49 protein-coding genes and 2 pseudogenes (2 of these 51 cut by a window edge) are annotated in these 56,718 nt (G+C 70.6%); 28 read left to right on the forward strand and 23 right to left on the reverse strand.

Features of this window, described 5'->3' with window-relative positions:
* The 3 genes from ABD366_RS31370 to ABD366_RS31380 all read right to left on the reverse strand — a co-directional run.
* Positions 1-468, reverse strand: the 5' portion of a protein-coding gene (locus ABD366_RS31370) for an amino acid ABC transporter permease (RefSeq protein WP_324768066.1). 552 nt of this gene lie to the left of the window's left edge; 468 of the gene's 1,020 nt are visible here — the first part of the coding sequence; the start codon lies at positions 466-468; its stop codon lies off the left edge, out of view.
* A gap of 74 nt (positions 469-542) precedes the next feature.
* Positions 543-1,787 carry an MFS transporter gene (locus tag ABD366_RS31375; RefSeq protein ID WP_324768068.1) on the reverse strand — a complete coding sequence of 415 codons (1,245 nt, stop codon included), beginning with the start codon at positions 1,785-1,787 and terminating at the stop codon, positions 543-545.
* Between the two features lies 1 nt (position 1,788).
* Entirely contained in the window at positions 1,789-3,063 is a 1,275-nt protein-coding gene (locus ABD366_RS31380) for an ATP-grasp domain-containing protein (protein ID WP_324768069.1), read from the reverse strand.
* A gap of 598 nt (positions 3,064-3,661) precedes the next feature.
* On the opposite strand from ABD366_RS31380, the gene ABD366_RS31385 reads away from it, so the two are divergent.
* Positions 3,662-4,210, forward strand: a complete 549-nt coding sequence (locus tag ABD366_RS31385; protein WP_324768071.1) for a helix-turn-helix transcriptional regulator — start codon at positions 3,662-3,664, stop codon at positions 4,208-4,210.
* A 95-nt stretch (positions 4,211-4,305) separates the two neighbouring features.
* Here the strand turns inward: ABD366_RS31385 and folE are convergent, their stop codons facing one another.
* The 8 genes from folE to ABD366_RS31425 form a co-directional block, all read right to left on the reverse strand.
* Complete coding sequence (gene folE, locus ABD366_RS31390; RefSeq protein WP_324768072.1) at positions 4,306-4,884, reverse strand: GTP cyclohydrolase I; 579 nt, start codon at positions 4,882-4,884, stop codon at positions 4,306-4,308.
* A gap of 7 nt (positions 4,885-4,891) precedes the next feature.
* Positions 4,892-5,590 carry a 7-carboxy-7-deazaguanine synthase QueE gene (locus tag ABD366_RS31395; RefSeq protein ID WP_324768073.1) on the reverse strand — a complete coding sequence of 233 codons (699 nt, stop codon included), beginning with the start codon at positions 5,588-5,590 and terminating at the stop codon, positions 4,892-4,894.
* Between the two features lie 100 nt (positions 5,591-5,690).
* Positions 5,691-6,053 (reverse strand): 6-pyruvoyl trahydropterin synthase family protein, encoded by a 363-nt coding sequence (locus ABD366_RS31400; protein ID WP_324768074.1) that lies wholly within the window; start codon positions 6,051-6,053, stop codon positions 5,691-5,693.
* An 18-nt stretch (positions 6,054-6,071) separates the two neighbouring features.
* Positions 6,072-7,070, reverse strand: coding sequence for an isopenicillin N synthase family dioxygenase (locus tag ABD366_RS31405; protein ID WP_324768076.1), 999 nt, complete (start codon positions 7,068-7,070; stop codon positions 6,072-6,074).
* A gap of 72 nt (positions 7,071-7,142) precedes the next feature.
* A complete protein-coding gene (gene ectB, locus ABD366_RS31410) occupies positions 7,143-8,420 on the reverse strand; it encodes a diaminobutyrate--2-oxoglutarate transaminase (RefSeq protein ID WP_324768077.1) in 1,278 nt (425 codons plus the stop codon).
* Position 8,421: 1 nt separating this feature from the next.
* Positions 8,422-9,195 carry a 7-cyano-7-deazaguanine synthase gene (locus ABD366_RS31415; RefSeq protein ID WP_324768078.1) on the reverse strand — a complete coding sequence of 258 codons (774 nt, stop codon included), beginning with the start codon at positions 9,193-9,195 and terminating at the stop codon, positions 8,422-8,424.
* Positions 9,196-9,544: 349 nt separating this feature from the next.
* A complete protein-coding gene (locus tag ABD366_RS31420) occupies positions 9,545-10,312 on the reverse strand; it encodes a class I SAM-dependent methyltransferase (protein WP_324768079.1) in 768 nt (255 codons plus the stop codon).
* Between the two features lie 183 nt (positions 10,313-10,495).
* Complete coding sequence (locus ABD366_RS31425) at positions 10,496-11,563, reverse strand: zinc-binding dehydrogenase (protein WP_324768080.1); 1,068 nt, start codon at positions 11,561-11,563, stop codon at positions 10,496-10,498.
* Between the two features lie 114 nt (positions 11,564-11,677).
* On the opposite strand from ABD366_RS31425, the gene ABD366_RS31430 reads away from it, so the two are divergent.
* The 6 genes from ABD366_RS31430 to ABD366_RS31455 all read left to right on the forward strand — a co-directional run bounded on the left by ABD366_RS31430 (position 11,678) and on the right by ABD366_RS31455 (position 16,202).
* Positions 11,678-12,292, forward strand: coding sequence for a TetR/AcrR family transcriptional regulator (locus ABD366_RS31430; RefSeq protein ID WP_324768081.1), 615 nt, complete (start codon positions 11,678-11,680; stop codon positions 12,290-12,292).
* Between the two features lie 179 nt (positions 12,293-12,471).
* Positions 12,472-13,032 (forward strand): hypothetical protein, encoded by a 561-nt coding sequence (locus tag ABD366_RS31435; protein WP_324768082.1) that lies wholly within the window; start codon positions 12,472-12,474, stop codon positions 13,030-13,032.
* Positions 13,033-13,034: 2 nt separating this feature from the next.
* Entirely contained in the window at positions 13,035-13,925 is an 891-nt protein-coding gene (locus ABD366_RS31440) for an alpha/beta fold hydrolase (RefSeq protein ID WP_324768083.1), read from the forward strand.
* A 233-nt stretch (positions 13,926-14,158) separates the two neighbouring features.
* Positions 14,159-14,824: a chorismate mutase gene (locus ABD366_RS31445; RefSeq protein WP_324768084.1), complete on the forward strand. Its 666-nt coding sequence runs from the start codon at positions 14,159-14,161 to the stop codon at positions 14,822-14,824.
* A 42-nt stretch (positions 14,825-14,866) separates the two neighbouring features.
* Positions 14,867-15,592, forward strand: coding sequence for a molybdopterin-dependent oxidoreductase (locus ABD366_RS31450; protein WP_324768086.1), 726 nt, complete (start codon positions 14,867-14,869; stop codon positions 15,590-15,592).
* Complete coding sequence (locus ABD366_RS31455) at positions 15,576-16,202, forward strand: cytochrome b/b6 domain-containing protein (protein ID WP_324768088.1); 627 nt, start codon at positions 15,576-15,578, stop codon at positions 16,200-16,202. Before ABD366_RS31450 ends, ABD366_RS31455 begins: the two co-directional genes overlap by 17 nt.
* Before the next feature lie 57 nt (positions 16,203-16,259).
* On the opposite strand, the gene ABD366_RS31460 is transcribed toward ABD366_RS31455, so the two are convergent.
* On the reverse strand, positions 16,260-16,844 hold the full coding sequence (locus ABD366_RS31460; RefSeq protein ID WP_324768089.1) for a TetR/AcrR family transcriptional regulator: 585 nt from the start codon (positions 16,842-16,844) through the stop codon (positions 16,260-16,262).
* 152 nt (positions 16,845-16,996) lie between these two features.
* On the opposite strand from ABD366_RS31460, the gene ABD366_RS31465 reads away from it, so the two are divergent.
* Positions 16,997-17,680 (forward strand): GAF and ANTAR domain-containing protein, encoded by a 684-nt coding sequence (locus tag ABD366_RS31465; RefSeq protein ID WP_324768090.1) that lies wholly within the window; start codon positions 16,997-16,999, stop codon positions 17,678-17,680.
* A gap of 2 nt (positions 17,681-17,682) precedes the next feature.
* On the opposite strand, the gene ABD366_RS31470 is transcribed toward ABD366_RS31465, so the two are convergent.
* Positions 17,683-18,621 (reverse strand): alpha/beta hydrolase family protein, encoded by a 939-nt coding sequence (locus ABD366_RS31470; RefSeq protein ID WP_324768091.1) that lies wholly within the window; start codon positions 18,619-18,621, stop codon positions 17,683-17,685.
* Between the two features lie 221 nt (positions 18,622-18,842).
* Between ABD366_RS31470 and ABD366_RS31475 the strand changes: the two genes are divergently transcribed.
* Complete coding sequence (locus tag ABD366_RS31475; RefSeq protein ID WP_324768092.1) at positions 18,843-19,994, forward strand: ricin-type beta-trefoil lectin domain protein; 1,152 nt, start codon at positions 18,843-18,845, stop codon at positions 19,992-19,994.
* Between the two features lie 64 nt (positions 19,995-20,058).
* Here ABD366_RS31475 and ABD366_RS31480 read toward each other — a convergent pair whose 3' ends face one another.
* Complete coding sequence (locus ABD366_RS31480; RefSeq protein WP_324768093.1) at positions 20,059-21,657, reverse strand: APC family permease; 1,599 nt, start codon at positions 21,655-21,657, stop codon at positions 20,059-20,061.
* 282 nt (positions 21,658-21,939) lie between these two features.
* Between ABD366_RS31480 and ABD366_RS31485 the strand changes: the two genes are divergently transcribed.
* On the forward strand, positions 21,940-22,719 hold the full coding sequence (locus tag ABD366_RS31485; RefSeq protein WP_324768095.1) for an oxidoreductase: 780 nt from the start codon (positions 21,940-21,942) through the stop codon (positions 22,717-22,719).
* An 80-nt stretch (positions 22,720-22,799) separates the two neighbouring features.
* A complete protein-coding gene (locus tag ABD366_RS31490) occupies positions 22,800-23,546 on the forward strand; it encodes an SDR family oxidoreductase (RefSeq protein ID WP_324768096.1) in 747 nt (248 codons plus the stop codon).
* 42 nt (positions 23,547-23,588) lie between these two features.
* Here ABD366_RS31490 and ABD366_RS31495 read toward each other — a convergent pair whose 3' ends face one another.
* Both ABD366_RS31495 and ABD366_RS31500 read right to left on the reverse strand, forming a co-directional pair.
* Complete coding sequence (locus ABD366_RS31495) at positions 23,589-23,981, reverse strand: hypothetical protein (RefSeq protein ID WP_324768097.1); 393 nt, start codon at positions 23,979-23,981, stop codon at positions 23,589-23,591.
* Positions 23,982-24,162: 181 nt separating this feature from the next.
* Positions 24,163-24,792, reverse strand: a complete 630-nt coding sequence (locus tag ABD366_RS31500) for a TetR/AcrR family transcriptional regulator (protein WP_324768099.1) — start codon at positions 24,790-24,792, stop codon at positions 24,163-24,165.
* Between the two features lie 176 nt (positions 24,793-24,968).
* Here ABD366_RS31500 and ABD366_RS31505 point away from each other — a divergent pair, with 176 nt between their 5' ends.
* The 3 genes from ABD366_RS31505 (at position 24,969) to ABD366_RS31515 (ending at position 27,694) form a co-directional block, all read left to right on the forward strand.
* A complete protein-coding gene (locus ABD366_RS31505) occupies positions 24,969-25,706 on the forward strand; it encodes an SDR family NAD(P)-dependent oxidoreductase (protein WP_324768100.1) in 738 nt (245 codons plus the stop codon).
* Between the two features lie 93 nt (positions 25,707-25,799).
* Entirely contained in the window at positions 25,800-27,176 is a 1,377-nt protein-coding gene (locus ABD366_RS31510; protein ID WP_324768101.1) for an NAD(P)/FAD-dependent oxidoreductase, read from the forward strand.
* Between the two features lie 53 nt (positions 27,177-27,229).
* Positions 27,230-27,694, forward strand: a complete 465-nt coding sequence (locus ABD366_RS31515) for a MarR family winged helix-turn-helix transcriptional regulator (RefSeq protein WP_324768103.1) — start codon at positions 27,230-27,232, stop codon at positions 27,692-27,694.
* Positions 27,695-27,762: 68 nt separating this feature from the next.
* Here the strand turns inward: ABD366_RS31515 and ABD366_RS31520 are convergent, their stop codons facing one another.
* Positions 27,763-28,197 (reverse strand): cupin domain-containing protein, encoded by a 435-nt coding sequence (locus tag ABD366_RS31520; protein WP_324768104.1) that lies wholly within the window; start codon positions 28,195-28,197, stop codon positions 27,763-27,765.
* Between the two features lie 341 nt (positions 28,198-28,538).
* Between ABD366_RS31520 and ABD366_RS43575 the strand changes: the two are divergent.
* The 4 genes and pseudogenes from ABD366_RS43575 to ABD366_RS31535 all read left to right on the forward strand — a co-directional run.
* Positions 28,539-28,742 (forward strand): annotated as a pseudogene (locus ABD366_RS43575) (WhiB family transcriptional regulator); the annotation flags it as partial.
* 189 nt (positions 28,743-28,931) lie between these two features.
* Entirely contained in the window at positions 28,932-29,882 is a 951-nt protein-coding gene (locus tag ABD366_RS31525; protein WP_324768105.1) for an alpha/beta hydrolase, read from the forward strand.
* Positions 29,883-30,076: 194 nt separating this feature from the next.
* Positions 30,077-30,502, forward strand: coding sequence for a cupin domain-containing protein (locus ABD366_RS31530; protein ID WP_324768106.1), 426 nt, complete (start codon positions 30,077-30,079; stop codon positions 30,500-30,502).
* Between the two features lie 43 nt (positions 30,503-30,545).
* Complete coding sequence (locus ABD366_RS31535; RefSeq protein WP_324768108.1) at positions 30,546-31,109, forward strand: DUF5134 domain-containing protein; 564 nt, start codon at positions 30,546-30,548, stop codon at positions 31,107-31,109.
* A gap of 46 nt (positions 31,110-31,155) precedes the next feature.
* On the opposite strand, the gene ABD366_RS31540 is transcribed toward ABD366_RS31535, so the two are convergent.
* The 3 genes from ABD366_RS31540 to ABD366_RS31550 form a co-directional block, all read right to left on the reverse strand.
* Positions 31,156-32,547, reverse strand: coding sequence for an aldehyde dehydrogenase family protein (locus ABD366_RS31540; protein WP_324768109.1), 1,392 nt, complete (start codon positions 32,545-32,547; stop codon positions 31,156-31,158).
* Positions 32,547-33,647 carry an acyl-CoA synthetase family protein gene (locus tag ABD366_RS31545; protein WP_324768110.1) on the reverse strand — a complete coding sequence of 367 codons (1,101 nt, stop codon included), beginning with the start codon at positions 33,645-33,647 and terminating at the stop codon, positions 32,547-32,549. Before ABD366_RS31545 ends, ABD366_RS31540 begins: the two co-directional genes overlap by 1 nt.
* Before the next feature lie 103 nt (positions 33,648-33,750).
* Complete coding sequence (locus ABD366_RS31550) at positions 33,751-34,233, reverse strand: cupin domain-containing protein (RefSeq protein ID WP_324768111.1); 483 nt, start codon at positions 34,231-34,233, stop codon at positions 33,751-33,753.
* Positions 34,234-34,409: 176 nt separating this feature from the next.
* Here ABD366_RS31550 and ABD366_RS31555 point away from each other — a divergent pair, with 176 nt between their 5' ends.
* From ABD366_RS31555 to ABD366_RS31580, 6 genes and pseudogenes are all read left to right on the forward strand, one after another.
* Positions 34,410-35,150 (forward strand): alpha/beta fold hydrolase, encoded by a 741-nt coding sequence (locus tag ABD366_RS31555; RefSeq protein ID WP_324768112.1) that lies wholly within the window; start codon positions 34,410-34,412, stop codon positions 35,148-35,150.
* Positions 35,151-35,273: 123 nt separating this feature from the next.
* Entirely contained in the window at positions 35,274-38,042 is a 2,769-nt protein-coding gene (locus ABD366_RS31560) for a helix-turn-helix transcriptional regulator (RefSeq protein ID WP_324768113.1), read from the forward strand.
* 231 nt (positions 38,043-38,273) lie between these two features.
* Positions 38,274-41,009 (forward strand): AAA family ATPase, encoded by a 2,736-nt coding sequence (locus tag ABD366_RS31565; RefSeq protein ID WP_324768114.1) that lies wholly within the window; start codon positions 38,274-38,276, stop codon positions 41,007-41,009.
* 315 nt (positions 41,010-41,324) lie between these two features.
* Positions 41,325-41,948 (forward strand): annotated as a pseudogene (locus tag ABD366_RS31570) (sigma-70 family RNA polymerase sigma factor); the annotation flags it as partial.
* Positions 41,949-42,076: 128 nt separating this feature from the next.
* Positions 42,077-42,853 carry a DUF427 domain-containing protein gene (locus ABD366_RS31575; RefSeq protein ID WP_324768115.1) on the forward strand — a complete coding sequence of 259 codons (777 nt, stop codon included), beginning with the start codon at positions 42,077-42,079 and terminating at the stop codon, positions 42,851-42,853.
* 36 nt (positions 42,854-42,889) lie between these two features.
* Complete coding sequence (locus ABD366_RS31580) at positions 42,890-45,652, forward strand: helix-turn-helix transcriptional regulator (RefSeq protein WP_324768117.1); 2,763 nt, start codon at positions 42,890-42,892, stop codon at positions 45,650-45,652.
* Positions 45,653-45,695: 43 nt separating this feature from the next.
* Here ABD366_RS31580 and ABD366_RS31585 read toward each other — a convergent pair whose 3' ends face one another.
* Both ABD366_RS31585 and ABD366_RS31590 read right to left on the reverse strand, forming a co-directional pair.
* The gene (locus tag ABD366_RS31585) at positions 45,696-48,470 is read right to left on the reverse strand and encodes an ATP-binding protein (RefSeq protein ID WP_344442915.1); all 2,775 of its coding nucleotides are present in this window, start codon (positions 48,468-48,470) and stop codon (positions 45,696-45,698) included.
* A gap of 59 nt (positions 48,471-48,529) precedes the next feature.
* Positions 48,530-50,260 carry an L-aspartate oxidase gene (locus ABD366_RS31590; protein ID WP_324772116.1) on the reverse strand — a complete coding sequence of 577 codons (1,731 nt, stop codon included), beginning with the start codon at positions 50,258-50,260 and terminating at the stop codon, positions 48,530-48,532.
* 199 nt (positions 50,261-50,459) lie between these two features.
* On the opposite strand from ABD366_RS31590, the gene ABD366_RS31595 reads away from it, so the two are divergent.
* From ABD366_RS31595 to ABD366_RS31605, 3 genes are all read left to right on the forward strand, one after another.
* Positions 50,460-53,270, forward strand: coding sequence for a helix-turn-helix transcriptional regulator (locus ABD366_RS31595; RefSeq protein ID WP_324772117.1), 2,811 nt, complete (start codon positions 50,460-50,462; stop codon positions 53,268-53,270).
* Positions 53,271-53,404: 134 nt separating this feature from the next.
* Positions 53,405-54,127 carry a sigma factor gene (locus ABD366_RS31600; RefSeq protein ID WP_324772118.1) on the forward strand — a complete coding sequence of 241 codons (723 nt, stop codon included), beginning with the start codon at positions 53,405-53,407 and terminating at the stop codon, positions 54,125-54,127.
* 109 nt (positions 54,128-54,236) lie between these two features.
* Entirely contained in the window at positions 54,237-54,965 is a 729-nt protein-coding gene (locus ABD366_RS31605; protein WP_324772119.1) for an SDR family oxidoreductase, read from the forward strand.
* A 51-nt stretch (positions 54,966-55,016) separates the two neighbouring features.
* Here the strand turns inward: ABD366_RS31605 and ABD366_RS31610 are convergent, their stop codons facing one another.
* Complete coding sequence (locus ABD366_RS31610) at positions 55,017-55,640, reverse strand: histidine phosphatase family protein (protein ID WP_324772120.1); 624 nt, start codon at positions 55,638-55,640, stop codon at positions 55,017-55,019.
* Positions 55,641-55,817: 177 nt separating this feature from the next.
* Here ABD366_RS31610 and murJ point away from each other — a divergent pair, with 177 nt between their 5' ends.
* A protein-coding gene (gene murJ / locus ABD366_RS31615; RefSeq protein WP_324772121.1) for a murein biosynthesis integral membrane protein MurJ crosses the window boundary here: on the forward strand, positions 55,818-56,718 show its 5' portion. It continues 782 nt past the right edge of the window; 901 of the gene's 1,683 nt are visible here — the first part of the coding sequence; its start codon is at positions 55,818-55,820; its stop codon lies off the right edge, out of view.

Below are 56,718 nucleotides of genomic sequence, written 5' to 3' on the forward strand. Positions count from 1 at the left end.
GATGCCGACCCCCAACTCCCGGTAGAGAGCACCCAGGTTGAACCAGAAGACGAGCTGGACGATCATCGGGATCGAGCGGAAGACCCAGATGTAGGTCCAGGCGACCGTCCGCAGGACGGGGCTGTGCGAGAGCCGCATGAACGCGAGCACCGTACCGAGCGAGAAACCCAGCAACGTGGCGTATAAGGTGAGTTGCAGGGTCACGCCGACCGCGTTGACGATCGCTTCGGACAACAGGTACGAGGTGAAGACCCGCCATTCCCAGACCGGGTTCGTGAGCAGGCCGTGGGCGAACTGTGCGGCGAGCACCAGGACGGCGAGGGAGGCGACCCAGCGGGAGTAGTGACGAGCGGGTACCACTTGCAGCGTCTCGGGGGCGGGGGCGGGATCGGGCGCGCGAGCGGTGTCGTCGGCGTCGCTTTTCCGGGTCTCCGCTCCCGCCGACAGGGGGTCGGTCGGGCGTGCCATGGCGTACTCCTTGTCAGTTGCTGGGAGGGGTCCGTGGGTCAAGGCGCGCACAGGCCCGGGCAGTTGCCTCGGGCTCACGCCTTGGCGGATGCGGACCATGCCGCCAGGCACGCGGCCACGACGGCGGCAAGGGGGGAGCAGAGCAGGAGGGCCGGTGTGCCGAGCGCGTCGGCCAGCGCGGCGCCGCCGAAGGAGCCCGCGGCGAATCCGACCGTGGTCATGCTGTTGGCCCAGCCCTGGACCTCGTGGTCGACGCCCGGCGGTGTCGCCGCTCCGAGGACGGTGAAGAAGCGGGCGAAGACCGAACCGATGGCGAGGCCGGCCGGCACGCTGGCCGCGGCCACCGCCACCGGGCCCAGAAACATGGCCCCACCGATCGCACACATGCCGGCGGCCAGCAGGACGAGCAGGACCGGCAGCCGGGTCGCGCCGGACCCGGGCAGTCTGCCGAGGACCAGCGCGCCGACGATGCTGCCCACGGAGAGCCCCGCCAGAAGCCAGCCGCTGTACGCGGCCGCGTTCTGCTGCTGCGCGTAGACGGGCAGCGAGACCTCCGTGGCCGCCAGGGCGGCGCAGAAGAGGAACTGCGCGCCGAAGAGACCGACCAGCGGTGTACGCAGGAGACGGCGGCTACGGCGGCTACGGCGGCTCCGTCCGGGAGGTGGCGAGGACGGAGGTCGCTGGTCCGGCAGGCCCGACAGCAACGCCACCGCGAGTGTCATCAGCACGCCGATGAGAGCCAGGGGGAGTACGGGAGTGACGTAGGTGCTGAGCCAACTGGCCAGGATGGGACCGGTGATCAGCGACAGGTCCATCAGGGCGGATTCCAGCGCGTTGGCGGAGGAGTGCCCGCGGCCGCGGTCCACGGCGGTCCAGTGGGAGCGCAGCAGAATGCTGGCCGGCGGGAAGAACGCGCCCATGAGCGCGGCCGCGGTCAGGACGACCGGGAACGGTGCGGAAGAAGCCGCGGCGACGGCGATCCCGGTGAGTCCGGCCAGATATCCGGCCAGACAGATCCGCAGCACCACGCGGGCCCCGCGCCGGGCGATCTGGCGTCCGCGGGCCGGGCTGCTGGCCGCGTTGGCGAGCAGCATGGCCGCGACGACGGCGCCGGCCCGGGCGTAGGAATAGGCGGGCGAGACGAGCAGCAGGGTACTGACCGGGAACATGCTGATCGGCCACTTGGACACCAGGCTCGCCACGGCCAGCCGCGTGGCACCCGGGGCGGCCAGTACCTCCCGGTAGGTGGCCACGAGGCCGGCGCGGGGGCGTGACGGCGTGGTGGTGGCCGACGCGTCCGGGGATCTCGGTTCGGGCATGTCAGGAGGCCGGCGCGGCGGCGTCGGCGCCGTCCACGGGTGAGGGGGTGGGCCGTGTCTCCACCCGTACCAGGGATCTGATGCGGGCCAGCGTGGCGAGAACCGCGTCGGAGTCGGGGCCGTGGACCGCCGCGCTGAAGGGGATGCTGACGTTGTCGTGGGTGGCGGGGACGTGCTCGCCCGGCGCGTAGCCCAGCTCCACGCTGTCGACCCCGGGCAGGCGGCCGGCTTCCTCGGCCCCGTGCACCGCGACGAGGGTGCCGGGACCCTGCTCGTTGTGCACGACGGCCGAGCCGAAACGGACGGGAAAGGTGACGGGCTTGTCGAGCAGTGCCGGGCGCTGTCCGAGGTAGCAGGCGATCGTGTCGTGGAAGGGCCGCAGCCCGCCGTGCGCGATCCACAGGTCGACGGCGGGGCCGCCGGAGAGCCGTGAACCCACCTCGATGAGGTACGTGCCGTCGGCGGTGCACTTGACCTCGGTGTGGCTGGGACCCCGCCGGATTCCGAAAGCGGTCAGGACGCTGCGTGTGTAGGACTCCACACGTGCGAAGTCGGGGTGTTCCGTGCCGATCTGGACGATGTCCCAGAGAGGGAAGTCGTAGTCGGCGTCGTCGGGCCGTAGGTACTCCCAGATGTCCACGAGCCGGTGCTCGCCGTCCGCGCTGAAGAAGTTGACGGCGAACTCGCGGCCCCGTATATAGCGTTCGACGAGCCATTCGCGAACGGGCTCGCGGTACACGTCGTGGGTGGGCGGCGGCCCTTGGGCTTCGAGGTCGGCGGCGGTGGAGAAGACGCGTACGCCTTGGGAGCCGGCCCCCAGTGTGGGTTTGACGATGACGGGGAAGCCCACTTCGTGCGCCGCGGCCGCGATGTCCGCACTGGAGTGGACGAGACGGAACTCCGGGATCCGGACGCCTGCCTGCGCGGCGTGCGCCCGCATGGCCGCCTTGTTGCGCCGGGCCCAGGCGAGGGTGTGGTCGTTGCCCGGAAGGCCGAGCCGGTCGGCCAGTACGTCGGTGAGGTGGACGCCGGCCTCCAGGCAGGGCACCACGGCCTTGGCGGTGATGCCGGTGGCGGTGATGAGGCGCTGCGCCTCGTCCGGGTCGGCCGTGTAGAAGCTGAGGTCGTCGCCTTCCGCGTGCCGGTGCAGGGAGGCGAGATAGTCGTGGGTGTAGAGGGAGACGACGGAGAAGCCGAGCTCACGTGCAGCGTCTTTGAAAGGCCGTCCCTGTCGCACCGGGTCTACCAGGATGATCGCGGGTGCGCTGGTGGTCATGGGCCGCCTCTCCTCGGTGCTGAACCGGCCGTTTCTCTCGCGAACGGCCTTGCGCTGCCCGGAATTCTGTCGGCTGGGCGGAGCCCGGGGCACGTACCTATAGACGGTCTGGAAGGGCGGTCCGGCTGCCCGCCTGTGCAGGTTCGCCGTCCGGGAGGGCGAATTCGGGTCCCTGTCCGCGCCGCGGCCCGGGTCATCGCGTCGACGTCGGCTGAATCACGTTCGGCAGGTTTGACGCGGGGGAAAGATGACAACGCTGTCGGACACTGTCGGACAGACTTTCAGCCACTGTCCAACGTTTTACGTCAACATGGAAGGTAACGATCAGTCGCGTGACGGCTACGCCACTGTGAGCACCTAATCTCGGTCAGTACGGGGGATCCACCGCTTCATTTGAAAGCAAAGGACGTACATGTCTCGGCGCTACCCCACCCTGTGCAGCGAGGAACCCGTTCGCGCGTTACAGGAGCAGCCGACAGAACACACCGCACACGTATCGGCCGCACACGTACCGGCGTCTGTCGTCTCCGTCATCCTGCACGGGGGCGATCCCCTCACCCGGGCCGGAGTCGTTGCCCACATAGGGCATCGACCCGGCATGACGCTGATATCCGATCCGAACCGTACGCTCGAGAGTCCTGCCCGGGCCGTGGCGCTCGTGCTGGACGACCAGCTGGACTCGGACTCGGTCGCCAAGCTGCGCAAGCTGGCTGCCGACTACGGGAAACGCGTGGTGCTGGTCGTGAGTGAACTGGACGAGGACCGGCTGAATCTGGTGATCGAGGCCAGAGTCTCCTCCGTCGTCTGGCGTCATCAGGCCACCCCCGCGAGGCTGGTGAAAGCGATCGAGGCGACGGCCCGGGACGAGGGAGACATGCCCGGCGACCTGCTGCGCCGTCTCCTCGCCCACCTCGAACGCCAGGCGCAGGGCACGGTGTTGAGCACCGTGGCGTCCGGCCGTCCCACGGCGCGGGAACTGGATGTCCTGGAACTGGTCTCGCACGGACTGGGCACCAAGGAGATCGCCGAGAAGCTCAGCTACTCCGAGCGCACCATCAAGGGCATCCTGCACGACGCCATGACACGTCTGCACCTGCGCAACCGCGCGCACGCCGTGGCCTACGCGATACGGGAGGGCTACATGTGACGGCGGGTGGTCCGCGGCGAAGCTCTGCATTCGCCGCGGACCACCTCAGCCGTGTGTCCGGGAGTTCGGCAACGTATCCGTAGCCGGGCGACGCCTCAGGACCGCAGCAGCGCCAGCAACTCGGTGCGCAGCGTGCTGTCGTCGCCGAACGCCCCGAGGAACGCGGTCGACGTCATCTCGGCGCTCGCCTTGATGCCGCGCATCGTCATGCAGAGGTGCTCTCCCTTGGCCAGCACCGCCACGTCCTGAGCGCCGGTGATGTCCGCCACCTCCTGGGCTATGTCGGCGACCAGCCGCTCCTGCACCTGAAGCCGGTGCGCGTGGCGGTGTGCCACCCGGGCGAACTTCGACAGGCCGAGGAGCCGGCCCGTCGGACGGTAGGCGATGTCGATCGAGCAGTTGAACGGAAGCAGGTGATGCTCGCACAGGGACCACACCCGGATGTCCGAGACCACCACCATCTGGCTGGTGGTCGTGGTCTCGAAGAGCGTGTCTATGGTGCCGGGGTCGTAGTCGACGAACTCGCGCCACCAGCGCGCGAATCGTTCGGGCGTCTGCCGCAGCCCGTCCCGCTCGGGATCCTCACCGATCTCCTTGAGCAGACGGTGCGCGAGATCCACCAGTGGATCGGCGCCGCTCTCATCGGCTCCGGTGCGTGCTTCGACGGTGTTCATGGTCACTTCAGACGCCTCTCTTGTGGCCCCAGACCAGCGTGTGCAGCCGGGTGGTCACGTTCCATCCCCGGTCGATGACCGAGGAGACGAGTTCCTGCATGTGCTTGTCGATGTCGTCCGGGTTCTGCCCCTCGGGCATGATCCAGACGGAGTCGATGCCGAAGTCGGAGGCGAGCGCACTCACCTCGTCCAGGTCCGCGGTCGTACGGCAGACGAACTTGAAGGTGGTGCCCGGCGTGGCGGCGAACCGGCTCAGCGCCTGCGGCACGATACGTCGCTCGGCGGGATCGCCGGAGTGTGACAGCTTCGGCGATACGTTGAAGCGCACACCCGGCCGTACCAGCCGGCTGTCCGGGACGCGGGTCCCGTTGGTCTCGAACTCGACCTCCGTGCCCGCCTCCAGCAACGTATCGATCAGAGGCAGCAGACGTGCCTGCTGGCTGAGCGGCTCCCCGCCGGAGATGACGACGAGGTCGACGCCGAGTCCCGTCAGCTCCTCGGCGACCGAGGAGACCGAGCGCCGGTGCAGTTCCACCTTGGGGTCGTAACTGATACCGCTGTCACTGATGCCCTGCCAGTCCCAGGTGTAGGGGGTGTCGCACCAGCGGCAGGACAGGTTGCAGCCGCCGAGTCGCAGAAAGCCGCATCTGCGGCCCAGCGACCGTCCCTCTCCTTGGACGGCCTCAAGTGGGGCCGAAGATCTCATTGACCACGAGTTCCGGTTCCACAGGGCACCACCTCCTCTTCGTGTCGGGCATGCGCCGGTTGCGGGTGGATGCGGAAAGTGCGGGAGACGGGGCCAGGGGTCAGGGCCGGAACTCCGCCCACGTCTTGGGGGTCTCGGAGACGCGGACCGACGTCAGTTCGGGGAAGTCCTTCTCCCACTGCGCGAACATCCACGTCGCCAGGTTCTCCGCGGTCGGGTTCTGGTCGAGGATGTCGTTGAGGTGGCGGTGGTCCAGGGTCTGGTCGAGCCACTTCTTGAACACGGAAAGGTCGCCGTAGTCGCGGACGAATCCCACGGGCGTCAACTCGTGCTGCTCGGCGCTCAGTTCGAGCTCGACCGAGTAGTTGTGGCCGTGCAGGCGCGCACACTGGTGGCCCTCGTGCAGACCGCTGAGCTGGTGGCTGGCGGAGAAGTCGAAACGCTTGGTGATACGCAGAGTCATGACGGGAACGGAACCTTCCTACGGGAGAGGGATGGGGAGGGGGTGGACCCCGAGCTTCTCCAGCACCGAGCGGCGCGAGAGAACGGGTGCGAATCCGGCGTCACCGCCGGCGGGCGGGGCCAGCGGCTCGATGAGCGTGTCGGGGTCGGACTCGAAGAAGAACACGAGCGACAGCAGTTCTTCGTGGGGTGCGCTCGGGCTGGGCGCCAGCACGCGGTGGCGCAGCGCACGCCAGCGGCCGTTGGTCCACAGCTCCATGAGATCGCCGAGGTTCACCACGAGCGCCTCGGGGTCGTAGGGCGGTGCGAACCAGCCGTCGGCCTCGTTCCATGCCTGAAGACCGCCCACACCCTGCTGGCGACTGAGGATGGTGAAGGCGCCGAGGTCGGTGTGCGGGCCGTTGCGCAGCTGACCGCTGGCCACTGTGCCCACGGAGGCCAGCGACGGGTACCAGCTCACGTTCTGGGTCCATGTCGCCCGCTGCGCACGGCTGTTGAAGAAATCCCGCGGCAGGCCCAGCACCTCGGCGAACAGAGCGTTCAGGCCGAGAGCCACTCGCTGCATGTGGTCCGTGTACGCCTCGGTGGCCCGGCGCAGCCCGGGCAGCACCGGGTCGGGCCACCGGTTGGGCGGGTAGCAGTAGCGGTCGGTCGTCTCGTCGCCCGAACGGTACGCGGGGCCGGCATAGAAGGATTCGTGCAGGTCGGGCGCGGCCGCCGGTTCCGCACCTTCCTCGAGCGTGACCCCGACGCCGCCGCCGGGATGCATCTCCAGCCAGCCGCTCTCGTACGGCGCACCGATGGCGTAGGGCGCCTTCGTCTCGTGCGGCAGAGCGAAGAACTCCCGTCCCTGCGCGCGGAGTTCGTCCATCGCCTCGCGCGGTACGCCGTGTCCCTTCAGCAGGAACATGCCGGTCTCGCGCAGCGCCTGGTCCAGCGCTGTGGCGGTGGCGCGCCGCTCCTCTGCGGAGGCGGTGGGCCAGGTGCTGAGGTCGACGGTCGGGATGGCGCCGCTCATGGGTGGCTCCTTTCGTGCGGTGCGGTGCAGCGGAGTGCGTTGTGGTGCGGGCACGGTGTGTGTGGGGACTCGTCAGGTGTGAAGGGCCGCGGTGATCGACGCGTCGAGGATGTCCACGCCCTGGTCCAGCTCGGCGTCGGTGACGGTGAGCGGCGGGAGGAGTTTGACCACGGAGCCGTCCGCGCCGGACGTCTCGACCAGGAGCCCGCGTCGGAACGCCTCGGCCGACACACGGGAGGCGATGTCGCCCGCGGTGGCCCCCTCGGCTGCCCGGAAGCCGAGCCCTGCGGCGAGGCCGCGTCCCCTGACGGTCAGCGCGGCGTCCTGGTGAGAGTCGGCGAGCTCGCCGAGCGCGAGGGCGAGCCGTTCGCCGGCTCGCCGCACGGCCTTCTCCAGGTCGTTGCCGGACCAGTAGGCATGGAGCGCGGCGGCGCCCGTCACGAACGCCGGGCCCACACCGCGGAAGGTGCCGTTGTGTTCGCCGGGCTGCCAGACGTCCAGGTCAGGACGGATCAGCGTCAGTGCCAGCGGCAGACCGTATCCACCGATCGACTTCGACAAGCAGACCATGTCCGGCACGATCCCGGCGTCCTCGAAGCTGAAGAAGGGGCCGGTTCGACCACAGCCCATCTGTACGTCGTCCACGATGAGCAGCACCGAATGCCGACGGCAGACCGCCGCGAGAGCCCGGAGCCACTCGTCCGTCGCGGCCCGCACCCCGCCTTCGCCCTGCACCGTCTCGACGATGACGGCGGCGGGCTTGTCGAGTCCGCTCCCGCTGTCACCGATCATGCGGTCGAGGAGTTCGGGGAAGCCCCCCGGGTTCCCGGCATCCACGTATCCGTCGTAGGGCATCGAGACCGTATGGCCGAGTGGTACGCCGGCTGCGGCCCGCTTCGCGGCGTTGCCGCTGACGGCGAGGGCGCCGAGCGTCATGCCGTGGAAGGAGTTGGTGAAGCCGATCACGGTGGTGCGACCGGTCACGCGCCGGGCGAGTTTCAGCGCCGCCTCGACCGCGTTCGCGCCCCCGGGGCCGGGGAAGACCACTCGGTAGTCGAGTGCTCTGGGTGTGAGCACGGTTTCCTGGAGAGCCGTCAGGAAATGGCGGCGGGCGACGGTGAACATGTCGAGGGAGTGTGCGACCCCGTCCCTGTCGAGGTAGTCCATCAACGCCCGTTTCAGGACGGGAGGGTTGTGGCCGTAGTTCAGTGCTCCGGCACCGGCGAAGAAGTCCAGGTAGCGGCGCCCGTCCTCGTCGTGGAGCCAGCTTCCCTGGGCGCGGTCGAAGACGACGGGCCAGGCGCGGCTGTAGCTGCGGACCTCGGATTCCATCCGTTCGAACACGTTCATCTCATGCCGCTCCCTTGACCGCTGCCGGGGCGGCGTAGACGGTGGGGTCGTGGACGCCGGCGGCGATGAAGGCCTCGCGGCGCTCGACGCAGGACGCGCACCTCCCGCAGTGGAGTTCCTCGCCGCGGAAGCAGGTCCAGGTGGACTCGAACGGCACGGAGAGCCGGTCGCCGAGGGCGATGACCTCACGCTTCATCAGCTGGGCCAGGGGCGCGATCAGGTCGAGATCCGGGTGGGCGTGGCCGCGGGTCGCGATGCGCTCCATGGCGAGGAAGGCAGCCAGGAACTCGAGCGAGGTGTCCGAGGGGCCGACGTCCTCCGCCATGATCCCGAAGGCGACGGCCTCGGCCCGCTCCACGACGGCCAGCGCGAACGCCGTCGAGAGCAGCAGGGCGTTCCGGTTGGGGACGATGTTCGGACGGCCCGGGACCGCGATGTCCTTCCCGGCAGACGTGCCGGTACCCTCGCCTCCGCCTCCGCCTCCGCCTCCGCCTCCGCCTACGCCTTCGGTTTTGGTCTCGCCTTCGACCGGGACGTCGACAGTGGAGTCAGTGAGGGAGGAGCCGCGCAGCACCCCGGCGGCTCCGCCGAGATCGGCTTCCTCGTACGGGGCGCCGAGCCGTTCGGCGGCCAGCCGGGCGCAGGCCAGTTCGCGTCGGTGGCGCTGCCCGTAGTCGATGCCGAGGAGGTGCAGGTCATGGCCCTGGGCCCGCAGGTGGTACGCCATGGTGACGGAGTCGATCCCGCCGGACACCACCGCAATGATCTTCGACACTCGTCGTCCTCGCTTCGTAAGTTCACCAAGAAGGTGGCCAACCGCTCGGTTTCCGTCGGCGCTGAGATCAATGCTGCGGCGAGAGGGGTGGCGGGGGACATGTCCGGCGGTACGGGCGCCCAAGGCCCCCGCGTTGTCCTCTCGTGCAGCGTGGCCCGCCGGACGGACAACGCCGGGCGGCCGAGCGGACACTGCTCCCGCGTCTGCGCAAGCCCGCGCCTGAGCGGTCTCGCGCGTCAACACGTGTGCACATGACGCCTGTTGAGGGGCTGCGGCCGGGCCGAGCACGACGAAGGCCCGGACACCCATCTGTCATGGTGGCCGGGCCGTGTCTGTCGTCGTGGGCCGCTCAGCCCTCCGCGGTGAGCCGGGCCCGGAGGACGAACCAGTGCCGGGCCAGGTGGATGCCCTCCTGCGTGGTCGCCTGGCCGACGTAGCGGTCGAAGGCCTCGCGATCGGACTCGGAGTCGTAGTCCTCGAAGATCGGCACCATTTGAAGGAACCGGTCCAGGTCCCCGGGCGTGTGGAAGAACTCGTCGTAGGAGAACTCGCGCTCGTAGTCGACGGTGAAGCCCGCGTCCTCGAGCCTGCGGCGTTCCTCCAGCGCCACCGGCGTCCCCGTCCAGCGCCCGTACAGCTGGCCCCGGCCGAACGCCTCCTTCAACGTCCGCACGTCCCGCTCACCGATGCCCAGGTAGACCACCGAGCCGCCCGTGCGCAGCACCCGGCGGAACTCGTCGGGGAACAACGGGCCGCGCCGCGAGGTCACCAGGTCGAACGCTCCGTCGGGGAATCCGGTGGCCGAGGCGTCACCGACGGCGAACCGGACATGGTCGAGCCCCGACTCGGCTCGGTGGTGTTCGGCCGACGCCAGCATTTCCGGCGACAGATCCAGTGCTTCCACCCGGCCGAACGAAGGGGCGACGCTCAGCAGATTGCGGCCGTCGGCGCACCCGACATCCAGCAACCTGCCTGTGGGCGTACCCAGTTCGTGCACCAGCGCGTCGAACTCCTCCTCCGGATCGCCCTGCGGGTAGGAGGTGGTGCGCTGTGCTCCGCTGGAGTACCCACCGAACTTCTCGGCGACCTTGGAGTAGAACCCCGGTTGCTGCGTCATGATCTGCCCTTCGCTCGATCGCCTGGGTCTGCGACGGTCCATGCTTCCGAGGGGCCGCCCGTTGCTGAAGGGCCCGCCGTCCGGCCCTGCGCACGCCGGAGGACGGCCGGGCGGACCCCGGCCGTTGCGCGAGGGGGCACACCCTGTGCTCGATCGGACGGTGCGGGCGGACTCCCGTACGGACTACGGCGTCAGTACGATCCTGCCGAAGACTTCACCCGCGTCCATCTTCTGATGTGCCAGCACGGCTCGGTCCAGTGGCAGCACCTCGTGCACCACCGCCTCGATCTCGCCCCGGACGGCCGCGGCGAACAACTCGCTCCGCACGGCGCGCAGGTCTGCCTGCGGGACGGTGGCCGCGCTGAACGCGGCGAAGGACATCGACTTCTGAAACGCCTTCATGATGCGCGTACCGAAGTCCGCGGGCGGCTGACCTGCGACAGCGCCCACGGCCACCATGCGGCCGTTCGGGCTGAGCCGGTCGAGGAACGACGGCATGTCCTGGCCGGCCACCACGTCGATGATGACGTCATACGCCGCGGGGACGCCGCCATGGGCTGCGGAAGTCCCCGTTCCTGCGTCTGCGTCCGCATCACCGGACCGGTTCAGCACGTGGGTCGCGCCGAGGCGGCGCAGCCGCTCGCCGCGCTCGGCCGACGAGGTCGTGACCGCCACCGCGGCGGCGCCCGCGCGGGCCGCGAGTTGCACCGCCATGATCCCGATACTGCCCGCCGCGCCACGCACCAGGACGGTCTCCCCGGGAGCGAAGTGCGCGTGGCGCAGCCCGAAGTGGGCCACCGCGCCGGCGCTGCCGAGCGTCACGGCATCGACGGCGGAGAGGCCGTCTGGAAGGGGGAGGACCTGCTCGACCGGCGCGACGGCCTGTTCGACGTAGCCACCGCCGGTTTGTCCGCCAGTTCTTCCGCCAGTTCCTCCGCCAGTTCCTCCGCCAGTTCCTCCGCCGGTTCCTCGGCCGGCGCCCGTGAAGGCCCACACCCGTCGGCCGATCCACGACGGATCGACACCGTCGCCGACTGCACCGACGGTGCCCGCCACCTCACTACCCAATATGTGTCCCTCCTTGAAGCCGTAGGCGGCGAGGGCCCCACTGCGGATCAGGGTGTCGACACCTGCGACGCCCACCGCCTCGGTCGTGATCCGTACCTGCCCGAAAGCAGGTGTGGGCACCGGGAGGTCGACGACGGCAAGCCCGTCGGGAGCTCCGTACGTCTCGATCGCTATCGCCTTCAAGGTCGTCTCCACGTTCCGGGACCGCTCGGGCACGGTCCTGCCTCTGCGCCCGCCACCGGGGTCGCGGTCCCGGACGTTAACGGACGTCCCCGTCCGTTTGGCTAAAGTGAGAGCGTGACCGACCAGTTGCCTCATCTGGCGCGTTCCGACGCGCGGGAGAACCGCGCGCGCATCCTCGACGCGGCCCGCACGCTGTTCTCCGCCGACGGCCTCGACGTGCCGATGCGGGAGGTCGCGCGGCGGGCCGGGGTCGGGCCCGCCACCCTGTACCGGCACTTCCCGACCAAGCAGTCACTGATCGCCGACGCCTTCGCCGACCAGCTGCGCGCCTGCCGCACCATCGTCGACGAAGGGTGCGCGGACCCCGACCCGTGGCGTGGCCTCTGCCTGGTGATCGAGAAGATCTGTGAGCTGCACGCACGCGACAGAGGCTTCACCGAGGCGTTTCTGGCGACCTTCCACGAGGTGGCCGCTGTCGCGCCGGACCGTGTGTACACGGTGAGAGCGGTCGCCGGACTGGCTCGGCGGGCCAAGGCGGCCGGGCGCCTGCGCTCCGACTTCGTCCTGGACGACCTCATTCTTCTCCTCATGGCCAACAAGGGGATCCACGCCGCCTCGACCGACACCCAGGTCGCTGCCTCCCGCCGCTTCGCGGGGCTGGCGATACAGGCGCTGGAGGCCTGCCCGCACCACGCACCGCTACCGCCCTCCGCCCGACTGACGTCCTGATCGTCGGAGGCGCCCTCTCGAGGGAGTAGAACGTTCTGTCTTGACAACGTCGGGCGCGCTTGCCAATCTGATGAAACAGAACGTTCGTTCTTGCGGGGCGGGGTCGCCGGCCCCGGTTCGCCGTCCGCGTACCGATACGCGTCGCACGTGTGCACACGTATGCACCTAAGGGGATCTCCATGAGCACTCTCACCGCTTCGCCCGGCCTCACCCGTACGGCTTCGGTTCTGCGGCGCCTGTACTTCGTCCGGTTCGCCTTTGCCATCGTCTGGGCGCTCGTGATGTTCACGATGGCCGCGAAGCTCAGTCCGGTCGCGGCCGTGCTCCTCGTGCTGTACCCGCTGTTCGACGTGGGCGCGGCCGTCGTCGACGCGAGGGCGTCGCGCTCCACGGGGTCGCCCGCCGTGCTCTACGTGAACATGGCGGTCAGTCTCGTCGCGGCCGTCGGTGTGGGCATCGCCTGCGCCTCCGGCATTCCCGCGGTGCTGCGTGTGTGGGGAGCCTGGGCGATCCTGTCCGGCCTCGTCCAGCTCATCGTGGCTGTCCCGCGCCGCAAGATGGGTGGCCAGTGGCCGATGATCCTCAGCGGCGGCATCTCGGTCCTGGCCGGAGCGTCGTTCGTCGCGTCGGCCGGCGCGGACGAGCCCACGCTCAGCAGCGCGATCGGCTACGCGGTCCCGGGCGGCATCTTCTTCCTCATCTCGGCCCTGCGCCTGGGCCGCGCCGCCAAGGAGAGCTGAACATGCGGTACGACGTCGTCACGGAGCTGCTGCACCTGGGGGAGGGGCGTGTTCTCGAGTTCACCGAACGCGGACCTCGGAGTGGTCCGGTCGTCCTCTTCCACCACGGAATGCCGGGTTCGGCACTTCCCATGGACTCCGTCCTCGACTCGGCCACCGAGCGTGGATACCGCGTCATCACCTACTCGCGCCCCGGCTACGGCGGGTCGACACGGGCGCCCGGGCGCACGGTGGCCGGTGCCGCGGAGGAGTGCGGGCACCTGATGGATCATCTGGGTGTCGAGCGGTATCTGGTGGCAGGCTGGTCCGCGGGCGGACCGCACGCACTGAGCATCGCGGCAACCGATCCCCGGCGTGTGTCGGGTGTGCTGCTGATCGCGTCGTTCGCACCGCGCGATGCCGAAGGTCTCGCCTTCGTCTCGGGCATGGGCGTGCAGAACCACGTGCTGTTCGGATCGGCGTCCGGGGATGAGGAACAACAGCGCGCAATCGTCTCGCAGATGGCCGCGCTCGTCCGGGACAGCGAACCTGCCGAACTCGCCGCCGGCATGGCGAGTCTGCTCCCCGCGGCGGACGCCGCGGAGCTCGCCGGTGCCTACGGCCCGGACAACGCCGCTCACATGAACCACGCGCTCGCGGACGGCGCGGACGGCTGGCTCGACGACCTGCGCGCCCTCACCTCACCGTGGGGGTTCGACCCCGGCGACATCGCCGCTCCGGTCGAGTTGTGGCACGGCGCCCTGGACCGGATGGTGCCGGTCGCGCACGGCCTGTGGCTGACCAGGCGACTGCCGACCGCCCGCACACGTGTCGAGAACGGCCACGGACATATCTCGATCGGTGTCGGCAGCCTGGGCGACAAACTCGACCGGCTCAGGGCGAGGACGCCCTGACGAACGATACGTATGCGTCCCTTGCCACTGGGCCCCTGCCGTCCACCAGCAGGAGAATGACCGGGAGACGACACATGTCATACGAGACCTCCTGCGCCGGGCCGTCGTGCAGGCCGGGTACGACTCCCGTGGCGTTCCCGTCGACCGTCCGCTGCCCGACGCTTACGCGGCCCGCAGCACCTCCTGACACGTATCCCTGCATACCCTGCCCATACCGAAATGGAGGCTGACAGTTGAACCTGCGCCACGGAGTGAACCGCTGCGCCGCGATCACCGGAATGGTGGTGGCCGCGGCCGTACTGACCACCCCTCAGGTCATGGCCGCCGGTGACCCCATGAACGCCGAGCCCGCGAGCCGTACGGCCGGGACGGCCGGGACGACCGAGTCGCTCGGCAGGCTGGGCCCGCTGACGGACCTGGTCATCGAGCGCATCCGCGTGAGCGATGACGTGGCGGCGTCCAAGTACGGCACCGACTCGCCCATCGAGGACCCGAAGCGCGAGGCACAGGTACTGGAGCAGGTCCGACAGCAGGCGGACAGGGCCGGAGTGGACCCGGATGCGGCGGCAGTGTTCTTCCGTGATCAAATTACCGCGAGCAAGCTCGTGCAGAAGGGACTTTTCGCGCGCTGGACCGCTCACCCCGAGGAGGCCCCCACCACGCGCCCCGACCTCGACCGGATCCGCGAGCGGCTCGACCAGCTGACCACGGCTCTGCTCCAAGAGCTCAAGGACACCGAGCACTTGCGCGGCGAGCCCGTCGCCTGCACGGTGCAACTCGTATGGGCCGGCGCGACGGGAGCGGCGCGGGAGCGACTGGACAGGCTCCACCGCCAGGCGCTGGACACCGCGACGGAATCCGTCTGCCGGTCCGGCGAGCCGACCGCACAGCACGTCTGACCACGAGGTCAATGACCCGACGAACCCACGGGAGACGACCACATGAACTCTGAACCATTGGAGGAGCGGGGCGTTCCTGTCGGGCGGCGGGTCTTTCTCGGCACGCTCGGTCTCGGCGCGCTCGGCGTCGTTGCCGCCCCCGCTCTGCAGCGTGCCACGGAATCGTTCCTCGGCGGCGCTGCCGACCGGGACCCCACCGGTCTGACGGGGCTGCTTCCGAACGGCGGCGGGTTCCGCTACTACTCGGTGACCTCCTCCGTGCCGCACAAGAACGCCGAGAGCTACCGGCTCACCATCGACGGTCTCGTCGCCCACCCGACGACCTACACCCTGGCCGATCTCAAGGCGCTGCCCCAGACCCGCATGGTGCGCGACGTCCAGTGCGTCACGGGGTGGCGCGTGCCCGGTACCCCCTTCGAAGGAGTACGCCTGTCCCGGCTGCTGGACGCCGCGGGGGTGCAGTCCTCGGCCGGCGCCGTGCACTTCACTTGTTTCGACGGCTCCTACACGGAGAGCCTCACGCTGGAACAGGCCCGCCGCGCCGACGTCCTCGTGGCCCTGCGTATGCAGGACGAGGACATCGGCCACTCCCACGGCGGCCCCGTACGCCTCTACGTGGCGCCGATGTACTTCTACAAATCCGCGAAGTGGCTCTCCCGTGTCACCGTCACGGAGAAGGTGGAACCGGGCTACTGGGAAGAGCGCGGCTACGACATCGACGCCTGGGTGGGCCGATCGAACGGACGGGACGATGAACCGACTGCCTGACGCGGCGCGTGCCGCCGGGCGCCTGCCGCGCTTCAGCAGGGCCGAGCGCTGGGCTCACCGCGCGACGGCGGCGCTGATGGGCGTGTGCGTACTCACCGCCGCCTTTCTGTACCTTCCCGCGCTCGCCGAACTCGTAGGCCGTCGTGCCCTCGTCGTCACCGTGCACAAGTGGGCGGGGGTCGCGCTCCCGGTCCCGGTCCTGGCCGCCCTCGGCTCCCGGACGCTGCGCGCGGACCTGCAGTTGCTGAACCGCTTCGGCCCGCACGACCGGCAGTGGCTGCTGGCCGCCCTGCGCAGGGACAAGCGGCCGGTCTCCCGTCCGGCGCACAAGTTCAACGCCGGGCAGAAGCTCTACGCCGCCTGGGCCGCCGGTGCCACGCTCGTCATGCTGGGCACGGGGCTGATGATGTGGTTCATCCACCTCACCCCGCCGGCCTGGCGCACCGGGGCCACGTTCGTCCACGACTGGCTGGCTCTCACCCTCGGCATCGTTCTCGCCGGCCACATCGGCATGGCCATGGGGGACCCGGAGGCCCGCCGGGGCATGCGTACCGGTTCGGTCGCAGGGGAGTGGGCGGAGCGGGAGCACCCGCTCTGGCGGCCGGACTGATGCCAACGGCGGCGGAACTGACAGCCCGTCGGCCGGAACGGACACCAGCGGGGCCGCTCAGGCGGAGCGCACTCGCAGGATTCCCTCCACACCCTCCAGGAAGGTCTCGGAGACGAGCTTGGCATCGGACAGGCAGCCGGAGGCCATCGCACCGTCCCGGAGCATGACCAGATGCCGGCCCGCGGGCTCGGCGGGGATATTGCCGGTCCGGGCCAGCAGCCCCGTGACCGTCTCCAGGAACCACTCACGATGAGCCAGAACGGCTCGATGCACCGGATGGTCCCGGTCTGGGTACTCCGCCGCCGCGTTGAGGAAGGCGCAGCCCCGGAACCCTGGGGACCGGATGCCCGCGGCGATGGTCCGGCAGACGGCGCGGATCTTGTCGGCGGCCGACTCCTCACCGGCCTGGGCGGCCTCGGCATGTGCCCGCATCTCCCGGTCGGCGAGATCGAGGTACGCGAGTACGAGATCTTCCTTGCCCTTGAAGTGCCGGTAGAGGGTGGCACGGGTGACCTGCGCCTCCGCGATGATCCGGTCGACGCCGACGGAGTGGATCCCCTCCGCGTAGAAGATCCTGGTTGCCGTGCTGAGCAGCCGCGATCGCGCTTCCGACGTGCCGCTTCCCTTTGTGCTCTGGCTCATGCGGTCAGGTTAGCGAACGGAGAGGAGAACGATCTGTTCAGGGAGATATCCCTCCGGCCCGGGCGGGTGTGTCCTACAGAGACAGGCACTCGTGGGAGGCTGGGGACGGTGCCGATTCGGCGGCACCACCGGAAGAGGGAGGGATGTCCCCCATGGACTGGCGCGAGTATGCGGTGCAGTTGGCTGCGAAGGCGCGCGAGCTGTTGGCGGAGGACACCGTGGACGGCACGCTGCACAGGATCGCCACCTCTTCCGTCGAGCTGATCGAGGACTGCGACGCGGCGGGTATTCTCACCATCCGCAAGGGGCAAGTGGCCACGCTCGCCGCCACCGAACAGCTCGTCGTGGACAGCGACCGGATGCAGGGGGAGTGCGGCGAAGGCCCCTGCTTCGACGCCGCCCGCACCGGACATCCGGTGTTCCGCATCATGGACATGGCCGAAGAGCGGGTCCGCTGGCCCGACTACGCGCCCCGCGCCCATGATCTCGGTGTCGGCAGCATGATGGGCTTCCTGCTCTACACGGAGAACGAGGACCTCGGCGCCCTCAACATCTACTCCCGCAAGCGGGGCGTGTTCACCCAGGACAGCGAGACCGCGGGCTGGTCCCTGGCGTCCCATGCCGCCGTCGCTCTCGCCAGCGCCCGCGAGCAGGCCCAGATGCAGGAGGCGGTGCTCACGCGGCACGCCATCGGCGAGGCCATGGGAATCATCATGGCCGAGCACAACCTCTCCGAGCGGGAGGCGTTCGACGTGCTGCGCCGCTACTCCCAGGAGAAGAACATCAAACTCCGCGAAGTGGCGCAGCGGGTGTGCGAACGCGGAACCCTGGACTGAAGTCAGGTGCGGTCGATCCAGCGCGTGAGCTTGTCGAGGTACCCGGGTGCCGGCTGGGTGGTGTGCGGCAGCCGCATGCGGTGATCCGCTCCTGGGACGACTTCCACCGTCAGCGAGGCCCGGGAGGAACGCCCCGCGCGGCAGACGGTCGCGCCGAGCGCGAGGAGGCTGTCGGCGACCGGAACCAGCCGGTCTTCGCTGCCGAAGAAGGCCAGGTGCGGGCAGCGCAGCCCGAGGAGGTCGGGGGCCGGATCGTGGTCCTGCTTGCGTTTGAGGAAAGTCCAGAGGGGCTCGTCCATGCCGGCCCAGAAGTACGCCAGCCCCGGCGGCCTGCCGGCGGCGTCCACGAGTCGTACGGCCGTGGCGAAGTCCGCGTCGCGTCGGCCTGCTTCGACAAGACGGTCGTAGAGAGCCAGAGTGCTGTCGGTGTCGGTGTCGGTCTGGCCGTTCGCGTGCATCTGTCGTAGGTGATGTGCCAGTGCATGGCGTTCCTGCACCGCAGGGCTCACCCCGGGACAGCTGTTGGTGACGACCCAGGGGATGTCGTCCCGCGCCGTCGCCGCACGCAGGACCACCCAGCCGCCCTCACTGTGCCCGAAGAGGCCCACGGTGTCGGCTGTGACCTCGGGCCGGGATCGGAGACAGTCCAGCGCGGCCGCCGCGTCGGCCGCCAGGTCGGTCAGAGTCGAAGCGCGCCAGTCGCCGGATGACGTGCCGACGCCTCGCTTGTCGTAGGAGAGCACGGCGATCCCGGCGTCCAGCAGATGCCGTCGCAAGGGCGGGAAGAACGTGTCGTTGTCCCGGTCGGACGGTCCGGACCCGCCGACCAGGACCACACCGGCACGGGCCGGTCCTGTCTGCTCCGGCAGGCCCAGAACACCGGCCAGGCGCACCGTTCCGCCGGTGAACGTGACGTCGTGCATCTCTGCTGTCTCCACCATGCCACTCTCCTGCCACCGACGGACTCCCTTACGCCTGACTCCCTTGCGCCTGCCGTACCGAACAACTGCCTTGCGTTCGGGCGGAGTTGGCCGGTAATCGAGGGGCTGCGGGGGATTCTGCTCGGCTAGCGTAGACAACGATGTCAGAGAGCGACCGCCGGTCCGCTCGCCCATGAACCCCTCTGCCCGCACCACTGTCCCCCAGCAGTGAGGAACCGATCATGAGAAGACTCAGAGCCGCCCTGGTCGCTTCGGTGATGACCGCGCTGGCCACAGTCGCCGCCCTGCCGTCGGCGGCCACGGCTGCCACTCCCTCAGCGGCCGAGAGCACCTCGCTCACTTCGTCCGCCGCCGCACCGGCCTCCCTGCGCCTGATGCCGCTGGGGAACTCGATCACCTGGGGCGTCGGCAGCCCGTCGGGGAACAGCTACCGAAGCTTCTTGTGGAACAAGCTCGCCGCGCAGGGGCACGCGCTGGACTTCGTCGGGTCCGGCCGCAACGGACCCATGTCCGACCCGGACAACGAGGGCCACTCCGGTTGGCGCATCGACCAGATAGCCTCCATCGCCGACTCCGTACTGGCCCGGTACCGCCCCAACGTGATCACGCTGGAGATCGGCACCAACGACCTGAACGGCAATTACCAGGTTCCGACGGCGCCCGACCGGATGAGCGCGCTGATCGACCAGATCCTGCGGGCCGCGCCCGACGCGACCGTGCTGGTCGGCACGGTGATCGTCTCCACCAGCGCGACCGAGGAGGCCTACCGGCCGGAGTTCAACCGGAGGCTGACGCAGATCGTCCAGGCGAAGGCGGCCGCGGGCCAGCACGTGCGGCTCGTCGACATGGGCGCCCTGACGGCCGCCGACCTCTCCGACGCGCTCCACCCGAACGACAACGGCTTCGGCAAGATGGCCGACGCCTTCGCCGCGGGCGTGCAGGCCGCCGACGCGGCCGGGTGGATCGCGCCGCCCGTCGCGATGGGCGGCGCGGTCCGCTCCGGGATCGACGGCAAGTGCCTGGATGTCAACGGCGGCAACTCCGCCAACGGGACGGCCGCCCAGATCTGGTCCTGCAACGGCTCCGGCGCGCAGCTCTGGTCCGCCCGCTCGGACGGCACCCTGCGCGCCCTCGGCAAGTGTCTGGATGCCTCGGGCAGGGGCACCTCCAATGGCACCAAGGCGGTGATCTGGGACTGCAACGGCGGCGCCAACCAGGTCTGGCAGGCGTACAACGGCGGGTACCGCAACCCCGTTTCCGGCCGCTGCCTGGACGACCCGGCCTCCTCCACGACCGACGGCACCCAGGTGGTGCTCTGGGACTGCACCGGCGGCCCGAACCAGCGGTGGACCACCCTGCCGGTCACGTCCTGATCCGGTACACGACGTCACCCGGTCCGAAGGTCCGCGGTTCCGGCACTGCCGGGACTGGCACCGCTCAGTGAGCCGGGTTCGTACGGAGGTGGGCGGCGCCCGAGCGCACCGCCCACGCGAAGACGGCGAACGCGACGACGCCCACCACGACCGAGTCGTACGGCGCCGGCAGCTGTCCGGAGCCACCGAACGTGCCGAGCCACGACAACAAGGTCAGCGCCACCAGGATGAACACCAGCCAGGCTCCCAGACGCAGTTCCTCGACCGGGCTGCCGCCTCCTGTCCTGCGTCGCTGCAGAAGGAACAGCGGGACGCCGACGAGGACGAGCGGCAGCGCGAGTCGCAGATCGTTCCAGCCCGACCAGTAGACGAACTCGATCGCCACGGCGAAACTGACCGGCGCGATCCAGCGCAGTCCCGGCATGTGGCCGTCCGCGAGGGGCACACCACGCTCCCGGTCGTGCGCCCGGAAGGACGCCACGGCCACCGCCGAAGCGGCGTAGATGATCAGGTACATGTCTCCCATCACGCTCACGATGTCCTGCCAGCCGCCGAACGGGAGCATGAACACGACGATGACCGCGAGGTTGAGGACCAGGGCGCGGCGTGCGATGCCGGAGCGAGGGTCGATCCGCATGAAGAAGCGGGGGAGCAGGCCGTTCTTCGAGAGGGCGTACGTGTGGCGGGCGTCGATCGCGACGCCCACGTAGGCGGAGCCGCCCGGGGAGACCACGGCGTCGGCGTAGAGCAGGGTGGCCAGCCAGTGCAGGTTGAGGACGAGGGCGAGCTGACCGAACGGTGACTCGAAGTTGACCCCCTGCCAGCCGTGCGCGAGCAGTGAGTCGGGCACCGTGTAGAGGAAGGCGAGCTGGAGCCCGAGGTAGACGAGGACCGCGAGGCCGATACCGGTGAGGACGGCGGCGGGTACGTTGCGGCGCGGATTGCGGGCCTCACCGGAGAAGTCCAGAGGGGCCTGGAACCCGTTCACGGAGTACACGATGCCGCCGCCGGCGAGCGCGGTGAGGCAGGCCGCGTAGCCGTACGGGGCGAACCCGCCGTGATCCGTGAGGCGCCCCGGGTGGGTGCCGGACAGGAACAGGGCGACGACCGTCAGCACCGGGACGATGACCTTGAACACGGACACCAGGTTGTTCATGCGGGCGAACATCCGTACCGCGAACCAGTTCAGCGCGGTGAGCAGCACGCTCAGCGCGGTGGCGACGCCCAGGCCGGACGCGGTGAGGCTGCCGCCGTGGTAGAGCCCGGGCACGTAGTGGGCGGCGTACTGCATGATCGCGCTGATCTCGGCCGCGGTGCCGCCCACGGAGAGCAGGACGGACCAGCCGACGACCGTGCCGACGAGCCGGCCGTTCGCGTACAGCGGCCAGCGGACGGTGCCGCCGCCTTCCGGCCTGGTGGCGCCGAGTTCGACCATGACCAGGGCCACGAGGGCGCAGAGCAGGCCGGCCGCGACCCAGGAGAGCAGCGCGGCGGGTCCCGCGGTCTGGGCGGCGTACATGGCGGCGAACAGCCAGCCCGAGCCGAGGATGTTGGAGAAGCCGATCGCGGTCAGAGCCCAGAATCCGAGGTCCTTGCGCAACCGGCTCTCCTCGGCGCGGACGTCCGGGGCACCCGCAGTCTCCACCGGCTGTTGCTGCGCCACGTGACGAACCTCCTCGACGATCACCGACCTACGGGGGCCAGCGTGCCACGCGAGGCGACGCGTCGCGTGCGTTGAAGCGCGGCCCGGCCCGGCGGGTTCGAGGGTGGGCCATAGGCGACCCGTATAGGCAGCCCCTATGCCCCGTGCTCATTTTTCGTCTTTGCCTCGCGAAGTTCCCCGGATCTACGGTGAAACAGCTTCAACCGGCTCGATGAGGCGAGAAGACGCGCCCCCTTTATTTTCAGTCGAGCGGACCGATACACAGGTGAAAGGGACAATGAAATGACTGCAACCGAGAAATCCGCCGGAATCACCGGAAGTACCGAACTCGCCGGAAAGCGGGCCTTGGTCACGGGCGGCACGCGGGGAATCGGTGCGGCCATCGTGCGTCAACTCCTGGACGCGGGCGCCGAGGTACTGACGACCGCCAGGTCGAAGACGAATCCGGTGCCCGAGGGCGCCGCCTTCGTGGAGGCCGATGTGCGGACGCGTGCCGGAGCCGAGGCGGTCGCCGAGGCCGCGCGGGACGTGCTCGGCGGGGTGGACATCCTGGTCGACAACGCCGGTGGAGCGCGACCGTTCCAGAACGCCTGGGCCATTCCCGACGAGGAGTGGCAGGACCAGCTGAACCTCAACTACCTGGCGTCGGTGCGGTTGGACTCGCTGCTGACGCCAGGGATGCGCGAGCGCGGTTCGGGTGTGGTCGTGCACGTCTCCTCGGCCGCCGTCCCCACCTCGGCGCCGCCGTTTCTGCACTACACGGCGGCCAAGGCGGCGCTGCGGAACTACAGCCGGGGACTGTCCCTGGAACTGGCCCCGTTCGGAGTCCGGGTCAACGCGGTGTCGCCCGGCAGGACCGCGACCCCCGGCGGCGAAGCGACGCGGGAGGAGTGGGCGAGCCTGAACGAGGGGCCGGGCCAGGACAACACCGCCCCTCCGCTGGGACGCGACGGCCGCCCCGAGGACATCGCCCATGCAGTGCTGTTCCTGGTATCGGACCGGGCGAGCTGGATCACCGGACAGAACCTCACCGTGGACGGCGGCGAATTCCCTCTGGGCTGACACCGGCGGAATAAAAGGAAGAGCTTGCACCAACTAATGAGAAATCGCGCCAGCGAATGAGAACTGAGGGTCAGCCGAAAATGAACGACACCTACAGCGGCAAGAACGTAGTGATCACGGGCGGCAGCAGCGGCATCGGTCTCGCGACGGCGAAGCTGCTGGTGGACGCCGGAGCCCGCGTCGTGATCACCGGCCGTTCCCGGACCGCCCTCGATGCCGCGACGGAGTACCTCGGCAAGAACGCGCTGGCCGCCCGCAGCGACGTGGCCTCCCTGCCCGACCTGGACGCCCTGGCGGCCCGCGTACGGGACGAACTCGGCACGGTGGACGCCCTGTTCGTCAACGCCGGCATCACCAGCACCATGCCGTTCGCGTCGATGACGGAGGAGATGTACGACGAATCGTTCGCGATCAACGTCAAGGGCGCCTACTTCACCGTGCAGAAGCTCGCCCCGCTGCTGAACACGGGCGCCGGCGTCGTCCTCACCACGTCCGCCGCGAACGTCATGGGCATGCTGGAGACCAGTGTCTACGCGGCCGGCAAGGCAGCGCTGCGCTCGATGGCCCGCAGCCTCTCCCGCGAACTGCTTCCCCAGGGAGTACGCGTCAACGCGATCAGCCCCGGCCCCGTCGACACGGGAATCCTGGAGAGCACGATGACCAAAGAGGCTGCCGATCGGTTCAAGGCGGAACGGGCCGCGGAGAACCCCATGCGGCGTTTCGGGAGTACGGAAGAGATCGCCCGGGCGGTGGCGTTCCTGGCTTTCGACGCCACTTACACCACGGGCGCCGAACTGGTGGTGGACGGAGGGGTCACCCAGTTGTGAGCGGCCCGGGCCCGCTCCTGGAGCAGGCGGCCTCGTGCCCGCTCACGACTCGTCACGAGGTTCCGTGCGATGGTCGAAGTACGCCCATGCGAAGATCCCCAGGACCGCGACGACGCCCACCGTCACTATCTGCACGGCCGTCGGGGCGCCTCGGGTGACATAGGCGGTCGCGCCCGCGGCCAGAGCGCCGACCAGCATCACCATCCGGCTGGCGAAGTGCTGCTTCGGTGCGATGCCATTGCGCTCCGCGAACAGGCCTCTTGCCGCCGCTCTGGCCGGCTGCGCCGCTCCGCGCCGCCGCTTCGCCCGGTACTCCAGTCCGAAGCCGATCGCCAGATAGAGCGCGAAGATCCCCACGAACAACGCCCAGTCGGACGGCTCGTCAAGGCCCTCTCCGCGCGCTGCCACAGTGAACGAGATCGTCAGATCAGACACGGCTCCCCCTCTCCTACGTACGTGTCACTTCCGCATGCCCCGGACTTTCGTTCCAACTACTGCGGAACGCGGCCAAGTTGCCGCGCGGCCCCTTTTCGTTCGGGGGCGCTCCGAGTTCAAAGCTGACGTGGGGTTCGGGGGAGGGGGAGAGCCACCTCGTCATGACGCGCCGGGCGCTCGTTCAGCGGGTCGAGATCTCCGGGCGGCCGGGCGGTGCCTCCGGCAGCCGGCTCGGGTGGGTGGTGCGGAGTCCGTCCAGGGCCAGTTCGAGGTAGCGACGCCAGGCTTGTGGCTGCGTGTCGAGAAGCGGGGCCGCCGTCTGATGGATGCCGCCCAGCAGCAGCACGATGTCGGTTCCTGTGACGTCGTCGCGGATGACCCGCTGGTCGCGGGCCCGAGCCGTGAGCGCCTCGACCGCGACGCAGAGGTCGGCGATCGCGTCCCGCACCTCGGACTGCTGGAGCGACGGGCGTCCGATCACCTCGCAGAAGGCGCGGTCGGCGGCGAGCGTCTCGACGCCGTCGGCCATGAACTCCCGCAGTGCCGCGGCCGCGTCATCGGCATCGAGGAGTCGTCCGGCTGATCCGGCGAGCCGGTCGAGGAGCCGGAGCATGATCGCCGACAGCAGGTCTTCCTTGGTGGGGAAGTGGCGGAACACCGTGCCCTTGGCGAGCCCCGCGCGCTGCGCAATGTCACCCATCGATGCGTCGAGGCCCTGCTCCGCGAATGCCTCGGTCGCGGCGTCGAGCAGGAGGCGTCGGTTGCGCACCATGTCCGCCCTCGGGCCCGTGGTGCCTGTCGTTGCCGCCATTCCTGCCTCCTTGTTGCTGTGTGCACCGTATCACTACATGACCCAGCGGTCATTTTAGGTGGTACGGTCAAGGTGACCCAGCGGTCATCTTTGCTTCTGCCGGTCGGCCCTGCCCTGCGTAGGCAAGGCCGTCGGCCGGCGTCGCACACCATGAACTCCCCGGGAGGGAAGAAGACGTGAGCACCACCCTTGAAGGAAGAGTCGTCCTCGTCACCGGAGCGTCGTCGGGCATCGGCCGGGCCACGGCGCTCGCCCTGTCGAAGGCGGGAGCACGCGTTGCCGTCGGTGCCCGGCGTGCCGACCGGCTCGAAGCCCTGACGGAGGACGCCCCCGGTGAGATGCTGCCGCTCGAACTGGACGTCACCGACCACCGGTCGGTGACCGACGCGGTCGCCACCACCGTCGAGCACTTCGGAACCCTCGACATCCTCGTGAACAACGCGGGCGTCATGCTCAGCAGCCCGGTCCTCGGAGCGGACACCACCGAGTGGGCACGGATGGTCGACACCAACCTGCTCGGTTCGATGTACATGGCGCACGCGGCGCTGCCTCATCTCCTCGCGTCCAAGGGCGCGGTGGTGCAGGTCTCCTCGACCGCGGGGCGGACGGCGTCGGCCACCAGCGCCGTGTACGCGGCCACGAAGTTCGGCGTCAACGCCTTCTCGGAGGCGCTGCGCCAGGAGGTCACCGAACTCGGTGTACGCGTTGTCGTCATCGAGCCCGGATTCGTCGCCACCGAACTCGCCGGCCACATCACGGACCCGGCCATCCAGGCCGCGGCCAGGAGCATGGCCGAGTCGATGCGCACGCTCCAGCCCGAGGACATCGCCGCCGCGGTCGTGTACGCGGTCACCCAGCCCGAGCACGTCGCGGTCAACGAGATTCTGATCCGGCCCACCGATCAGTCCCGCTGAACCGGACGACAGGGCGCTGACGCGCCACCCGGTGTCACAACTGTCGCGGCCACGCGGTCTTGAGGGGGTGAAGCCGAAAGAACAGAGGACACCGTGCGTGAGATCCTGATCGTGGGCGGAGGCTACGCGGGCTTCTACACCGCGTGGGGCCTGGAGAAGAAGCTGCGTCGCGGGGAGGCGCGGGTCACCGTCGTCGATCCGCGGCCGTACATGACGTACCAGCCGTTCCTGCCCGAAGTCGTGGCCGGGTCGATCGAGGCGCGGCACGCGGCGGTGTCACTGCGGCGTCATCTTCATCGCACGCGGCTGATAGCCGGAACGGTGACGGACATCCGGAACGCCGAACACACCGTCACCGTCCGTCCGGCCGACGGCCCCGACCACCAGCTCACCTACGACATCCTCGTGGTGACGGCCGGGGCTGTCACCCGCACCCTTCCCATCCCCGGGGTCGGCGAGGAGGCGTTCGGACTCAAGCATGTGGAGGAGGCCGTCGCCATCCGCGACCGGCTGCTGACCTCGTTCGACCGTGCGGCAGCGCTGCCGCACGGTCCCGAGCGCCGCAAACTCCTCACCGTCACCTTCGTCGGCGGCGGCTTCTCCGGCGTGGAGGGGTTCGGCGAACTGCTCTCGCTGGCGACCGCGCTCGTCGGCCGTTACCCCGAACTCGGCGCGGACGAGCTCCAGTTCCACCTGATCGAGGCGCGCGGCCGGATACTGCCCGAGGTCGGCGACCGGCCCGGCGAGTGGGTGGTCCGCACGCTCGAGAAGCGCGGAGCCCGGGTCCACCTGAACACCCAGCTCGTCTCCGCGGAGCACGGCCACGTCGTCCTGTCGAGCGGGGAAGAGTTCGAGACGGGGCTGCTCGTGTGGAGCGCGGGCAACGCATCGAATCCCGTCGTGCGCAATCACACGGACCTGCCCGTCGACGAACGCGGTCTGCTGACCGTGCGGGCCGACCTGCGTGTCGGTACGGAGACCGCACCGGTGGAGAACGTGTGGGCGGCCGGCGACGACGCGTCGGTGCCCGACCTCGCGGTGCACCGGCCCGGTGCGCACACGGTTCCGAACGCGCAGCACGCGGTGCGGCAGGGGAAGCGGCTGGCGAAGAACATCCTGGCCACGCTGCGGGGGCGGGACACCAGGGATTATGTGCACCATAGCCTGGGAGTGGTGGCGACACTGGGCCTGGGGCGCGGGATCTTCCAGTACCGCCGGCTGGTCATCAAGGGCTTTCCCGCCTGGCTGATGCACCGGGGCTACCACGTGCTCGCCGTGCCGACGTGGGAGCGCAAGGTCCGGGTGCTGGCCGTCTGGGCCACTGCCGTGCTGTACGGCAGGGACATCGTCTCCCTGGCCTCTGTCCAGCAGCCACGCGAGGCTTTCGTGTCCCATGGGAACCCGCGCCGCGGTGAGAAATCCGTCGACGCCACAGAAGCGAAGAGGGCAGGAGTGAAGAGAGCAGCGTGAGAAGTGCGGGAGTGAGAAGGGCCGGGGTAGGGGCGGGGGAGAACTCGGGCCTGATGACACGGTGGAGAGCGCTGAACCGCCTCCACCGGCGGATCGAGGGTTCGGTGGAGCGAGGGCTCCATGCGGACCTGGGGCTGAGCCTTCGCGAGTTCGAGGCCTTGACGGTGCTGCGCCAGGGCGCGTCCGTCGAGGCGGGCTGGCTCTATCTGCAGGACCTTGCCGCGGAGATCGGGCTGAGCCAGTCGGCCACGAGCCGACTGATGGCGCGGTTGCAGGGCCGCGGCCTCATCACGACCACCACCGCGACCCATGACCGGCGCAGCGTCGACGTGCACCTCACCTCTGTGGCTCACGAAGTGCTGCGCCGCGGGGTCCCTCTGGTCGAGGAGGCCGTCCGGCACACGGTCCGGGCGCTTGCCGCGGAGGGCGCGGACCCGGACCTGCTCCGCTACCTCGCTGCGTCCGATCAGTGGGACGCCGAGGCGTTGCTCCGGGCGACCGCGGAGAACCAGTACTGACGTCTCGGCCGGGTATCGCGGCGCCGCCGGATCGATGCGATTCCGGCGGCGCCGCGGGCGTGCCGCCGCTACTCGAAGTCGCAGCCCGGGTCGGGGGCGTCCTGCGCGAACGGGGCACCGTGCGGCAGAACGTAGAGGACGTCCAGAACGATGTCGGTGCTGCCACGGTTCACGCCGATGTGTACGTGGTCGGCGCCCGCCGGCTCCGTGAGGGAGCTCCCCTTCGCGTACACACCGTCCGAAGCGCAGCTCGCGTCGAAGTGGCTCAGGGTTCCCTGCTTGACGAAGCCGTACAGGGTGCCGTCGTGGTAGTGCCATCCGGTTCCCTGGCCGGGGGGAATGGTGATCTCACGCAGTATGTAGTCCGTTGTGCCGACGGTGGTTCGGGCGATGATCTTCGCGGTGACACCCGAGCCGCCCGGTGTCGCCTGAGCCGCGGTGGCCGGGAGGGTGAGAGCGGCGAGCGTGGCGCTGATCGCTCCCAGACGTGACAGATTGCGCATGACGGTCCCTTTCGGGGGAGTGGGAATGCGGCGAGGTGCGTTGAAGACGGCGGCATGTCACCGAACGCGGGGCGGCGCCCCGGCAGGACGGCGCAGAGGACGGTCTGAACGAGCCGTCAGGACCGCACGCCAAGCCGACACAGTGTGTCTTGTTGGGTGCGGTGGGCACATAGTGTGCAACAGTGTTGCACAGTTCTACACGTCAAGCGCCCGCGCCGGCGAGGTCGCCGAACGCGAAGTGACGCTGCGGCGGACCGTTGTGTCACACAACGGCCGGTCATCCGGTCTCACCCGCATTGCGCCGTGCAGGCCCGCCCACCATTCCGCGCAGGAGGAAGCTCATGAACTGGCGTGAACTGGCCCAGTGTCGAGACATGGACCCTGAACTCTTCTTTCCCATCGGCAGCAACAGCAGCTTCGCGACACTCGTACAGATCGACGAGGCGAAGGCCGTGTGCGGCAGTTGTCCCGTGGCGCGGCAGTGCCTGGAGTGGGCGATGAACGCCGCTTCCGTGGAGGGGATCTGGGGCGGAACCACGGATGCGGAACGCCGTGCCGTGCGACGACGCAGCCCGCGCTCACGGAGAGACGGAGCGACCGGCGGCTGCCTGAGCGTCTCCGTCGCCACCGCAACACTGAAACACACTGTCCGGGTCCTCATGTCACACCTTCAAGGGCTCAACTGTCCTGGCAGTGAAACGTCCCCCGAATCAGTTGGTACAGGGAGCAAGGTCATGAGCCGACCCATTCTTGAATCCGCCGCGCAGGAGATCGCCGACGCGACGGCCACTCCGCCCTTCCTCTACGAACTCGGCCCGGAGGGCGCCCGTAAGGTCCTCGACGACCTTCAGGCAGCCCCCGTCGACATGCCCGACGTGTGGGACAAGTGGATCACCGTGCCCGCCGAGGTCGGTGACGTCCGGGTCCGCATCGTCAAGCCGCTCGACACCGACGACGTCCTGCCGGTCGTGCTCTACGTCCACGGCGGCGGCTGGGTCATCGGCAACGCCGGAACCCATGACCGCCTCGTGCGCGAACTCGCCGTCGGCGCACGGGCCGCCGTGGTGTTCGTCGAGTACGACAGGTCCCCGGAGGCCGTGTATCCGGTCGCGGTCGAGCAGGCGTACGCGACCGCGCGGTGGATCACGGAGAAGGGGGCCCAGGAAGGGCTCGACGCCTCGCGTCTGGCGGTGGCCGGCGACTCCGTGGGCGGCAACATGACCGCCGCGCTCACCCTCATGGCCAAGCGGCGCGGCGACGTCACCTTCGTCCACCAGTCGCTCTACTACCCCGTCACGGACGCGGGCCAGGACACCGCGAGCTACCGGGAGTTCGCGCACGGCCCCTACCTCACCGCGAAGGCGATGGCCTGGTTCTGGGACTGCTACACGACCGACCCGGATCAGCGCGCGGAGATCACCGCGTCGCCGCTGCGCGCCACGCTGGAGGACCTCCGGGGTCTGCCGCCCGCGCTCGTGCTCGTCGACGACAACGACGTCCTGCGTGACGAGGGCGAGGCGTACGCCCGCAAGCTGACCCAGGCCGACGTCCCGACGACCAGCATCCGCTACAACGGGACCCTGCACGACTTCATGATGCTCAACCCCGTGCGGAACACCCGGGCCACCGACGCCGCGGTGCAGCAGGCCGTCCGCACTCTGCGCGCGGCCCTGCACGAGGGCTGAGACCCCGTCGGCGCCCGGTGCGAGACATCCCGGGCGCCGACGGCCCATCCCCACACTCCGGCCCGGCCGCGTACGTGTCACAGATCCACACACTGTCCGGTCAATTCTGCCGAGAGGGCAGTGAAGAGGAACCGCCTCTCCACGCGGCCACTTACGAAAGGTGCACAACAGTGTCGGACAACCACGCAGGACACATGCACGCAGCCGGCGACCCGGCGGCGACGGAGAGCTGGATGACCGCGGCGCAGGTGCTTCAGGACGCCGGGCCCCTGGTGATCCCCGAGGGCGCCTCGGCGATGACCATTCAGGTCGAGTGGGCGCCGGGCGACCCGGGCACCCCGCCGCACCGCCACTCCGGGCCCGCCTTCGGGTACGTGCTCGAGGGCGCGGTCCGCTTCGAGCTGGAGGGCGAACCCGAGCGGGTGGTGGAAGCCGGAGGCACGTTCTGGGAGCCGGGCGGTGACTCGATCCACTACCAGGACGGCAACGCGCTGGACGACGCGCGGACCCGGTTCGTGGTCACCATGATGTGCGCCCCCGGCAGGCCCATGCTCGAACTCGTCTCCAAGGAGGAGCTCGAAGAGCGCGCCCACCTCCGCGCCCCGCGCCCCACCGAGTGAGTCCGCCGGTACCGGGCCCCCGTACAGGAGAGCGTGCGGCGCGATGAGTTCCCTCAACGTCGTGCACGCCCTGCTGACCGCACTGTTCGGGGGCGCGGCCCTCTACGCGGTGCGCCACGCGCTCGCGGCGGACGGCCACGCATGGCGCGTCCGCGTCGACCATCTCCTGCACGCCGCCATGGCCCTGGCCATGGCGGCGATGCCGTGGGGACCGACGCCGGCGCGGAACGCGCAGGCGGTCTTCTTCACCGTCGCCGCTCTGTGGTTCACCTGCACGCCCACGCGCCGCCCGCGGGAGTCCCGCCCGGCAGCCCTCGTACGGCGGCTGCCCTCCGCGCTCGGCATGGCGGCGATGGTCTGGATGCTGCGGACCCCGCACACCCTGCACCACGCACCAACGGCCATGACGGAGTCCCGGACGGGCTCCCCGGTCACGGCCGCGCTGGCCCTGTGCCTGCTCGGATGCGCACTGCGCTCGCTGACCCGCTCCATACCCGCGCTGTGGACCGCGGCGCACCCCGTGGGCGGCCTCCCGCGGCCCTACCGCCACTTCTGGGACGGGTCGATGGCCCTGGGCACGGCGATCATGCTGATCATGCCGCACTGACCCGCATCGCAGGTCCGCATCGACCAGCATGATCGCCGGCTTCGGGTCACCGCGCGCCGACCACCGCCTTGCTGCGCATCAGGAAGTCCGACAGATAGCTGTCATGAGGTACCCCGGGTGCCATCCAGTGGGTCGGGTGATCGCCGACGTAGAGGTTGGCGATGGTGGGCTCCGCCAGCAGCGTGTCCAGCAGGACCTCGTCGCGCGTCAGCGCCGACAGGACCAGCGAGTCGCGCAGCGGGCCGATGCCGTCCGCCCGGCTCCAGGGCGCCACCCACACACAAGGGAAGGGGAGTTCGGTGCGCAGTTGCACGGCGTCGGCCCGGTCTGCCTGATGTACGGCCGGGCGCAGCACCGCGCTGCCGTCGCCCAGGTCGTGGACGATGCCGTTTCCGCCGAGCCAGGCCCGTGACCCCGCCGCCCACTGTGTCAGGTGGGCGCTGAGGGCGCGGGCCCGCTCCAGCGGACTCACGGGCAGCACGGCCCGTTCGTCCTGCGGCGGCAGGGAAGGCAGCGCGCCCAGGCGTTGTGCGAGCGCCTCGGCGAGCGGCGCCGGATCTCCTTCGACGAGGACCGCAGTGGCGTTGACGCACGCCGTGCCGCCCTCGTCGGCGACGGAACCGACGATCGTGTCGAGGTGGGCGCGCCAGTCCGTGTCCGCCGTGACGAGGATCTTCGAGCGGCCCGGGCCCTGGGGCAGCACTCGGGGGTCGTGGGCGTACCGGGCGACGACGTCGTCGCCGCCGTACACGACGGCCCGGTCCGCGCCGTGCACGAGCGTGTCGGCGGCCCGGTGGTCGGTGGGCAGCAGCATCACCCGGTCCTCGCCCACCCCGGCCCGACGCAGTGCGCCGACCAGCCGGTGCGGCGTGAACGGCTCGCGTCGCGAGGGGCGGACCGCGACGCGGTAGCCGAGGGCCAGCGCCTCCAGCCACAGCCGGTGCACGCCGGGGTGGTTGCCGGAGGCGTTGACGGCGAACACCTCACCGCGCCGCGCCCACACCGCGTGGCCCGAGCGCAGGGCGTCGTCCCGCAGCCCGGAAGCGGCGCCCCGCGGCCGGCCCTGATGGGCCGAGGCGCGGGCCGACGCGACGAACCGTGCGGTGTCCCGGGTGGCGGTGCGCACCACGCGCAGGGGAGTCCCGGACGTACGGCTGACCAGCCGCTCGTACGCCTCCACCTCCAGGCCGTCGACCGAGCCGGAGGCGAACGCCTCGGCGGCAGCGGCGAGTTGAGCGTCCAGGTCGGCGGCTGAGAGCGGCTGCGCGCGGCGCAGCGCGGCGATCGCCCGGGTGACGTAGACCGGCGGCACGAGGCTGAGCCGGGCCACCTCGGTGCCGCAGACGTCCGGTACGGGTTCCGGCGCCAGGGTGCGGTAGGGGCCGCGGGGACCGAGCGCGTCCAGATGCACTACTCGGTCCGTCTTCTGAGGGGTCATCAGTACACGCCCTCGATCACCGTCGTACCGGCCACGGTGGGCATCGGCGCCACGTCGGCGACGGCGTCGCCGACCTGTCCGGCGGCCGGGGCGACGCGCACGGCGGTGTCCCGCTCCGCGTTGTTGGGGATCAGCATGGACTTGCTGACGTGGCTGACGACGACCTGGCCGCGCGCGCCGAGCGCCACGGGTTCGCGGGAGGCGGGGTCCACGACGGAGAGGAAGACGGAAGGGGAGACCGGGTCGAAGACGCAGGGCTGCGAGGCACTCTGACCGACGCGCTCGATGAGGCCGGTGAGCATCATGGTGTTGCCGTACATGCCGACGAGCGGTACGCCCGGGAACACCTCGGTGCTCAGCAGGAACCGGGTGTCGGGATCCATGTGCGTACCGCCCCAGACGATCGCCCGGACCTTGCTGTTGATGGCGTCGAGGAGGTCGTCCTCGCGGGCGAGGCGTTCGAGCAGTGCGGTGGTGGCCGCGAGCACGCCGATGTCCTGGCTGAGCAGGACGCGTCGGCACTGGTCGACGAGATGGTCCGTATAGGCCACCACCTCGTCCGTCCTGCCCGCAGCGGCGAGTTTTCTGACCCAGCGGGGATCCATGTCGATGCCGAGGGCCGGTCCGCCGAGCGAGGACGCCGCCCGGTTCAGCACGTCGCCGACGAGGTGGGGGCCGGTGGGTGCGACGGAGAGCCACGGGGTGGCGGTGGGCAGACCGTGGGCCCGCAGACCGTGTGCCACGTGGTGCGTGCTGTGCCGTTCCCAGTCGGCGAGCTGGACGACGCGCTTGGGCGCTCCGGTCGTGCCGCCGCTGTCGAAGACGTTCAGGAGCCCGGCCCGTGTCCCGTAGCCCCGGGGGACGAGATCGGCGGCGGGTATGTCCCGCAGCTCGTGCGTGAGGTCGGGGAACAGCGCCAGGTCCGCCACCCCCTTGATGTCCTGCCGGGGATCGAAACCGAGCCGCGGGGCCCGGTCGAGCCAGAAACGGGAACCGGTCTCCGGGTCGAAGTGCCAGTGCACGGCGGCCCGGACGAATGCGTCGGGGTCCACCCCCTCCGAGAGTCCGGCGTCCAGAACGGTGGCGGGGTCGTACGGCATGAGCGGATCCTTCCAAAGTGCTGAGGGAGAGCGGCGCACGAACGACGACCGGACCGGTGCCACCGTCCGACGGTGGCACCGGACCGGCCGGGACGTGCGGAGATCACTCCACGAAGTAGGAGTCGTGCTTGTCGAAGAACTTCGCGCGTTCCTCGTCCGTGGCGTCCGCCAGCTGCGACACCTGCTCGAAGTACTCCTCGCGCGGGGCGCCCGGAGTGAAGAGGAGCAGCATGTCGGCCGGGGCGTCGGAATCGTTGCGGAAGGCGTGCAGGCCGCCCTGCGGCACATGCAGGAAGTCGCCCTTGTGTGCGTCGACCCACCGCGCGCCGTCGTAGAGGCGGACCGTCCCGTCGAGGATGTAGAAGGACTCCGAGATCGTCTTGTGGAAGTGGGTCCTGGGCCCGCCCGCTCTGGCCTTCATCTCTACGCGGTAGAGCCCGAACTCGCCCTGCGTGGTGGCCGTGGTCGCCAGGTAGTGGATGGCGTCCTTGCCCCGCTCGCCCAGGTCGGGCGGGGTGCTCTCCGGCCGGAAACGCGCGCTGACCTCGCCTTCGTCTCCCCGGTACACCTGCTCCGGATACGACATGGCTCACCGTCCTTCGTTGCGTTGGCTGTTCCTCGAGACAGGGGCGACAGGGATGACCGGACAGCGGGGCCGGTTGTGACACCTGCGTCAGCCCGAGACCGAACACACTGTTTCTGGACATCATTTCCCACGGTATGGTCGTCGGCACACTTCTCCCCACGCTAGGACCCCGACTCATGCCTGCCATCCTGATCCATGGCGTCCCCGACACCCACCATGTGTGGGACGGTGTGCGCCGCCACCTGACCCGGACCGACGTGGAGGCCTGGGACCTGCCGGGGTTCGGCGCCCCCCGGCCGGAAGGCTTCACGTCGACGAAGGAGGAGTACGTCGACTGGCTCATCGACCGGCTGGAGCGCGTCGGCGAGCCCGTCGATCTGGTCGGCCACGACTGGGGCTGCATCCTCACGGCGCGGGTCGCCTCCTTGCGGCCCGACCTGGTCCGCACCTGGGCCGGTGGCAACGGGCCGGTGAACGCCGGGTACGTGTGGCACCCCCTCGCGAAGATCTGGCAGGACCCCGTAGCCGGCGACCGCTTCATGGACGAGCTGGAACCAGAGGCGTTCACCAAGGACGTGGCGGCCGGTTTCGATGTCCCCGTCGACCTCGCCGGGGACATGGTCGGCCGGGTGGACGCGCCCATGAAGGACAGCGTCCTGAGGCTCTACCGCTCCGCCGTGACCATGGGCGCGCAGTGGGAACCGGAGCTGGCGCGGGTGACCGCACCGTGTCTCGTGTTCTGGGGAGTGCGCGATCCCGCCTGTCGGATCGAGTTCGGTGAGAAGCTCGCCGTCTCCCTGCGCGCCTCCGGCATCGTGCGGCTCGACTGCAACCACTGGCCGCTGCTGCAGAAGCCCGCCGAAGTCGCCGCGGCCATCGAGACGCACTGGCGTACACCTGCCGGTCAGGGCAGTTGAGAGGCCGCGTACCACCGGTAAAGGGCTCTCGACTGATGTTTGTTCGGTCCACGCATACTGATGCATGATGGGGAGGACCCGAGCTGTTCAGGGTCCGGACCCTGAACTGCGTGGTGGTGGCGGATGGCGAGCAGCTCTCCTGGGCGTGGACTCCGCGGCCGGCGTGGCGAGTGCGTAGCGCTGGACGAGGTCACGGCCGGCGCCCGCGCGGGCCAGGGCCAGGTACTCGTGCTGCGCGGCGAGGCCGGGGTCGGCAAGTCGGCCCTGGTGGAGTATCTGGTGCGAAGTGCGACGGGATGTCAGATCCTGCGCGCTGTCGGCGTCGAGTCCGAGATGGAGCTGGCGTTCGCCGGGCTGCACCAGCTGTGTACGCCCCTGATGGGCAGGCTCGACCGCATCCCCGGGCCCCAGCGCGATGCCCTGTCCGTCGCTTTCGGACTGCGCGCGGGCAGCGCCCCGGACCGTTTCCTCGTCGGCCTGGCGGTGCTCAGCCTGCTGGCGGAAGCCGCGGAGGAACAGCCGCTGGTCTGCGTGGTGGACGACGCCCAGTGGCTCGACCAGGTCTCCGCCCAGACCCTGGCCTTCGTCGCTCGCCGACTGCTGGCGGAGCGGGTGGCGTTGGTGTTCGCCGTGCGTACGTCGGCGTCCGCGGCCGCCGGTGATCAGTTCGCAGGGCTGCGCGAGATCGCGGTCCGGGGGCTGCACGACGACGATGCGCGGGCCCTCCTGGAGTCCGTGGTCCCGGGACGCCTCGACGAACGGATCCGGGACCGGATCGTCGCCGAGACCCGGGGCAACCCACTGGCGCTGCTCGAACTGACGCGGGGGCTGAGCGCGGCGGAGCTGGCCGGCGGGTTCGGGCGGCCGGACGCGCGCCCCCTGGCGAGCCAGATCGAGGAGAGCTACCTGCGGCGCATCGGATCGCTTCCGGTGGCGGCGCAGCGGCTGTTGCTCGCGGCGGCCGCGGAGCCGGTGGGGGACGTGCCCCTGCTGAGGCGGGTGGCCGAGCGGCTCGACATCGACGCCGACGCGGCGGGCGCGGTGGAGGCGGCGGGACTGATCGAGTTCGGTACGCGGGTGCGGTTCCGGCATCCGCTGGTGCGCTCGGCTGCCTACCGCGCGGCCGACCCGACGGTGCGCCGGGACGTGCACCGTGCGCTGGCCGAGGCGACCGATTCCGTCTTCGACTCCGACCGCCGGGCCTGGCACCGTGCCCACGCGGCGGTCGACCCGGACGAGGGACTGGCCGGCGAGCTGGAGCGCTCGGCGGGCCGGGCCCAGGCCCGCGGCGGGATCGCGGCGGCGGCCGCGTTCCTGAGACGCGCGACCGAGCTGACACCCGACTCCGCGATACGCGCGAGGCGGGCCACCGCCGCCGCGCAGGCCGCGTTCGAGTCGGGCTCTCCCGACGCGGCGCTCGAACTTCTCGCCGCCGCGCAGCTGAATCCGCTGGACGAGGTGCAGCACGCACGCCAGGCCTGGCTCCGTGCCCAGGTCGTCTTCGCGCGCAGACGCGGCGGTGAGGCTTTGCTTCTGCTGCTCGACGCGGCCGGCCGGCTGGAGAGGGTCGACGAGGCACAGGCACGCGAGGCCTACCTCGACGCCATCGGATCGGCGGTCTTCGCCGGACGCCTGCCCGAACACGCCGATGTGGGGGAGGTCGCCGAGGCCGCCCGCACGGCCCCGCCCGGAGCCGTGCCCCCGCGGCCCACGGATCTTCTCCTCGACGGCCTGGTGACCTGGTTCGCCGACGGCTGCGTCGCGGGGGCGCCGCTGTTGAAGCCTGCTCTGGAAGCTTTCCGGAGAACTGCCGGGGGCAACGGCGACGACGCCATGCGCCGGCTGTGGCTGACGTGGCTGGCCGCCGGCGAGTTGTGGGACGACGAGGCATGGTACGAGCTGAGCACGCACGCGGTCCGTACGGCCCGGGACGTCGGAGCCCTCAACTTCCTTCCCCTGGCGCTCGGTTACCGCGCAGCCATGTACGTGCACGCCGGCGACTTCGGCCTCGCCTCGACGCTCATCGACGAGGCAGACTCCATCATTGAGGTGACCGGCCACTCGCCGATGTCGTACCCCGCGATGCTGCTCATGGCCTGGAGCGGCAGCCCGCGAGCGGAGGCCGTGATCAAGAGCGGCATCCTGGAAGCGGCTTCGTGGGGCGAGGGGCGGGCGATCGGCCTCGGACACTACTTGCTCACGGTCTTCTACAACGGTTTCGGCCAGTACCAGGACGCGCTGACCCACGGTGAACAGGCGGTGGAGTACGAGGACGCGTCGAACGTCGGGTTCGCGCTCGCCGAACTCGTCGAGGCGGCCGCTCGCAGCGGTGTCCCCGAGGTGGCGGCGGGAGCACTGCGCAGGCTGGAGGAACGAGCCGGCGCGAGCGGTACGGACTGGGCCCTCGGCGTGCTGGCCCGGTCACAAGCGCTGCTCAGCGACGGCCCGGCGGCCGACCGGCTGTACCGCGAGGCCATCGAGCGGCTCGAACACAGCCGGGTCGTCGTCCAGCTCGCTCGCGCCCACCTCCTGTACGGCGAGTGGCTGCGCCGCGAGAACCGGCGCTTCGACGCACGCGAACACCTGCGCACCGCCCACGAGATGCTGCGCGGTTTCGGAGCGATCGCCTACGCCGAGCGCGCCCGCCGCGAGCTTCTGGCCACCGGCGAGACGGTACGGGTCCGCACGGTGGACGTGCACGAGCTGCGCGAAGCCCTGACGGCCCAGGAAGGGCAGGTCGCCCGCCTCGCCGCCGACGGAATGACGAACTCCGAGATCGGCGCCGAGCTGTTCATCAGTCCTCGCACCGTGGAATGGCACCTGAGCAAGGTGTTCACCAAGCTCGACGTCAAGTCGCGGAACAAGCTGCGCGCCGCGCTGGCCGGCATCTGACGTCCGGTATTCCGAACCTGCCGGGCGGGCCCCGGGACACCCGGGGGTGGACCGGGGGTTCCCCGGGCGCCCTGCCTGGGGGCGGGGCGGCAGCGTGTGCACCACGACACCATCTGGTGCCGTGCGTGAACGCGGCGGCCTTCGACGGCGGGCGGGTTCACGCGGGAGCGAGCGTCCGCGGGACCGTGGGGTAGCGGCCTGTGCGGACCGAGGGGGAGGGCCGGCCGGCTCATGACTCAGGAACCGCTGCTGGGGCGAGACCAGGAATGCGAGAAGCTGGACGCACTGCTCGACGCGGTACGCGGCGGAGAGAGCCGGGTACTGGTGCTCCGCGGTGAGCCGGGGGTGGGCAAGACCAGACTGCTCGAGTACGTGACGGCGCAGGCACGCGACTTCCGTGTGGCCCGCGTCACGAGCGTTCAGTCGGAGATGGAGCTTCCGTACGCCGGGCTGCATCAGCTGTGCGCACCGATGACGGACCGGCTCGGCCAACTGCCGCCCGGGCAGCACGATGCCGTCCGCGGCGCTCTGGGCCTGGGCTCGGCGCACGCCCCCAACGGCTTCCTGGTCTCTCTCGGCGTTCTCGGTCTGCTGTCCGAGGTCGCCCGGGACCAGCCCCTGCTCTGCGTCGTGGACGACGCGCAATGGATGGACCGTGCCTCGATGCAGGCTCTGGCGTTCGCCGCGCGGCGGCTGGTTGCCGAGTCGTTGGCCCTCGTCTTCGCGGTCCGGGTGCCGGAGGAGGAGCCGCCGGTCGGGACCGAACCCATGGGCCTGCCCGAGCTGTTGATCAAGGGGCTGCCCGAGCGTGACGCCCGGGCCCTGTTGCGCTTCGTGCTGCCGGGCCTGTGGGACGAGCGGGTGATCAGGCGCTTCATCGCCCAGTCGCGGGGCAATCCGCTCGCCCTGCGCGAACTCCCGAAGATGGCGGCGTCGGTCGACCGCTCGGGCGGCTTCGGTCTGCCCAGCGTCCAGCCCCTCGAGGACCGTATCGAGCGGGCCTACGTGCGCAAGGTCGGCGGACTTCCGGACCGCGCCCGGGAGTTCCTGCTGACCGCGGCCGTCGAGCCCACCGGCGACCCGGCGCTGCTGTGGCGCGCGGCGGACCGCCTCGGCGTCGGCACCGACGCCGCGAAGGAAGCGGTGGCGGCAGGTCTGGTCAAGGTCGGCGACCGGGTGCGGTTCTTCCACCCGATGGTCCGCTCGGCCGTCTACTGGGCGGCCTCGGCCGAGGAACGGCGCAGCACGCACCGGGCGTTGGCGGACGTGACGGATCCCGCCACCGATCCCGACCGCCGGGCCTGGCACGCGGCACACGGCGCGGCAGGACCGGACGAATCCGTGGCGGCGGAGCTCGTACGCTCGGCCGGGCGGGCGCAGGCGCGAGGCGGGGTCGCCGCGACAGCCGCGCTCCTGGCCCGTGCGGTGGAGCTGACCCCCGACCTCGTGCGCCGTCAGGACCGGGCGCTGGCCGCCGCACGCGTGACCCACGAGGCGGGCAACCCGGAGCTGGCGCTGCGGCTGCTGTCCCTCGTGGAGACCGGTTCCCTCGACGAACGGCGGCGCGGCGAGGTGGACCTGGCGCGCGCCCGGATCGCCTTCACGTCCGACCGCGGCAGTGAGGCCCCCGGTCTCCTGCTCAAGGCCGGCGGCAGGCTCGCCGCGTACGACGCCGCACTCGCCCGGGACACCTACCTGGAGGTCGTCAACGCGGCGATCTTCGCCGGCCCCCAGGCGTACGACGACGGGCAGTACGAAGCGGCCAGGGCGGCCCGCGCGATCCCCGCCCCGCAGCCGCCCCGACCGTCGGACCTGCTGCTCGACGGCCTCGCGGAACGCATCATCGACGGTCACACGGCCGCGGTTCCAGGTCTGCGACGCGCCCTGCGCGCCTTCGCCGAGCCGGGTCTCTCCCCCGAGGAGGGGCTGCGCTGGCTGTGGCTGATCTGTGTGACCGCCGTGGGACTGTGGGACCACGAGACGATGTCCCTGCTGGGCGCCCGGCACCTCAAGCTCGCCCGGGACGCGGGACAGGCGACGGCCCTGCCGTTCGCGCTGACGATGCGGTGCGTCGTGCACGTCCTGGACGGCGAACTCGCCGAGGCCGCCGCACTCGCGGAGGAGGTGCAGACCGTCGCGGAGGCCGTCGGCACGGCCGCCCCGATCTACGGCGCGCTCTTCGTCTCCGCGTGGCGCGGGCAGGAGGCGGAGTGCCTGGAACTGAGCGAACGGGCCGACGAAGGACTGGAACTGCGCGGTGAGGGCGTGGGCCCGGTGGTCAGCCGGTGGGCGAGGGCGCTGCTCTACAACGGTCTCGGGCGGTACGAGGAGGCGGCGCGGGCGGCCGACCTGGCCACCCGCGAATACAGCCGGTTGGAGATGGGCATTCCGGTGTGGGCCCTGGTCGAGTACATCGAGGCCACCGGCCGCTCCGGGGCGCCCGGGCAAGCGGCCGACGCGCTGGAGCGTCTCGGCGAGCTGACCCGGGCGAGCGGCACCGACTGGGCGTCGGGCATCGAAGCCCGTTCGCGTGCGCTGCTCAGCGAGGGCGCGCGGGCCGAACGCCTCTATCGGCAGGCGCTCGACGCGCTCGGCCGCACCCGCCTGCGCGGGGAGTCCGCCCGCGCCCACCTCGTCTACGGCGAGTGGCTGAGCGGGAACGGCCGCCACCACGAGGCCCGGAACCAACTGCGCACCGCCCACGGCCTGTTCGACACCATGGACATGCAGGGCTTCGCGCAGCGCGCCGCACGCGAACTGAGGGCCCTCGGGGAGACGGTCACGACGAACTCCGACGACGCGGCAAGTGACCTGACCGCGAAAGAGCTCCAGATCGTCAGGCTGGTACGTGAAGGGCTCACCAACACGGAGATCGGAGCGAGGCTCGTCCTCAGCCCCCGTACCGTCGAATGGCACCTGCGGAACATCTTCGGCAAGCTCGGCGTCACGTCCCGCAAACACCTGTGAGCTGAAGCCGGCAGGGTCCGTGCACGGCCGCACCGTGCACGGCCGCACCGTGCACGGACAAGGCCGATAAGCCCGTTGTCCCCGTACGCGGCACCGGCCACCCTTGGCATGCCGAATCGCCAGGGTTTCCGCGCACGATGGCCGGCACGGTGCGGCCGGCTACGGGGTGCCCCCTGGTGTCCCCAGGGGTGGCACCAGGGTGCGGACCATGCACTCCCCGGGGCGCCACGGAGGGGGTCGCGGCGAGAGCGTGTGCACAGTGGCATCGACGGATGCCGTGTGTGAAACGGAGCCGTGGTAACCGTGTCCCTGAACCTGTCCGAGTCGCGTACAGCCAGCCGGCCGTCCCCCGGGGGAGGCACCCTGGACGAGGCCGTGTCCGTCTTCGAGGGGCTGCGGCCCCGTCTCTTCGGCATCGCGTACCGCATGCTGGGGAGCGCGGTCGAGGCCGAGGACGTGGTCCAGGACGTGTGGCTGCGCTGGCAGAGGACGGACCGCTCGGTGGTGATCAGCCCCGTGGCCTTCCTGTCGCGCGCCACGACCCGGCTGGCCATCAACGTGGCCCAGTCCGCCCGGTCCCGCCGGCAGACGTACATCGGCCCCTGGCTGCCCGAACCCGTCGACACCGGCTGTGATCCCGAGGCCGACGTGCAGCAGGCGGAGGAGCTGGAACTCGCGCTTCTCCTCGTCCTGGAGAAGCTGACGCCCACCGAGCGGGCCGTGTACATCCTGCGCGAGGCCTTCGACTACGCCTACGTCGACATCGCCGACATGCTGCGCCTCAGCGTCGTCAACGTCCGCAAGATCGCGAGCCGGGCCCGCAAGCATCTCGTGGCCGAGCAGCGCGAGACGGTGGACGCGATGGAGCACCGGCAGCTGCTGGACGTCTTCCTCGCGGCTGCCAGGACGGGAGACATTGCCTCCCTGGAGTCGCTCCTGGCCTCGGAACCCCGGAACGGTTCCGGCCAACTGCCGGGGGGCCCGCCGGATCTATGACACAGGGGTGGAACACTGTGTGAAAACAACATGTGGTTCGGCACCACCTCTTATTCCTCAAGGTGATCACCATGGCAGCTGAAAGTGTTCTGCACCCCAGCCTCATCGTCCCGATCGGGCACGTGGAGCCTGTTCCCCGCCGCATCCGGGGACTGATCGACGGCCGGGTCGTCTTCGACACCCGCCGCGCGCTGTACGTGTGGGAATGGCAGGCATACCCGCAGTTCAGCATTCCCGTCGAGGACCTGGCGGAGGGCGTGCTCGTCGACGACAAACACATGGAGCAGCTCGGTGCCGGTCCCGCGCACCGGCACACTCTGCGGGTCGGACCGGAAGTCCGGGCGGGGGCGGCCTGGGTCTGGGGAGAGGGCGCCCCCGGGCTTCTCCACGACACGGTGCGCTTCGAGTGGGAGGCGCTGGACGACTGGTTCGAGGAGGACGAGCCGGTCTTCGTCCACCCCCGCAGCCCCTACTCCCGCGTGGACGCCCTGCGTTCCAGCAGCAGCGTCCGGGTCGAGCTGGACGGTGTGGTGCTGGCGGAGGCCCCACACTGTGTGAAACTGTTCGAGACCGGTCTGCCGACCCGCTACTACCTCGACCGTACGACCATCGACCGGACCAGGCTGCGGCACTCGGACACGGTGACCCGATGCCCCTACAAGGGGACGACGAGCGCCTACTGGTCCTTCGACAGCGACACCGCCTCCCATGAGGACATCGCCTGGGCGTACGACTTCCCGACCATCCACACGAACCGCATCGCCGGGCTGACCGCGTTCTACAACGAGCGTGTCGATCTCTACGTGGACGGCCTCCCACTGCCGAAGCCCGCACAGACGGGCCAGTAGTGAACGCCGGGGTATCGTGGCGGCGGGGAGGCTGCCATGGTGAGGGACGGAGCACGTACCGGGCTCATCGGGCGGCGGGACGAGTGCCAGGTTCTCGATGACCTGCTCGCGCGGGCCAGGGCCGGGCGCAGCGGAGTCCTGGTGGTACGCGGTGAGGCGGGGATCGGGAAGACCGAACTGCTGAACCACCTCGCCGACCGGGCCACCGGATGCCGCGTCGTCAGAGCGGCCGGCGTGCAGTCCGAGATGGAGCTGTCCTACGCCGGGCTGCATCAGCTCTGCGCACCGCTGCTGCCCCAACTCGATGATCTTCCCGAGCCGCAGCGGAACGCGCTGCGAACGGCGTTCGGGATGCGGGTCGGTGACGCGCCCGACCGTTTCCTGGTCGGCCTGGCCACCTTGAGTCTGCTCGCGGCGGCCGTCGGCGACGAACCGCTGCTCTGCCTGGTCGACGACGCACAGTGGCTCGACCGGGTCTCGGCCCAGACCCTGGGATTCGTCGCTCGAAGACTGTTCGCCGAATCGGTCCTGCTCGTCCTGGCCGTCCGCGAGTCCGGCTCCCGCGAGATCCTCGCCGACCTGCCCGAACTCCCCGTCCGGGGACTGAAGGAGAGCGAAGCGCGCAGACTCCTCGACTCGGTCGTCACCGGCCCGATCGACCAGCGCCTTCGGGACCGTATCGTCGCCGAGACACGCGGCAATCCACTGGCCCTGCTCGAACTGCCGCGGGGCCTGACCGCCGTCGACCTGGCCGGCGGACCGGCCGGCCCCGAGACCCGGACCCTGTCCAGTCAGATCGAGGCGGGCTTCCTCCGCCGGATCCGGTCACTGCCGCCGGAGGCACAACAGCTGCTGCTCATCGCCGCCGTCGAGCCGATCGGTGACGTGGCCCTGCTGCGGCACGCTGCCGAGCGCCTGGGAATCTCCGTGGACGCCGCCGTGACGCACGCCGAGGCGTCGGGCCTGATGACGCTCGGCACATGGGTGCGCTTTCGCCACCCGCTCGTCCGCTCCGCGGCGCATCGCGCCGCCGGCTTCGAGGAACGCAGGCGCGTGCACAGGGCCCTGGCCGACTCGCTCGACGCGGGCCTCGATCCCGAACGCCGCGTATGGCACCTGGCGAGCGCGACGACGGAACCGGACGAGACAGTCGCCGCCGAACTGGAGGGATCGGCAGGCCGGGCCCACGCGCGCGGCGGAATCGCGGCGGCGGCGGCCTTCCTGCACCGGGCCACCGAACTGACCCCCGATCCCGTACACCGCGGCACCAGAGCACTGGCGGCGGCGCGGGCCAAGTACCAGGCGGGCGCCTTCGACGTGGCGCGGGAACTGGTCGACGCGGCGGAGCTGAGCCACCTCGACGAGGTCGGGGCCGGACGGGCCACCCTGCTCCGAGGACAGCTCATGTCCGCGACCAAGAGCGCCGGCGCCGGACTGCCGCTGCTGCTCGAAGCGGCCGAGCGGCTCCAGCCGTACGACTCCGCCCTCGCCGGTCAGACCTACCGGGACGCGATCTACGCGGCGCTGACCGCGGGCCGGCTGGCCAGGGGCGGGGTGCGCGATGTCGCCGAGGCGGTGCTGAGTGTGCCGGGCCGCGTCGGCACCGCGAGCCGTGAGGATCTCCTGCTGACCGGTCTCGCGCAGGTGATCGTCGAGGGCTATTCCGTGGGTGCGCCGCGACTCCTGGAGGCCGTGGCCGCGTTCCGGACGGAGGAGTTGTCGCGGGAGGACGGCCTGGGGTGGCTTCCGCTGGTGTGCCGCATGGCGCACAACACCTGGGACTTCGACTCCTTCTCCGAGCTGTCGGCGCGCCTTGTCGATCTGGCGCGCGGCAACGGCGCGCTCGCCGTGCTGCCCTCGGCCCTCCTTCTGCGCCTGTCGAGCCGGGTGTTCGCCGGCGACCTCCGCGGCGCGGACACCCTGGCCGCGGAAGCCAAAGCGATCGGTGAAGCCACGGGAAGCAGCTTCTTCGCTCACTACGGAGAACTCGTCGTGGAGCCCTTCAAGGGACGGGAGTCGACCACCCGGCAGGCGATCGAGGCCCTCACGCACGACCGCCTTCTGCAAGGCGAGGGCAAGGTGACGACGGCTACCCAGTGGGCGGCGGCGGTCCTCGGCAACGGCCTCGGCCGGTACGAGGAGGCCTACGCCGCCGCCGAACGCGGCTGCGAGAACCCGCAGGAACTCGGGCTCTCCCTCCAGTCCCGGGTCGAACTCGTCGAAGCGGCCGTACAGTTGGGCCGGACCGCGCAAGCGGCCGAGGCCGTGCGGACGATCGAGACGATGGCCCGGGCCGGCGGAACCCCCTGGGCGCTCGGCATCTCCGCCGCCACGCGTGCCCTGGTGAGCGAGGGACAGGCCGCCGACGACCTGCACCGGGAAGCGATCGAGCAGCTCGACGCGGCGGGTGCCCGGATGGACAGCGCCCGGGCACGGCTTCGCCACGGCGAGTGGCTGCGTGGGGAACAGCGGCAGGCAGAGGCGCGCATCCGACTGGGCGAGGCACACGAGATGCTCGCTGACGCAGGGGCCGAGGCGTTCGCGGAGCGCGCACGACAGGAGTTGCAGGCCGCAGGGGTGAAGGTGCGCAAGCGCACCGCGGCAACGCCGGCGGTCCTCACCGCGAAGGAGGTCGAGATCGCGCGGCTTGCCCAGGGAGGCTGCACGAACCCGGAGATCGCCGCCCGGCTGTTCCTCAGCCCGCACACCGTCGAATGGCATCTGCGCAAGGTGTTCACGAAATTGGGGATCTCTTCCCGCAAAGAGATCGGCTCGACGCAGCTCGAAGGCATGGCATGACGGACACGGGACGCGTGGTCATGGATCTTCGTGCACGGAGCGGTCACAGCGCCGTGCGCAGGGATCGTCGGGAGGTGATGCCGAGCTTGGCGTACACCTTGCGCAGGTGCCATTCCACGGTGTGCGGACTGAGGAACAACTGGGCGCCGATCTCGGGGTTGGTGAGCCCCTCACTGGCCAGCTGCGCGATCTGCCTCTCCTGCGCGGTGAGCGTCGCCGAGGCGGCACCGCCACGCTGGGCCACCGTCTCGCCGGTCGCCCGCAGCTCGCGGACTACACGCTCGGCGAACGCTTCCGCACCGAACCGTGCGAACAGTGCGTGCGCCTCGCGCAACTGCTCCCGGGCGTCGATGCGACGGCCCTCCCGCCGCAACCACTCCCCGTACAGCAGATGCGCCCGGGCCTTCTCCGCGACGACCCGGGTACGGCCGAGGCGATCGACCGCCTCGCGGTACAGCGCTTCGGCCGCGCCTCCCTTGCTGAGCAGTGCCCGGGAGCGCGCCTGGACGCCCAGCCCCCAGTCCGTGGCGGCGGCGTCCGTGACCCGGGCCAGCCGGACCAGTGCGGACTCGGCCTCCTCGTGGTGACCGCTGCGCGCTGCGGCCTCCACCAGTTCGACCAGTCCCCAGTTGGCCGCGACCAGGTCCTGAGGGTGCGCGCTCGCAAGGCGGGCCGCGTCGTACGCCTCCTCGTACCTGCCCAGACTGTTGAGGAGCACGGCTTCGGCCCTGCGTGCGACGGCGACGCCGATGCCCTCACCGCGGTTCGCCGCATCGTCGGCGCCGGTCTCGATCAGCGGACCGGCTTCGCGTTCGCGTCCCTGCCAGGCGGCGAGCGCCAGCGCGCCGTACGACGTGAAACTGCTGTCGGCCGCCTCCTGGAGCCGGACGATCTCCGAGATGCAGAGCGCCGCCGCGTCCAGTTCACCGGCGCTGGTGTGGACGACGACCCGCGAGTTGAGCGCGAGCGGCAGCTCCGTCAGCGCGCCGACCGCGCGGGCGGTCCGCACCTGGCGTGTCACCAGCGCCGTCCAGCCCTCGTCGTCCCACATCTCGGCCGCCAGCGCCGAGGCCAGCCACGACCAGCGCAGGATGTTCTCCGGGTCGGTCTCCTGGAGGAACGCCCGCACCGCGTCGCGCGACGCGGCCACCGCGTCGCCGTATGTGCCCGTGAACCGGGTGGTCAAGGCGTTCAGGAGCAGATCGGCAGCGCGTGGCGGCCCGCCGACGGGTACCGGCGTCCGCTGCGCGGCCACCGCCACCTCGCGTGCGCTCGTGCCGGAGGCGAGGCGGCCGGCGAACACCGCGGCCGACAGGCTGTCCAGGAAGGTCTCCCGGGCCAGGCCCGCATCGAGCGGCACCAGGCGCCGCGCGGTGGCCAGCAGCAAAGGGAGCGCCTCGTCGACGCGGCTGGAGGCGAAGGCGATCCGGGCCTGGACGAGATCCGCGCGGGCCTGACCGAGTTCGTCCAGGACTCCGCTGCGGGCCAGGGCCAGCAGATCGCGCGCCGCCGTGGGAGCACCGGCGCGCAGTTTTGCCTGCGCCGCGGCGAGGGCCCGCGTCGCCTTGTGCTGTGGGTGGGGCGTCAGTACGGCCGCGTGGGCGAGGAACGCCGCCGCCGCGGCGGTGCCGCCGCGCGCCAGCGCCCGCCCGGCCGACGACTCCAGCTCGGCGGCGATCGCCTCGTCCGGCCGCACCGTCGCCCGCGCCAGGTGCCAGGCGCGGCGGTCGGGGTCGAGAACGGGGTCGGTCACCTCCGCCAGGACCCGGTGGGTCTCCCGCAGCTCGGCTAGGCCGGCCGAGCGGTAGATGGCGGAGCGCAGGAGCGGATGCCTGAAACGCACCAGCGCCTTGACGTCGAGCAGCCCCGCCGTCACCGCAGGGCCGACCGCGTCCAGGCCGAGGTCCAGCCGCTCGGCGGCGCGCCGGAGCAGTGCCACGTCACCGATGGGCTCCGCGGCGGCGGTCAGCAGCAGTCGCTGCGTGGCCGCGGGCAGCGAGCGGACGCGTACGAGGTAGCTGCGCTCGATACGGCCGGTCACCGGTCCGGAACCGGGCAGGCCGAGCCCGTCGGCCGGCTCCGACTGGGTGTGACTGTGGGGGAGTTCCAGCAGGGCCAGGGGGTTGCCGCGGGCCTCGGCGAGGACGCGGTCGCGGATCCGCGGGTCCATCGGGCCGTCGGCCGTGGCATCCACCAGTGCGCGGGAGGCGGAGTCGTCGAGGCCGCCGAGCGTCAGCTCGGGCAGATTGGCGAACTCGTCGTGCCCCCGCTGTTCACGGGAGGCGAAGATGAGGGCCAGCGGCTCGGCGAGCATCCGTCGTGCCACGAACGCCAGCGTCTGGGCGGAGACCCGGTCGAGCCACTGGGCGTCGTCGACCAGGCAGAACAGCGGCTGTTCGGCGGCCACTTCGGTCAGCAGCCCGAGGACGGCAAGACCGACCAGGAACCTGTCAGGCGGCGGCCCCGCGCTGATCCCGAACGCCGTGGCCAGCGCCTGTCTCTGCGGAGCCGGAAGGGAGTCGGCGCGTCCGAGGAACGGGGCACACAACTGATGCAGTCCCGCGAACGGAAGCTCCATCTCGGACTCGGCACCCGCCCCGCGGGCGACGCGGTGCCTCGCGGCGCGCGCTGTCAGATGATCCAGCAGAGCGGACTTCCCGATTCCGGCATCACCGCGCAGGACCAGTACGGCGCTGCGTCCCGCCTCCACCTCCGAGACCAACTCGTCGAGCGCGTCACACTCCTGACGCCGCCCACGCAACTGCCCCGGACCGTCCCCACTCACGCTGACCGCCGCACGCGGGGAGCATAACAACATGGCAGGCGGCCGAGACCGGTACGGCGAGGGGGACGGATGGAGAAGCAGAACGACGGCTCCTACTCGGCCGGTCCGGCGCCGGCCGCGAGGTCGTCCATCAGCTCGGCGATGTCGGTGGGGACGGGCGGGACAGGTTCGCGGCGCACCCCGGCCGTCGGGGACCACACGAGGTTGACTTCGAGGTCCGGGTCGACACCGGGGTGGTCGGAGCGGTGGTGACAGCCCCGTGTCTCCCGCCGCTCCAGCGCGCACTCAAGTGTCGCGCGGGCGGCGAGCACGGCGGACCTGAGGTCGTAGGCGTACGCGAGATCCTGGAAGCCGCCGATGTCGATGTGCACTCCCACCTGCTCCGTGCGGGCCTCGATCTCGTCGAGCCGGGTGAGCCCGGCGGTGAGCCCGGCCTCGTCCCGCACGACACCCGCACGCTCCGTCATCAGGTGGCGCACGGACCGGAGCAGCGCGCGGACGTTCTCCTCGCCGTCGGCGGTCAGCAGCCGGTTCACGTCCGCCTCGGCGGCGCGGACCGCCGCGGGCGAGCGCGGGTGGGTGGTGAGCCCGGCCGAGTACTCGGCCGCGGCCCGGCCGGCGACGCGGCCGTAGACGAGTGATTCGATCAGTGCGTTGCCCGCCAGCCGGTTCGCGCCGTGCAGACCGCCGGCCGCCTCTCCGACCACGTAGAGCCCGTCGATGTCGGTGCCGTGGTCCTCGGGACGGACCCGGACGCCGCCCATGGAGTACTGGGCGGTGGGTACGACCTCGATCGGGTCACGCGTGATGTCGAGCAACTGCTCGTCCAGCAGGCTCTGGTGCACGTGCGGCAGGCGTGTGAGGACCGTCTCGGGCGGCAGGTGCGACAGGTCGAGCCACACGCCGCCCGCCTGGGTGCCGCGCCCCTCCTTGATCTCCGAATAGGAAGCCCGGGTGATCCGGTCCCGGCCGGACAGCTCCATCCGCTCGGCTTCGTAGCGCGTCATGAACCGCTCGCCGAGGTTGTTGAGCAGGGCACCGCCCGCGCCGCGGACCGCCTCGCTGACGAGCATGCCGGCCGTGTTCTGCGGCCCGAGCAGTCCGAAGGGGTGGAACTGCACCAGCTCGGGGTCGTGCAAGCGGGCACCGGCCTCGACGGCGAGGCGGAACGTGTCGCCGGTGTTCTCGCCGCGGCGCGAGGTGGTATGCCGCCAGATGCGCGTGTGTCCGCCGGTCGCGAGGATCACAGCATCGGCGTGGACGCGGTAGCGCGAGCCGTCGACGAGGTCGAATCCATAGGCGCCGAACACGGTGCCGTCGTCGACGAGCAGCCGGGTGACGTGCACGTTCGACAGGACGGGGATGCCGAGCTGCCTAGCGCGTTCACGGAGCGATCGCCGCACCTGCGGACCGGTGCGCTCGTCGGCGAACGCGGCGCGGCGGTACGTGTAGTTCTCGAACTGATTCTCGGCGGCCGCACCGTGGCCCTGGCGGTCGAGGCGCGTGCCGTAGCGGCGCATGTCATGGATCGCCTGCACGGCGTGGCGGGCGACGACCTGCGCGGCGCGCGGGTCGGCCAGCAGGCACCCCTCCAGCAAGGTGTCGGCCACATGCCGTTCCCACGTATCGCCCGGACCGGCGGGAGCAGGCGCCTCCTCGGAACTTCCGACCGTCCAGGGAGTCGGGACCTCGTCGGCTTCGCCTTTGGCCACCGCGATGACCGCGACACCGGCCTCGGCGGCCTCGATGGCCGCTCGCAGACCCGACCCACCGGTCCCCACCACGAGAACGGACGTGGCGAGCTGGTGTCCGAGCGAATCCATGAAACCTCCTGCGGCGGCGGGTGGGCGAGACCATCGGCAGGGGACGACCGGACAGCGGGCCGGAATGTGACAGCCTCCGGGCTTTTTCTGATGTGGAGTCCGTCATAACCGTTCGCCACAAGGTGTGGGTACTGTCCCGGGTATCGTTGCAAGGATCGTTCTGACAACGTTGTGGGATTCCCCCTAGGAGCCGCCTCGCATGATCGCCAGCCCGCTTCCCGACCTGGTCGGCCGGCCTCGCGAGTGTGCGGCTCTCGACGACCTGCTGGTCGGCCTGCGCGCGGGCGGGGCCCGTGTACTGGTGCTCCGTGGCGAGGCCGGTATCGGGAAGTCGGTACTCCTGAAGTACGTGGCCACGCAGGCCTCCCGGACGACGGTGACGTGGGCGCACGGCATCGAGGCCGACATGGAGCTGCCCTACGCGAGCCTGCACCAACTGTGCGCGCCGTTCCTGGATCAGCTGGAAAAGCTTCCCGAACCCCAACGCGACGCACTGCGCGTGGCGTTCGGCATGGCGGCCGGTGACCCGCCCGACCGGTTCCTGGTCGGCCTCGCCGTGCTCACCCTGCTCACCCGGGCCTCCGAGACGCGCCCGGTGCTCGTCCTGGTCGACGACGCCCAGTGGCTGGACCAGGTGTCCCTGCAGACCCTCGAATTCGTGGCCCGGCGGTTGCTCGCCGAGGCGGTCGCCATGGTGTTCGCGGTGCGGGACCCCGAGGGAGCAGCCGCGCTCCACGGCCTGGCGTCCCTGCACCTCACCGGCCTCGACACCGCCGCGGCCGGTGAGCTGTTGGAGGTCACCGTCGGCGGGCGTCTCGAGAGGCGGGTCCGGGACCGGTTCGTCGCCGAGATGCACGGCAACCCCCTCGCGCTGCTCGAGTTCTCCCGCGGACGCAGCGCCGCAGAGCTGGCGTACGGACTGGACGCGTCGAGCCACCCGAGCGCCCAGGGGCCGGTGGTGAACCGTGTCGAGCGGGACTTCGCCGGCCGGCTCGGTTCGCTGCCGACGGCGACCCGGACACTGCTGCTGATCGCCGCGGCGGAGCCGGTCGGTGACGCGCGCCTGCTGGTCCGCGCGGCAGCCTCGCTCAAGATCACGCCGTCCGCCGCGCCGGCCAAGGCGGCAGGCCTGATCGAGTTCGGGGAGTCGGTCAGATTCCGGCACCCACTGGCCCGTTCGGCGGTCTACCACGAGGCCAGGCCCGAACAACGCCGGGCCGTGCACCGGGCGTTGGCCGAGGCCACGGACCCGGCCCTGGACCCCGACCGGCGCGCCTGGCACGCCGCCCAGGCCGCCGACCGGCCGGACGAGGAGGTCGCCGCGGGCCTCGAGCGGGCCGCCGACCGCGCGCGCCAGCGCGGCGGCATCGCGGCCGAGGCGGTACTGCTGGAGCGCGCGGCCGAGATGACACCGGACCCGTGGCCACGGGGGCGCAGGGCCCTCGCGGCGGCCGAGGCGCACTTCTCCGCCGCAGCTCCCGACCGGGCGACGGAGCTGGCGACGGCCGCCGAACTGTGCCCCCTCAGCGCCCTGGACCGCGCCCGGCTGGCACGGCTGCGGGCCAGGATCCTCTTCGCCCGCAGCCGCAGCGACGAGGCGGCGCCGCTCCTCCTGGAGGCCGCCGCACAGTTCACCGCGGCCGGGTCGCCGCTGGCGCGCGAGACGTACCTGGAGGCGATCAGCGCGACCATCTTCGCGGGTCGCGTCCACGGCCCGACGGGCGCCCGCGCCGCCGCGATCGCGGCCCGCGGATCCGGGGCGCCCCCCTCGGGCTCCGAGGCCGCCGACCTTCTCCTCGACGGTGTGGCCACGCTCCTCACCGACGGATACGAGACCGGCGTACCGGCGCTGCGCGGAGCGCTGGAGCTGCTCGCACATGAGGAGTTGAGCACCCGGGACGCGGTCGTGCGCTGGCTCCTGCTGGCCCCGGTCGCGCTGGAGGCGTTCATCCACTACGCCTGGGATCTGCACGCGTGGGAGACGCTGTCGACGCGCGCGGTGCGCCTGGCCCGCGACATCGGTGCGCTCGGTTCGCTGCCGCCGGCCCTTATCTACGCCGGCGGGGTGCATATCCACTACGGCGACTTCGCCGAGGCCGCCCGGATGATCGACGAGGCCGACGCGCTCGCCGCCGCGACCGGCCACGCCCCGCACAAGTACGCGGCGCTGGTCCTGGCCGCCTGGCGCGGCGAGGCGGACGTCGCCGCCGGCATCATCGACGAAGCCAGACACCGGGCCGAACAGCGGGGCGAGGTCTCCCTGTTGGGTGCCACGGGCTACATCCGAGGCGTGCTCTACAACGGCCTGGCGCGCTACGAGGAGGCACTGGAAGCCGCTCGTACGGGCATCGAGCACGACGGATTCAACTTCACCGGCCTGTCCCTGGTCGAGCACGTGGAAGCCGCTACCCGGTGCGGTGAACTCGACCAGGCCCGCGCCTCGTTGGCCCGTCTGGTAGAGCTCACGCGTGCCGCCGACTCCGGCTGGGCCTGTGGCGCCGCCGCCCGGAGCCGGGCTCTCCTCGCCGACGGTGACGAGGCCGACGGTCTGTACCGCACCGCGATCGAGGAGTTCGGCCGCGGCAGAGTGACCGTGGAAGTGGCACGCACCCACTTGCTGTTCGGCGAATGGCTGCGCCGCAGTCAGCGCCGTTCGCTGGCCCGGGAGCAACTGCGTACGGCTCACGAGATGTTCGACGCCATGGGGGCGCACGCGTTCGCCGAGCGCGCCCGCCGCGAGCTGCTCGCCACCGGCGAGCACGTACGGACGTGGGAGACCAGGCAGGCGAGCGCCCTGACCCCGCAGGAGCAGCAGGTCGCGACGCTCGCCGCCGACGGCATGACGAACGCGAAGATCGGTGCGGAGCTGTTCATCAGCCCGCACACCGTGGAGTGGCACCTGCGCAAGGTGTACACGAAGCTCGGGATCAACTCACGTCGCGCGCTGCCGGGCGCTCTCGCGAGTGCCGGGGCCACGGGACCCGGGAACGAGGGCACCGTCAGGTCGTAGGGGTTGGCCCCATGGGGACCCACGGGGTCCCTACGGACTCGACCACGGGGAACAAGGGCGCGGTGGGGGGTGTGCCGGACCGAGGGTGGAACCATCGCCCGCGCCGGGCGCCCGTTCACACCTGAGGAGCCCCGATGTCCGCGCCAGGCCCGGAGACGACGACGCCGACCACACCCCGGGGCGACCGGCCGGCCGAGGGCGACCTGGACGTCGCCCTCTCCGTCTTCCAGGCCCAGCGGACCCGGCTGTTCCGTATCGCCTACCGCATTCTCCGCGATGTCTCGGGGGCCGAGGACGTGGTCCAGGAGGTGTGGCTGCGCTGGCAGCTCACCCATCGCGCGGAGATCGAGAACCCGGCCGCGTTCCTGGTCACGGCCACGACCCGGCTGGCCATCAACGTCATGAAGTCCGCACGGAACCGGCACGAGACCCCGGCCGAGCCACAGCTGGCCGAGTTCGGTGACGGGGGCGCACAGGATCCCGTGGCGCGTGCCGAGCAGGCCGTGGCGGTCGAGGCGGCCCTGGGCCTGCTCATGGCGCGGCTGACACCGGACCGGCTGGCGGCCTATGTCCTGCGGAAGGGGTTCGGGTACGCCTATGCCGACCTCGCGGGGCTGCTCCGGATCAGCGTGCCGAACGCACGGGTGGTGGTCCATCGCGCGCAGACCCGCCTCGAATGCGACCGCGAGCAGCCGGTCCACGCCGCGTCGCACCGGCGCCTCGTCGCCGCGTTCCGCGCCGCGGCCGGCACGGGGGACCTGGAGAGCCTCGTACGGCTCCTCGCCCCGCCCGCCGGTGACACGGAGCCGGTCGCTCGGACCACCCCCGGAGCTGTCGCCGTCGCCGTACGCCCATGAGCGTGGCCGCACACCCACCCGCCGCGTCATGTCCGTGTCCGTGTCACAAAAAAGCGACGTGCCCGGTCAGTCTCATGGCACAGCTATGGATCGTCACGAGAGGCACATCATGAAGATCGCAGTCATCGGCGGGACCGGGCTGATCGGCTCGCAGGTCGTCCAGAACCTGAACTCCGCCGGACACGAGGCGGTACCGCACTCGAAGTCCACCGGAATCGACATCATCAGCGGTCAGGGCCTCGAACAGGCGGTCGCCGGGGCCGACGTCGTCGTCAACCTGACCAACTCGCCGACCTTCGACGAGGCCTCACCGGCCTTCTTCCGGACCTCGATGGACAACCTCCTGGCCGCGGCACACAAGGGCGGCGCCGGGCACTTCGTCATCCTCTCGATCGTCGGGGTGGACCGGGTTCCGCAGTTGGACTACTACCGCGCCAAGGTCCTCCAGGAAGACATCCTCAAGACCGGAGGGATTCCCTACTCGATCGTCCGGGCCACGCAGTTCATGGAGTTCATCGACTCCGTCCTGTCCTGGACCGCCGACGACGACACCGTCCGTCTGCCCGCCACGCCGATCCAGCCCATCGCGGCCAAGGACGTGGCCCACGCGGTGGCGGAGGTCGCCGCGGGCGCCCCGCTGAACGGCGTCCGCAACATCGGCGGCCCCGAGGTCTTCCACCTCGACGAGCTGGGCCGGATCACCCTCACCCACAGGGCCGACCCCCGCACGGTGGTCACCGACCCCGCCGCGGGCATGTTCGCGGCAGTAGAGGGCGACGTCCTCACCGACACGAACGCCCATCTGTCCCCCACCCGCTACACCGACTGGCTCTCCTGACGGACAAGCTCCCGGACACTCGCCGCCACCCTCAGCGCGCACACGTGTCCTTCAGACGCGGAGTTCGGGCGGCAAACCCGTCCAGCGAAGCTCCGGGGGAAGGTGTCCCGTGTCGTTGTAGACGAGCAGGGAGGCCGGACGGCCGGGTGCGTAGCGGATGACCGTCAACGCGGCATTGCCGTGGCTGAGTCCGATCCAGCGCCGGCTCGGGGCGTCGAGGGCATCACGGACCAGCCACGCGATGAGGAAGTTGTGGGTGACGACAAGCTCGTGGCGCGGCCGGTCACCGTTCACCGGCCCGGTGAAACGCGCGACCGCGTCCCGAGCGAGGCCGGGGCCCAACTCCCGTGCATCGGCGGGGAACCGGGCCAGGCGCTCAAGCGTGGCGTCGGCGGTTTCGGGCGGTAGCTCTTCCCGGGCCGGGAGGTAGGGGAGGTAGTCACCGGCCGACTCCGACCGATGAACGGGGACACCGTCGAGCCGGCCGTGGATCAGCTGGGCCGTCTGTGCGGCGCGGGGGAGGGGGCCGTGGTGGATCGATGCCAGGGGCGTTCGGCGGAGTCGTTCGCCGAGCAGTTCGGCCTGGCGTCGGCCTCGCGAGGACAGTTCGCTCTCGTCATCCGTAGCCTCTCCATGCCGGGCGAGATAGAGGTAGCGAACAGCGGCCCCTGACATGTGCGACACCCTTCGCCCGTTTCAAGATCACCTGGTTTGCAGGACGCCACTCGAAGCCATGCGGTTCCCGTCACGCGCAGCCGGACCACGCAGAAGAGCCGCCCAGGCCGACCTCGTAGGAGAGAGCCGGACGAGCCCGTCTACGTGAAAAAGATCGTGAGCACGTAAGTTGACGGCATGGTTCAGGGGGCGGACTCCGCGGCGCAGACCATGCCGCAGGAGCAACAGACACGGGAGCGGCATGCCGCTCAAGGGGCGAAGGACAAGGGCGGGCTGGCACGTTCGTCCTTGTTGATGGCTGCCGGCACGGTGGTGTCCCGGGCGACGGGACTGATCCGCAACGTGTTGCAGGCCGCGGCGCTGGGCACAGGCCTGCTGGCCAGCACCTACAACACGGCGAACACGGTGCCGACAAGCCTGTACACGCTGTTGATCGGCGGTGCGCTCAACGCCGTGCTGGTGCCGCAACTCGTGCGGGCCAGGGCGACACAGCCCGACGGCGGGCGGGCCTATGAGCAGCGTCTGGTCACGCTGGTCGTGTGCGTGTTGGGCGTGGGGACGGCACTGGCGGTATGGGCGGCGCCGCAGATCGTGGGCCTGTACATGCGGGACAACCCCGACAGCCACGAGGCGTTCGAGCTGACGGTGACGTTCGCCAGGTTCCTGCTGCCGCAGATCTTCTTCTACGGACTGTTCAGCATCTACGGACAGGTGTTGAACGCCCGCGAGAAGTTCGGCGCGATGATGTGGACGCCCGTGCTGAACAACGTAGTCCTGGTCAGCATGTTCGCCGCCTATCTGGGACTGATGACGGTGCCCGACCGGGTGCAGGACATCACCGCCGACCAGGTGCGGTTGCTGGGAATCGGGACGACGGCGGGCATCGCGCTACAGGCACTGGCACTGATCCCGTTCGCCCGGGCGGCGGGTTTCCGGTTCCGGCCGCGCTTCGACTGGCGGGGCACCGGCCTCGGCGGCAGCGTCCACGCGGCGAAGTGGACCCTGCTGTTCGTCCTCGCCAACCAGGTCGCCCTGACCGTGGTCACGAACTACGCCAACGCCACCGACCAGGAACTGC

Origin of the sequence: Streptomyces kunmingensis, assembly GCF_039533535.1 — a bacterium.
Lineage (GTDB): Bacteria > Actinomycetota > Actinomycetes > Streptomycetales > Streptomycetaceae > Streptomyces > Streptomyces kunmingensis.

Coding starts and splice junctions, on each gene's coding strand:
- ABD366_RS31555 (WP_324768112.1), top strand. CDS start 34,410: ATGCCTGCCATCCTGATCCATGGCGTCCCCGACACCCACCATGTGTGG.
- ABD366_RS31405 (WP_324768076.1), bottom strand. CDS start 7,070: ATGAGCGGCGCCATCCCGACCGTCGACCTCAGCACCTGGCCCACCGCC.
- ABD366_RS31565 (WP_324768114.1), top strand. CDS start 38,274: ATGACTCAGGAACCGCTGCTGGGGCGAGACCAGGAATGCGAGAAGCTG.
- ABD366_RS31590 (WP_324772116.1), bottom strand. CDS start 50,260: ATGGATTCGCTCGGACACCAGCTCGCCACGTCCGTTCTCGTGGTGGGG.
- ABD366_RS31550 (WP_324768111.1), bottom strand. CDS start 34,233: ATGTCGTATCCGGAGCAGGTGTACCGGGGAGACGAAGGCGAGGTCAGC.
- ABD366_RS31610 (WP_324772120.1), bottom strand. CDS start 55,640: ATGTCAGGGGCCGCTGTTCGCTACCTCTATCTCGCCCGGCATGGAGAG.
- ABD366_RS31535 (WP_324768108.1), top strand. CDS start 30,546: ATGAGTTCCCTCAACGTCGTGCACGCCCTGCTGACCGCACTGTTCGGG.
- ABD366_RS31485 (WP_324768095.1), top strand. CDS start 21,940: ATGACTGCAACCGAGAAATCCGCCGGAATCACCGGAAGTACCGAACTC.
- ABD366_RS31525 (WP_324768105.1), top strand. CDS start 28,932: ATGAGCCGACCCATTCTTGAATCCGCCGCGCAGGAGATCGCCGACGCG.
- ABD366_RS31605 (WP_324772119.1), top strand. CDS start 54,237: ATGAAGATCGCAGTCATCGGCGGGACCGGGCTGATCGGCTCGCAGGTC.
- ABD366_RS31515 (WP_324768103.1), top strand. CDS start 27,230: ATGACACGGTGGAGAGCGCTGAACCGCCTCCACCGGCGGATCGAGGGT.
- ABD366_RS31440 (WP_324768083.1), top strand. CDS start 13,035: ATGCGGTACGACGTCGTCACGGAGCTGCTGCACCTGGGGGAGGGGCGT.
- ABD366_RS31465 (WP_324768090.1), top strand. CDS start 16,997: ATGGACTGGCGCGAGTATGCGGTGCAGTTGGCTGCGAAGGCGCGCGAG.
- ABD366_RS31475 (WP_324768092.1), top strand. CDS start 18,843: ATGAGAAGACTCAGAGCCGCCCTGGTCGCTTCGGTGATGACCGCGCTG.
- ABD366_RS31600 (WP_324772118.1), top strand. CDS start 53,405: ATGTCCGCGCCAGGCCCGGAGACGACGACGCCGACCACACCCCGGGGC.
- ABD366_RS31450 (WP_324768086.1), top strand. CDS start 14,867: ATGAACTCTGAACCATTGGAGGAGCGGGGCGTTCCTGTCGGGCGGCGG.
- ABD366_RS31400 (WP_324768074.1), bottom strand. CDS start 6,053: ATGACTCTGCGTATCACCAAGCGTTTCGACTTCTCCGCCAGCCACCAG.
- ABD366_RS31560 (WP_324768113.1), top strand. CDS start 35,274: ATGGCGAGCAGCTCTCCTGGGCGTGGACTCCGCGGCCGGCGTGGCGAG.
- ABD366_RS31500 (WP_324768099.1), bottom strand. CDS start 24,792: ATGGCGGCAACGACAGGCACCACGGGCCCGAGGGCGGACATGGTGCGC.
- ABD366_RS31585 (WP_344442915.1), bottom strand. CDS start 48,470: ATGTTGTTATGCTCCCCGCGTGCGGCGGTCAGCGTGAGTGGGGACGGT.
- ABD366_RS31490 (WP_324768096.1), top strand. CDS start 22,800: ATGAACGACACCTACAGCGGCAAGAACGTAGTGATCACGGGCGGCAGC.
- ABD366_RS31545 (WP_324768110.1), bottom strand. CDS start 33,647: ATGCCGTACGACCCCGCCACCGTTCTGGACGCCGGACTCTCGGAGGGG.
- ABD366_RS31520 (WP_324768104.1), bottom strand. CDS start 28,197: ATGCGCAATCTGTCACGTCTGGGAGCGATCAGCGCCACGCTCGCCGCT.
- ABD366_RS31470 (WP_324768091.1), bottom strand. CDS start 18,621: ATGGTGGAGACAGCAGAGATGCACGACGTCACGTTCACCGGCGGAACG.
- ectB (WP_324768077.1), bottom strand. CDS start 8,420: ATGAACGTGTTCGAACGGATGGAATCCGAGGTCCGCAGCTACAGCCGC.
- ABD366_RS31375 (WP_324768068.1), bottom strand. CDS start 1,787: ATGCCCGAACCGAGATCCCCGGACGCGTCGGCCACCACCACGCCGTCA.
- ABD366_RS31380 (WP_324768069.1), bottom strand. CDS start 3,063: ATGACCACCAGCGCACCCGCGATCATCCTGGTAGACCCGGTGCGACAG.
- ABD366_RS31540 (WP_324768109.1), bottom strand. CDS start 32,547: ATGACCCCTCAGAAGACGGACCGAGTAGTGCATCTGGACGCGCTCGGT.
- ABD366_RS31595 (WP_324772117.1), top strand. CDS start 50,460: ATGATCGCCAGCCCGCTTCCCGACCTGGTCGGCCGGCCTCGCGAGTGT.
- ABD366_RS31420 (WP_324768079.1), bottom strand. CDS start 10,312: ATGACGCAGCAACCGGGGTTCTACTCCAAGGTCGCCGAGAAGTTCGGT.
- ABD366_RS31580 (WP_324768117.1), top strand. CDS start 42,890: ATGGTGAGGGACGGAGCACGTACCGGGCTCATCGGGCGGCGGGACGAG.
- folE (WP_324768072.1), bottom strand. CDS start 4,884: ATGAACACCGTCGAAGCACGCACCGGAGCCGATGAGAGCGGCGCCGAT.
- ABD366_RS31460 (WP_324768089.1), bottom strand. CDS start 16,844: ATGAGCCAGAGCACAAAGGGAAGCGGCACGTCGGAAGCGCGATCGCGG.
- ABD366_RS31435 (WP_324768082.1), top strand. CDS start 12,472: ATGAGCACTCTCACCGCTTCGCCCGGCCTCACCCGTACGGCTTCGGTT.
- ABD366_RS31530 (WP_324768106.1), top strand. CDS start 30,077: ATGCACGCAGCCGGCGACCCGGCGGCGACGGAGAGCTGGATGACCGCG.
- ABD366_RS31575 (WP_324768115.1), top strand. CDS start 42,077: ATGGCAGCTGAAAGTGTTCTGCACCCCAGCCTCATCGTCCCGATCGGG.
- ABD366_RS31395 (WP_324768073.1), bottom strand. CDS start 5,590: ATGAGATCTTCGGCCCCACTTGAGGCCGTCCAAGGAGAGGGACGGTCG.
- ABD366_RS31385 (WP_324768071.1), top strand. CDS start 3,662: ATGACGCTGATATCCGATCCGAACCGTACGCTCGAGAGTCCTGCCCGG.
- ABD366_RS31455 (WP_324768088.1), top strand. CDS start 15,576: ATGAACCGACTGCCTGACGCGGCGCGTGCCGCCGGGCGCCTGCCGCGC.